This window comes from Streptomyces sp. NPDC006259 (genome assembly GCF_042870975.1).
GTDB lineage: Bacteria > Actinomycetota > Actinomycetes > Streptomycetales > Streptomycetaceae > Streptomyces.
Genome location: NZ_JBIAHY010000004.1, coordinates 774009 through 831679, shown reverse-complemented (window position 1 = coordinate 831679; position 57671 = coordinate 774009). Strand labels below are relative to the sequence as shown.

The window sequence follows — 57671 nt, the reverse complement described above, 5'->3', positions numbered from 1 at the left end:
GGCGCCGAACAGCGCCCTGGCCCGTTCGACGGCGAGACGCTCGGCCATGTCCGCGATCTCGCAGCCACCGTGGTGACGGGCGCCGGGATAGCCCTCGGCGTACTTGTTGGCCAGCGGTGAGCCGAGCGCCGCCAGTACGGCGGGGGAGGTGAAGTTCTCGGCGGCGATCAGCTGGAGCGACGACGCCTGCCGCGCGCGTTCCCCGAGCAGGATCTCGGCGATCGCGGGGTCCTGCCGTCGCAGGACGTCGGCCTCGATGGCAGCGGTGACCGGCATGGTGGGCTCCGGGGCGTCGACGGTGACGTACGTCCAATGTAGGCCGCGCCCGCCGGAGCCGCCCGGTCGGCGCCGTCCGACACCCCTCAGGCGCGCGCCGCGACCCCCGTGAGCGCCGTCACCACGGGGTCCAGCGCCTGATGTATCTCGTCGCCGATCGAGCGGAAGAACGGGAGGGGCGCGCCGTAGGGGTCGTAGACCTCGTCCGCCTCCGCGGTGGGGGCCAGGAGCCAGCCCCGCAGGGCGGCGGCGGCGCGGACCAGGGCGCGGGCGCGCATCACCACGCCCTCCTCCAAAGGGGGGAGGGTGGCCGGGTCGATCGCGTTGACCAGGCGGGTGAACTCCTTCAGCGTGAAGGTGCGCAGGCCCGCCGAATGGCCCATGGAGATGACCTGGGCCCGGTGGTCGCGGGTGGCCGTCAGCACCAGGTCGGCCATGATGACGTGCTCGTCGAGCAGCTCCCGGCCGGTGAAGCCGGAGGCGTCCGCGCCGAAGTCGGCCAGCACGGCCTCCGCGTTGGCCTCCATGGGCGCGCCCTCGTGGCCCCAGGTGCCCGCGCTCTCCACGACCAGCCCGCCGCCGAGCACCCCGAGTCGCTGCGACACGAGGTGCCGGGTCAGCCGCTCGGTGATGGGCGAGCGGCAGACGTTGCCGGTGCTGACGTGGAGGATGCGGAAGCTGTCGCGCGGAAGCCCGAACGTCGTCGTCCGTTCCGCGGCACGTTCCCCGGTGCCTATGCCACGCCCCGCGTCAGGGGCTGTCAATTCGCCACCTCGAGGTCGGGTACGACCTTGCGCAGCTCTTCCTCCGAGATGGCGCCCGCCCTCAGCAGCAGCGGGACCTCACGGCTGACGTCGACGATCGACGACGGGACGTTGCCGGGGGTGGGGCCGCCGTCCAGGTAGACGGACACCGAGTCGCCGAGCATCTCCTGGGCGTAGTCGCAGTTCTCCGGCGCCGGGTGGCCCGTGAGGTTGGCGGAGGAGACCGCCATCGGGCCGACCTCGGTCAGCAGCTCGATGGCGACCGGGTGCAGCGGCATCCGGACGGCGACGGTGCCATGGGTGTCCCCCAGGTCCCACTGGAGGGACGGCTGGTGCTTGGCGACGAGCGTGAGCGCGCCCGGCCAGAAGGCGTCGACCAGTTCCCAGGCCAGCTCGGAGAAGTCCGTGACGAGGCCGTGCAGCGTGTTCGGGGAGCCGATGAGGACGGGCGTGGGCATGTTGCGGCCCCGGCCCTTGGCCTCCAGCAGATCGCCGACGGCCTCCTTGGAGAACGCGTCGGCGCCGATGCCGTACACCGTGTCGGTCGGGAGGACCACCAGTTCGCCACGGCGGACGGCGGACGCCGCCTCGCGCAGACCCGTCACGCGGTCGGTCGCGTCATTGGTGTCGTATCGCCGTGCCATGTCTAGCGGGCCTCCTCGTGCACGTACTGCTCGGTTGAAGTCGGTGGGGCGGTCACGGCAGCGCCTTGCGCGCGGTGGCGAAGCGCGGCCGGTTGTTGAGGTCGGGGTGGTCGGCCGCGTCGGCCCAGCCACGCTCCTCGGTGAAGATCCACGGCACCTGGCCACCCTGGGTGTCGGCGTGCTCGATGACGACGACGCCGCCGGGCCGCAGCAGGCGGTGCGCGGTGCGTTCGATGCCCCGGATCAGGTCGAGGCCGTCCTCGCCCGAGAACAATGCCAGTTGGGGGTCGTAGTCGCGGGCCTCGGGGGCGACGTACTCCCACTCGGTGAGGGGGATGTACGGCGGGTTGGAGACGACCAGGTCGACCTGGCCGTCGAGGTCGGGGAAGGCGTCCAGGGCGTTGCCCTGGCGCAGGTCGACCCTGGACCCCTGCATGTTCTTGCGGGTCCACACCAGGGCGTCCTCGGACAGCTCCACGGCGTGCACGCGCGAGCGCGGGACCTCCTGGGCGAGGGCGAGCGCGATGGCCCCGGAGCCGGTGCACAGGTCGACGATCAGCGGCTCGACCACGTCCATCGCCCGTACGGCGTCTATCGCCCAGCCGACCACCGACTCGGTCTCCGGGCGCGGCACGAAGACGCCGGGCCCGACCTGTAGCTCCAGGTACCGGAAGTAGGCGCGTCCGGTGATGTGCTGGAGCGGCTCGCGCTGCTCGCGGCGGGCGATGACCTCCCAGTAGCGGGCGTCGAAGTCGGAGTCCCGCACGGAGTGCAGTTCCCCCCGCTTCACCCCGTGCACGAACGCGGCCAGCTCCTCCGCGTCGTTGCGCGGCGAGGGCACGCCGGCGTCGGCCAGCCGCTGGGTGGCCTGAGCTACCTCAGCGAGCAGCAGACTGCGGGGGTTCGGGGAACGTCCCCCAGATGATCGCTGCACGCAAGTCCTCCGTGTCGTCCTCGGTCGTGCGTACGTGCCTTACGCGGCTGCCAGCTTCGCTGCCGAGTCCGCGTCGACGCAGGCCTGGATCACCGCGTCGAGGTCGCCGTCCAGGACCTGGTCCAGGTTGTACGCCTTGAAGCCGACCCGGTGGTCCGAGATGCGGTTCTCCGGGTAGTTGTAGGTGCGGATCTTCTCGGAGCGGTCGACGGTGCGGACCTGGCTGCGGCGGGCGTCGGCGGCTTCCCGCTCCGCCTCCTCCTGCGCCGCGGCGAGCAGCCTGGAGCGCAGGATACGCATCGCCTGCTCCTTGTTCTGCAACTGGCTCTTCTCGTTCTGGCAGGAGGCGACGACTCCGGTGGGAACGTGCGTGATGCGCACCGCGGAGTCGGTGGTGTTGACGGACTGCCCGCCCGGCCCGGAGGACCGGTAGACGTCGATGCGGAGGTCGTTGGGGTTGATCTCCACGTCGACCTCCTCGGCCTCGGGCGTGACGAGGACACCGGCCGCGGAGGTGTGGATACGGCCCTGGGACTCGGTCGCCGGGACGCGCTGGACGCGGTGCACGCCGCCCTCGTACTTCAGGCGGGCCCACACGCCCTGACCGGGCTCGGTCGCGCCCTGGCCGCCCTTGGTCTTCACCGCGACCTGGACGTCCTTGTAGCCGCCCAGCTCGGACTCGGTGGCGTCGATGATCTCGGTCTTCCAGCCGACGCGCTCCGCATAGCGCAGGTACATGCGCAGCAGGTCGCCGGCGAACAGCGCGGACTCGTCGCCGCCCGCGCCCGCCTTGATCTCCAGCAGGACGTCCTTGTCGTCGCTCGGGTCACGCGGGACGAGCAGCAGCCGCAGCTTCTCCGTCAGCTCCTCGCGCTGCTTCTCCAGCGATTTGACCTCGGCGGCGAAGTCCGGGTCGTCGGCGATGAAGCCGCGCGCGGTCTCCACGTCGTCGCCGATCTGCTTCCAGGAGCGGTACGTGGCGACGATCGGGGTCAGCTCGGCGTAGCGCTTGTTCAGCTTGCGCGCGTTGGCCTGGTCGGAGTGGACCGACGGATCGGCGAGCTTCTTCTCCAGGTCGGCGTGTTCACCGAGGAGTTCCTCGACGGCCTCGAACATCTCTGGCTCCTGTACTGCGGACGAAAGGGAAGGCAGACGACCAAAAACGCCGGTCCCGGCACGCGCCCCGGGCGGGGGCGCGGCCGTGGACCGGCGAAATGGGGCTCGCTACTTCTGGGAGCCGGCGGCCTTGCCGAAGCGGGCCTCGAAGCGGGCCACACGGCCACCGGTGTCGAGGATCTTCTGCTTGCCCGTGTAGAACGGGTGGCACTCGGAGCACACGTCGGCACGGATGGCACCGGACTCGATGGTGCTGCGGGTGGTGAACGACGCGCCACAGGTGCAGCTGACCTGCGTCTCGACGTACTCGGGGTGGATGTCGCGCTTCAAGGTGTCTCCTAGGTTTCGGGAGGGCGCCGGGTCGCCGTCCGCGGGATGCGGAAGCGTGAACCGGAGCCGACGTACCAGTCTGCCAGGACTGGCCGCATCCCCCAAAACCGGGGGGTGGGGCGATCTATTCCCGGCGCGTTCCCGAGGCGGGTCCCGCGGTGGTTTCGCACGGGTTCCGGCTGCCGGTCCGGCACCACGCCTGCGGCCCTCGGCCGTCGGCTCTCGCCCTCGACTCCCGGCCGTCGGCTCTCACCCTTCGGCTCAAGGCCGGTCAGGACGAGGACACGACGCCCGCCGCCTCACCCGTGGCGGTGCCCTCGGTGGCGGACCTGGGGATCGGGCGGTCGTTCCGCAGGGCCGTCCAGACCTGTTGGGCCTTCGCCTTCTCGACGATGACCCGGTTGGGGTTCGCGGGGTCGTACCGGACCGGCAGGGTGACCATGTTCATGTCGGCCGCGCCGATGCCCTTGAGACCGCCCGCGAACGACATCAGGGAGTTCAGGGAGCCCAGGTCGGAGTCGGTGGTGACGGCCTTGGTGGCGGTGTCGGCGAGGGCGTACAGCTTCGTGCCGCTGGTGAGGAGGCCGACGTCCTTGACCTGGTCGACCAGGGCCTTGACGAAGGCCTGCTGGAGCTGGATGCGGCCGAGGTCGGAGCCGTCGCCCACGCCGTGCCGGGTGCGGACCAGGCCGAGGGCCTGTGCGCCGTCGAGGGTGTGCGTGCCGGCCTTGAGGTCCAGATGGCTGTCGGGGTCCTTGATGTCCTTGGTCGTCGTGATCTCGACCCCGCCCAGCTCGTCGATCAGCTTCTCGAAGCCGGAGAAGTCGACCTCCAGGTAGTGGTCCATGCGGACGCCGCTGATCGACTCGACGGTCTTGACCGCGCAGGCGGCACCGCCCGTGGTGTACGCCGAGTTGAACATCACGCCGGTCGCGGCGTCGTGCGTGCCGCCGCGGGTGTCGGTGCACTCGGGGCGGTCGATGAGGGTGTCGCGCGGCACGGAGACCACGCTGGCGCTCTTGTGGCCCTCGTACACGTGGACGATCATCGCGGTGTCGGAGCGGGCGCTGCCGTCGTCGGCGCCGCCGCCGAGCTTCTTGTTGGCGCCGGAGCGGGTGTCGGAGCCGAGGACCAGGATGTTCTCCGAGCCGTTGTCGGCCTTCGTGGGCCGGTCGGTGCCGAGGGCCTGGTCGATGTCGACGCTCTTGATGTTGCCGTTGAGCTTGACGTACACGTACCCGAGTCCGGTGCCGCCCAGCACGACGACTCCCGCCGCGGTCCACGCGGCGATCATGACGCCTCTGCGCCGGGCGCGGGGCCTGCGGCGCCGGCCTCCGGGCCGTCGGCGCGGTCCACCGCCGCCGGCCTCATCCGTTGTGCCGGACTCTCCCGGTATGCCGGGCTCCGGCGTGCTCTCGGCGGACATGTGCTCCTCTGTCTCGTGTCGACCTCACCATCGTCCCTCCGCCACGTCAGACGGAGAAACCCGGCACAGGGTTGCACAACGCTCCGTGCCCGACCGGGGAGCGGTCGGGCACGGAGCGTCACCGGGCGGGCGGAGGAGCGCCCCGCTCACCTGCGGGGTCAGGCGAAGATGTCGTACTGCTTGAACGTCGTCCCGAGCGAGAGCCGTGCGGAAAAGATCACATTTCCGGCGCTTCCGGTCCCTCGGTACAGGTACAGCGCGCCGGCCGGGGTGCGGGCCAGCAGATCGGCCTTGCCGTCGCCGTTGACGTCGCCGACGGTGGCGAGGGCGTTGTACGTCGTGGTGCTCCAGGTGGCGACCTTCACGCCGGCGGCGAAGGTGCCGTTGCCGCGGCCCTTGTACAGGTACACCGCGCCGCCGCTCTTCTTGCGGGCGATCAGGTCGGCCAGGCCGTCGCCGTTGAAGTCGCCGTGGCCGCGCACGGAGTCGAACGAGTTCCAGCCGACGCCCGCCTTGACGCGGGTGGCGAAGGAGCCGTTGCCCTTGCCCGGGTAGACCCACAGGGCGCCGGCGGAGTCGACCGAGACCAGGTCGGGCAGCTGGTCGCCGGTGACGTCACCGGGGGCGACGATGCTCAGCCGGGTCTTCCAGTTGTCGCCGACCAGCTTGGTGGCCCAGGTGCCGCTGGAGGGCACGTAGTGCTTCCAGAAGACGTCGCCGTCGGAGGCGCGGCGCACCAGCAGGTCCTGGTAGCCGTCCCGGTCGAGGTCGGTCTGGAGGATGACGTTGAAGCCGCTCCAGGTGCCCCAGGACTGGCGGGCGGCGAGCGAGGTGCCCTTGGAGTCGCGCTCGTAGCCGGTCTTGTCGGCGGCGGCGCGCATCCACAGGTCGGCGTAGTGGTCACCGTTGAGGTTGGTGTCGTCGACGCGCGGGTGGGCGGCGCCGACGTACGTGGAGACCTTGCTGAAGACGCTGTAGGCGCCGCTGTCCACGCAGTTCTTCACGCCCCAGGAGACGACGCCGACGATGCGGCCGTTCACCACGAGCGGGCCGCCGGAGTCGCCGTTGCAGGCGGTGGTCGTGCCCTCGTCGCTGCCGCTGGCGGGGGTGCCGGCGCACACCATGTGGCCCTTGGCGAAGTCGGCGCCGTAGAAGTCCGCGCACGTCGTGTCGGACTGGATCGGCAGCGTGGCCGTCTTCAGCGTGCCGGAGACGGCCTGGGTGGTGGAGGTGGTGCGCCCCCAGCCGTAGAGCCTGGCGTTCGTGCCGGCCTTGTACGAGGCGGTGTCGGCGGCCGTCGTCATCCGGATCGGCGTGGCCCTGACCGGGTTCGGCAGGGTGAGGACGGCGATGTCGTTGTCGATGGTCACCGAGCTGTACGACGGGTGGTTCCACTGGCGCCAGACGCCCGTGGCCGTGCCGCCGTACAGGTCGGTGTCGGTGGCCAGTTGGGTGGCGCCGGTGACGATGACGCCGTTGGCGTGCCAGTCGTAGCCCTTGACGCAGTGCGCCGCGGTGAGGATCTTCGTCGGCGCGATGACGGCGCCGCCGCAGAAGAAGCCGATGTCGTCACCCGTGGTGGCGGTCCCCCGGTCGTCGCCGTACCAGAGCTGCGCCATCCAGGGCGCGGTGGTGATGGTCGTCGTCGTACCGCCGATGATCTTCGGGTCGACGGTGGTGGCGGTGTTCGCGCTCAGCGACGCCTTCGTGGTCCGTCCGGGGAGGTCGTCACCGGCGACGGCGTACGCGAGGCGCTGCTGGAGTTCCTTGGCCGAGGTGCCGCTGTGCGCGGGCGACGGCGGCGCCTCGGCGGCCTCCGCGCTCGACAGGAACAGCGCGCCGGCCACGACGGTGGCGACACCGGCCGCGACGGCGGGCAGGGCGATGCGGATCCGGCGTCTGTGCCGGCCGCCGCCGGACGTGGGTGTACCCACTCAAGTCCCCCCTCGGGACGTGGAAATCAGGAAGATCTTGGTCGAAAACTTGACCGAAGGGCGTGATCGTACCCCGCGCCTGAACAGCAGAAAGGGCCGCCCCCGCAAGGGGACGGCCCTTTGGTGAAGACCTTCGTCAGTCGCCGTTGCCCGGCGTCGTCTTCTGGATCTGCATCAGGAACTCGGCGTTCGACTTGGTCTGCTTCATCTTGTCGAGAAGCAGCTCGACCGCCTGCTGCTGGTCGAGCGCGTGCAGCACCCGGCGCAGCTTCCAGACGACCCCGAGTTCGTCGGGGGCCAGCAGGATCTCTTCCTTACGGGTGCCGGACGCGTCGACGTCCACCGCGGGGAAGATGCGCTTGTCGGCGAGCTTCCGGTCGAGCTTGAGCTCCATGTTGCCGGTGCCCTTGAACTCCTCGAAGATCACCTCGTCCATGCGGGACCCGGTGTCGACGAGCGCGGTCGCCAGGATGGTGAGCGAGCCACCGTCCTCGATGTTGCGCGCGGCACCGAAGAAGCGCTTCGGCGGGTACAGGGCCGTCGAGTCGACACCACCGGACAGGATGCGGCCGGAGGCCGGGGCGGCGAGGTTGTACGCACGGCCCAGACGTGTGATCGAGTCGAGCAGGACGACGACGTCGTGGCCCAGCTCCACCAGCCGCTTGGCGCGCTCGATGGCCAGCTCGGCGACCGTGGTGTGGTCCTCGGCCGGGCGGTCGAAGGTCGAGGAGATGACCTCGCCCTTGACCGACCGCTGCATGTCGGTGACCTCTTCCGGACGCTCGTCGACCAGGACGACCATCAGGTGGCACTCGGGGTTGTTGTGCGTGATCGCGTTGGCGATCGCCTGCATGATCATGGTCTTGCCGGTCTTCGGCGGGGCCACGATCAGACCACGCTGGCCCTTACCGATCGGCGACACGAGGTCGATGATGCGGGTGGTGAGGACGCCCGGGTCCGTCTCCAGACGGAGGCGGTCCTGCGGGTACAGCGGGGTGAGCTTGTTGAACTCCGGGCGGCCACGGCCGTGTTCGGGCGCCATGCCGTTGACGGAGTCGAGACGCACGAGCGCGTTGAACTTCTCGCGCCGCTCGCCCTCCTTCGGCTGACGGACCGCGCCGGTGACGTGGTCGCCCTTGCGCAGGCCGTTCTTGCGGACCTGGGCGAGGGAGACGTACACGTCGTTCGGCCCCGGCAGGTAGCCCGACGTGCGGATGAAGGCGTAGTTGTCGAGGATGTCCAGGATGCCCGCGACGGGGATCAGGACGTCGTCGTCGGCGACCTGCGGCTCCGCGGTACCGATCTCGTCACGGCCACGACGGCCGCGGCGGTCCCGGTAACGCCCGCGACGGCCGCGGCGGCCGCCCTCGAAGTCGTCGTCGTCCTGGGGGCCGTTGTCCCGCTGACGGTCCTGGCGGTCCGGGCGCTCCTGGCGGTCCTGGCGGTCCTGACGGCCGCCGCTCTGCTGGCCCTGCTGCTGGCGCTGACCGCCCTGGCCCTGCTGGTCGTCGCCCTTGCCCCGGCGGTCGCGGTCACGGTCGCGGCCACGCTCACGGCGCTCGCGGCGGCGGCCCTCGGCGCCGTCGGCGTCGCCCCGGGCGTCACCCTGCGGCTGCTCGGTCTGCGTGGCGACCGCGGTCTCGCTCTTCTGGGCGCTCCTGGCCTCGGCCGTGACGGTCTCGGGGCTGCCCGCGTCGGCGGTGGCGCGGCGACGGCGACGCTCGACGGGAGCGTCGTTCCCGCCGCTCTCGGCCTCGCTCGAGCGCGCGGTGCCCCCGGCGGGCTGGCCGGGAATCTCGATCTGCTGCTGGGCCACGGCCTTCTCGGCGGGGGCCTCGGCCGGGGCGGCGTCCGCCTTCTTCTCGGTGGCGGCATCGCCCGTGCGGGCCTTGGAGGTGGCACGGCGCTTGGGCTTGGTCTCGGTGGCGTCCCCGGCGGAGGACGTCGCGGCCTTCGCGGCCGGCGCGCCGCTTCCCGCCTGCGCCTCCTTGATGACCTCGATCAGCTGGCTCTTGCGCATACGCGCGGTGCCCCTGATGCCGAGGCCGGATGCGACCTGCTGCAGCTCGGCCAGCACCATGCCCTCGAGGCCGGTACCGCGGCGCCGCCGGGAGCCGGCACCGGCGGCAGGCGCGGAGGCGTCCGTGGAGGGCGCGGCAGCGGTCTCCTCGACACGTGCGCCCATCAGATCGGTGGTGTCGCTCACGAAGGGTCCTTCCCTGGAGCGGACGTCGGCCTGTCTGGCTCGGCGACCGGTTGTGCTGTCCGACTTCGGTCCTTGCTGTGGCGAAGCCGGGGCGGTGGTCCGCCAAAGCGGCGGAAGAGATTTCTGGTGATGGCGCTTCCGCGACGATCCGTGACATCCAGTGTCACGTGGCGTGGTCGCACCGATTCCGGAGCGTGCCCGTCGGACCGCTCAGCGTCGCTGCACGGCGTACTGCCCAGGTACGACGTACGGAACGCAGTGCGGCTTGGGGAGCTCCCGGAAGAATGTCTGTCCCGGAGGGGGACATGAAGCACCTCGCCATGGTGAGGTCGGGTGCAGACTTGAGGTTAACACTACCGGATCCAACAAACATTCCCCCTCTCGAAATCCGGCAACCGTGTGCTTTCACAGGTCGCCGGAGGGCGCGAGCGGCAGCACGCTCGCCCCCTTGAGGTCCAGGCTCAGTCGGTTGGCGGCCCATTCGGAACCGGCCAGTTGCTCGACCTTTCCGGCCGATTCCGCGTCGGCCAGGGCCATCACGGTGGGTCCGGCACCGGAGATCACCGCGGGGACCCCGTCGGCGCGCAGCCGCTCCACCAGCGCGGCGCTCTCCGGCATGGCGGGAGCGCGGTATTCCTGGTGGAGACGGTCCTCGGTGGCGGGCAGCAGCAGTTCGGGGCGCCTGGTCAGAGCCTCGACGAGCAGGGCGGCACGGCCCGCGTTGGCAGCGGCGTCGACATGCGGCACGGTACGCGGCAGCAGTCCGCGCGCGGTCTCGGTCAGGACCGGATTCCCGGGTACGAAAACCACCGGAACGATGGAATCCGAGGGCTCCATCCTGATCGCGCGTGCGGCGCCGGCCTCCATCCAGGAGAGCGTGAACCCGCCGAGCAGGCAGGCCGCCACGTTGTCGGGGTGGCCCTCGATCTCGGTCGCCAGCTCCAGCAGGGCGGCGTCGTCGAGGCGGGCCTCGCCGCCTATGGTCACCGCGCGCGCGGCGACGATGCCCGCGCAGATGGCGGCGGAGGAGGAGCCGAGACCGCGGCCGTGCGGGATGCGGTTGGCGCAGACGATCTCCAGGCCGCGCGGCTGGCCGCCCAGGACGTCGAAGGCGGTGCGCAGGGAGCGGACGAGAAGGTGCTTCTCGTCGCGCGGCAGTGTCTCGCTGCCCTCACCCGCGATGTCGATGTGCAGCCCTGAGTCGGCCACCCGGACGACGACGTCGTCGTAGAGCCCCAGCGCGAGGCCCAGGGCGTCGAAGCCCGGACCGAGATTGGCGCTGGTGGCGGGGGTGCGCACCCGGACGGCGGCGGCGCGGAACGCTGGACCGGCCATCGCTCGTTGACTCTCCTTGAGCTGCGTGATGGTCGAATGACATTCGATGACGTACGAAGACCCTCGGGCCGCTGAGGACGGCGCGGTTCCCGTGCCCGCGCGAGATGCGGAGGCATATGCGGAACGCGGGTTCGGTACAGCCTATCGAAGGAAGGTTCTGTGGCGACATAGGGCGCACAGGAGGCGCACGATGCGTGTCGCAAGCCCCCTGTGCACCCCCGGTGGGCGACGTCCTCCCTGGGGGAAGTTCCCCAGGTGAGGACCCTTATGCCTACCGGTGGGTCTCCGGAGGGGCGCCTAAGTCTTCCGGTGACGCCCCCGCGTCCCCCACGGGTCGCTCACGCGAGCCCGAGGCGCTCGGCCGCGGTCACCGCGTCGACGGGTACGGTCACCGGCTGCGGAGCGCCGGCCACGGCCCAGTCGGGATCCTTGAGACCGTTGCCCGTGACGGTGCACACGATCGTCTGGCCCGGGTCGACCTTGCCCTGCTCGGCGGCCTTCAGCAGGCCGGCCACGGACGCGGCGGACGCGGGCTCCACGAAGACGCCCTCCTGCGCGGCCAACAGCCGGTAGGCGCGCAGGATCTCACGGTCCGTCACCTCGTCGATGAACCCACCGGACTCCTCCCTCGCCGCGAGGGCGTACTGCCAGGAGGCGGGGTTGCCGATGCGGATCGCGGTGGCGATCGTCGACGGGTCCTTGACGACCTCGCCGCGCACGATCGGCGCACTGCCGGAGGCCTGGAAGCCCCACATCCGGGGCGTCCTGGCGGCCACACCGTCGGCGGCGTACTCCTTGTAGCCCTTCCAGTACGCCGTGATGTTGCCGGCGTTGCCGACCGGGAGGACGTGGATGTCGGGGGCGTCGCCGAGCATGTCCACGATCTCGAAGGCGGCCGTCTTCTGCCCCTCGATGCGCACCGGGTTGACCGAATTGACCAGCGCCACGGGGTAGTTGTCGCTCAGCGAGCGCGCCAGCGTGAGGCAGTCGTCGAAGTTGCCGTCGACCTGGAGGATCTTCGCGCCGTGGACGAGGGCCTGCCCCATCTTGCCGAGCGCGATCTTGCCCTGGGGGACGAGGACGGCACAGACCATGCCCGCCCGCACGGCGTACGCGGCGGCGCTCGCCGACGTGTTGCCGGTGGAGGCGCAGATGACCGCCTTGGCGCCCTCCTCCTTGGCCCGGGTGATCGCCATCGTCATCCCGCGGTCCTTGAAGGACCCGGTGGGGTTGGCGCCCTCGACCTTGAGGTGGACCTCGCAGCCGGTGCGCTCGGAGAGCACCTGCGCGGGCACGAGGGGCGTGCCGCCCTCCCGGAGCGTCACTACCGGCGTGCTGTCGGAAACCGGCAGCCGGTCCCGGTACTCCTCGATGATTCCGCGCCACTGGTGGGTCATTGCTGGTTACTCTCCTTCAACCCGCATGATGCTGGCGACACCCCGCACGGTGTCGAGCTTGCGCAGCGCCTCGACGGTCCCGGTGAGGGAGGCGTCGGACGCGCGATGGGTGACGACGACGAGGGAGGCCTCGCCGTCCCCGTCCTGCCGCCCCTGCTGCCGAACCGTATCGATGGACACCCCGTGCTCGGCGAACACGGTGGCCACCTGCGCCAGGACGCCCGGTTTGTCGGCGACGTCGAGGCTGATGTGGTACCGGGTGACGACGTCACCCATCGGCGACACCGGCAGGGCGGCGTACGCCGACTCGCCGGGCCCCGTCGCCCCGCTGAGCCGGTTGCGGCACACGGCGACGAGGTCGCCGAGCACGGCGGAGGCGGTGGGAGCACCGCCGGCGCCGGGGCCGTAGAACATGAGCTGACCGGCCGCGTCCGACTCGACGAACACGGCGTTGTAGGCGCCGCGCACGGAGGAGAGCGGGTGGGTCAGCGGAATCATCGCGGGGTGCACGCGCGCGGTGACGGATCCCCCGTCGGCGGCCCGCTCGCAGATGGCGAGCAACTTGATGGTGCAGCCCATCGCCCTCGCGGAGGCGAAGTCGGCGGCGGTCACCTCGGCCATGCCCTCGCGGTAGACGTCGTCGAGGCGCACGCGCGTGTGGAAGGCGATCCCGGCGAGGATGGCGGCCTTGGCGGCGGCGTCGAAGCCCTCGACGTCGGCGGTCGGGTCGGCCTCGGCGTACCCGAGGGCGGTGGCCTCGTCGAGGGCCTCCTGGTAGCCGGCCCCGGTGGAGTCCATCTTGTCGAGGATGAAGTTGGTCGTCCCGTTGACGATGCCCATGACACGGTTGATCTTGTCGCCGGCGAGCGACTCGCGCAGCGGGCGGACCAGCGGGATGGCGCCGGCGACGGCGGCCTCGTAGTAGAGGTCCTCGCCGTGCGCGTCGGCGGCGGCGTGCAGGGCGGCGCCGTCCTGGGCAAGCAGCGCCTTGTTGGCGGAGACGACGGACGCGCCGTACTCGAACGCGGTGGTGATGAGGGTGCGGGCGGGCTCGATACCGCCGATGACCTCGACGACCACGTCGATGTCACCGCGTTTGACGAGCGCGGTGGCGTCGGTGGTGACGAGCGCCGGGTCGATGCCCTCGCGCACCCGGGAGGGCCGCCGCACGGCCACCCCCGCCAGCTCCACCGGAGCCCCGATCCTGGCGGCGAGGTCGTCGGCGTGCGTCGTCATGATGCGCGCCACCTCTGAGCCGACCACTCCGCAGCCCAGCAGCGCCACCTTCAGCGGACGCGTACGCATCATCCGACCTCGTTTCCTCATACCGTCTACGGTTGCACCAGTCTCACTCACCGGACCGGGGTTTCTGTCCCTGGTCCGGATCGTGAGACATGTATTTCATTGTCCCGGGGCGGCGGACAGGAGATCTTCCACCCCGCCCGGCCGCCGCCTATCCGACGTCGAGCCGCAGGAGATCCTCCTCCGTCTCGCGCCGCACGATGACACGGGCCGCACCCTCGCGCACGGCGACGACCGGCGGCCGCAGGACGTGGTTGTAGTTGCTGGCCATCGACCGGCAGTACGCCCCCGTGGCGGGGACGGCGATCAGGTCGCCCGGTGCCAGGTCGGACGGCAGGAACGCGTCCTTCACCACGATGTCCCCGCTCTCGCAGTGCTTGCCCACGACGCGCGCGAGCATCGGCTCGGCGTCGGAGGCGCGGGAGACGAGCGCCACGCTGTACTCGGCGTCGTACAGCGCGGTACGGATGTTGTCCGACATGCCGCCGTCGACGGAGACGTACGTCCGCAGCCCGTCGAGCGGCTTGACGGTGCCGACCTCGTACAGCGTGAAGGCGGTCGGCCCGACGATGGCACGGCCGGGCTCGACGGAGATACGGGGCGTGCGCAGCCTGGCGGACTCGCACTCGCGGGTGACGATCTCGGTCAGCGCCTTGGCGATCTCGTGCGGCTCGCGCGGATCGTCGTCGCTCGTGTACGCGATGCCGAGCCCGCCGCCGAGGTCGATCTCGGGCAGCTCGACGCCGTGCTCGTCGCGGATGTCCTTGAGCAGCCCGACGACCCGGTGGGCGGCGACCTCGAAGCCGGACATGTCGAAGATCTGCGACCCGATGTGCGAGTGGATCCCGATCAGCTCGAGACCGTCGAGCTGGAGGGCCCGCCGCACGGCCTCCGCCGCCGCTCCCCCGGCCAGCGGGATCCCGAACTTCTGGTCCTCGTGAGCGGTGGCGATGAACTCGTGCGTGTGCGCCTCGACGCCGACCGTGACACGGATCTGCACCCGCTGCCGCCTGCCGAGGGACTGGGCGATGTGCGCGACGCGGACGATCTCCTGGAAGGAGTCGAGGACGATCCGCCCGACGCCGGCGCCGACGGCCCTCTCGATCTCCTCCGTGGACTTGTTGTTGCCGTGGAAGGCGATGCGGTCGGCGGGCATGCCGGCGGAGAGCGCGGTGGCCAGCTCGCCGCCGGAGCAGACGTCGAGGTTGAGTCCCTCCTCGTGCAGCCAGCGCACCACCGCGCGTGACAGGAACGCCTTCCCGGCGTAGAAGACGTCGGCATCGGTCCCGAAGGCAGTGCGCCAGGCACGGGCCCGGTCCCGGAAGTCGTCCTCGTCGAGGATGTAGGCCGGGGTGCCGTACTCCTCGGCGAGCGTCTTCACGTCGATGCCGCCGACGACGACGACCCCGTCGGCGTCCCGGGTGACGGTCCGCGCCCACACCTTGGGGTCGAGGGAGTTGAGGTCGGCGGGCGGCGCCGAGTAGTGCCCCTCCGGCAGGACATCGGCGTGACGGGGCCCGGCGGGGTGTGCGGAACGGCTCATCTTGGGCGTGCTCTCTCAGAGGTGATCGGGTGCGTCGATGCCGAGCAGGGACAGGCCGCCGGCCAGCACCGTCCCGGCGGCTTCGGCGAGCGCGAGCCGGGACCGGTGGGCGGCCGAGGGTTTCTCGTCCCCGCGGGGGAGAACGGCGGGCAGGTGCGTGAGCGTCACGTCGGCGAGGGCGATGAGGTGCCGGGTGAGACGGGAGGGGGCGGCCTGGGCGTCGGGGTGAGGAAGCGCGCCGGCCGTGGCGAGGATGCGGGGGTAGTCCGCGAGGAGGGCCGAGAGGTCAGGGGCGTCCGCCGCCGCCTCCACGTGCGGTTCGGGCCCGGGGGTGCCGAATCCCAGGTCGGCGGCGTTGCGGCTGACGGCGCGGGTGCGGGCGTGCGCGTAACGGACCCGGAAGAGGGGGTTGCTCTCCCGCTGGACCAGGTGATCGGCGGTGATCCGGGGCCGGTCGTGCGGAGCCGGATGGAGCAGGGCCCAGCGGGCGGCGTCCGGACCGAGCGGAGCGGGGTCCTCCGGCGCCGGCACGGGCCGCAGATTCACCTCGCCACCGTGCGCGATCTCGACACGCCCACCCTGCGAGGCGACGACCCGCGCGAGCACGTCGGCCACCACCTCGGCACGGACCTCGTACGGCACGCACAACGCGAAGACCCGGCCGGCGAGGGCGTCGCTACGGCCGTAGCGCGGCCCCTCGCGCAGGATCCGCCGGACCAGGGCGGTGGACGTGAGAGCCCGGTCGAGGCTGATGTTGAGGAACCCCGGCCCGGTGATCTCGACGTCGGTGACACCGGCCGCGCGCACCAGGTACGGCCGGAGCAGCGCGGCGACCCGCAACGGGGGCTGCCCGGCGGGGCGGGCCAACTGCAGGGCGACGTTCGTGGCGTAGTCCCCACACCCTCCCGGCCCGGGCGGCCCGACGACCACCCGCGAGGGAACGACCACACTCAGCTCCCCGTCGTCCACGGCACACCGCACTGCGTGCAGCACGGTGCGGGACAACTCGACGGGGGTCACGGGACAAGCGTAGGGGAGGAGGGGGGTGGGGAGGCGAGCCGGTTTCGGGGTGTCCGGGATGTGGACGGGGCGGGGGGTGCGGCGGGTCCGCCGGGGGGCGGGGGCCTGCCGACGGGCGGACGTCTGTCGGGGGGCTGGGGCGGGGGCGGGGCTGGAGGGAAGGACGGGGGCTAGGGGCAGGGGCGGGGCTATTCGGCGATGGGCTCGACGATGGGGCTGTCGCCGGTCCCTTGCGTGGGGGTGGGTTCGGTTGGGTGACCTTGTCCGTGGCCCGGTTCCTGTTCGTGCTGGTGTCCGTGTCCCTGTTCGTGTTGGTGTCCGTGCCGCTCCCCTGGCGTCGCGTTTCGGCTTTCGTGCCCGTTCCGGCTTTCGTGCTCGCTCCGGCTTTCGTGCTCACATCGGGGTTCGTGCTCACATCGGGGTTCGTTGCGCATGCCGCCCCCGTGCCGCACGTCGCCTCGGTCGCGTCCGTCACCTCCGCGCCCGTCACTGAGGGCGAGGTCGTGACGGACGGTGGGGGCGGGGTTGGGGTCGGGGTTGGGGCCTGCACTGCGGACGGGGTCGGGGTTGAGGCCGGGACTGCGGGCGGGATCGGAGTCGGGGCCGGGACTGTGGGAGGACCCGAGTCCGATATCCCCGTCGGCACTCGCAAGGCCGCCGAGAAGGAGACCACCGCTTGCCTCCGCCCGCTTCTCCTCGATGAGCCTGCGTACGAGGCTGACGAGTTCGGCGGGATCGAAGGGCTTGGGAAGGAAAGCGTCGATACCCGCTTCCAGGCCGGCTTCGACCTCGTACCGCGTGCAGGCGCTGATGATGGCGAGGGGAAGGTCGCGGGTCCGAGGATCGGCGCGCAGTCGGGCGGCGGTCCGCAGGCCGTCCAGACGAGGCATGACGACATCGAGGGTCACAAGATCGGGCCGCACCTGGTGCACGACATCCAGACACTCGGCACCATCGGACGCGGTCACGACCTCGAGGCCCTCCAGCTCGAGATTGACCCTGATCAGCTGCCGAATGACCTTGTTGTCGTCCACAACAAGCACCCGGCCCGAAGCGCCTGACACAACTCGAGAGTAGGTCGGGACCGGACACCGCGTCCGGGTTTTCCCCACTTCCGCCCCCTGCGGGGCACCCGCCCCTCCTCGACCCCCGGAAACCCGTTCCTGATCACCCCGAGGGAGCTGGTAGTGTTCTGTCCGTCGCCGCGAGCAACGCGACCGACACGCCCCCGTAGCTCAGGGGATAGAGCAACGGCCTCCGGAGCCGTGTGCGCAGGTTCGAATCCTGCCGGGGGCACCTTGAAATAGGTGCCCAAAGACCCCGTCACCAGCGGAAACGCTGGAGCCGGGGTCTTCGCGTATGTGCAGCCATGTGCCGCTCGGAGCGGCCGTATGTCGGGTGCTGTGGACTATGCGTGGACTGGCTGCCGACCAGGAACCAGCAGGTCAGCCCCGGAAAACGACAAGGCCCCCGGACCGTAGTCCACAGGGGCCATCATGCCGCAGGTCGGGTATCGGAATCAGGTCCCGTCGCCGGCCTCGTCTCCCCTCTCGGGTGCGTAAGGGGTCAGGGGCAGTCGATCACAGTCTGGAATGATCGAGCGGTGAGTGATGCAAGGCTGCTGGCCGCGGAGGCCGTTGAGTCGCACATCCGGGCGTTCTTCGTAGGGCATGCCGTGGAGGCCGTCGACTACGACCTAGGCCCAGAACGGCGAGCGGCACTGCCCGCTCTGCGAGTTCTCGTTGTGGGACCCGGCCCCCGCAGCGACAGTTGGGCCTATGTGACCGCCGGGTGCTGGGCCTCGATGGAGCAGCACGGTAGCGGCCTTGAGTTCGTCATGACCGCACACGTCCGAGACCAGCGGTTCATCGAACTCATGGCGATGGTTGCCTACTACCACTGCGGAGGGCATCAACTCGACCTGGACCACAGCATGCCGATCGGTGAACCGTGGGTGCCGGGGTCGACCTGCGACCACCTGCTGATCAGCCTGCCCTATCTCCACGGCCCGGACCTCGAACACTGCCCGCTGCCTGGAGGACACGCCCGCATCCTGTGGACCCTGCCGGTGACCACCGCCGAAATCGACTTCCGTCGGCAACACGGACACGAGGCGTTGGAACAGCTCCTGGACGAGGCAGAGATCATCCCCACTGATCCCTTCAGAGCATCGGTCGCCTGAGCCCCGCATTTCCGGCGGTGACCGCTCGCGACGTCAACCTGTTCCCTAAGGGTGACTGCCTCAGCAGCTCACTCAGCACACCACAGATCATTACGGGACAGCCCTGAGCAGGGGGACCCTTTGCCACCTACTGAGAGCTGCCACAGACATTGCTCTGCACGCCTTCACTCCGGACGCAATGAAGCCCAACCTACTCACGTGAGTAGGTTGGGCTCAGGCGCTACGCTGCTTCATTCTTCGCCGGCATCGTCCAGCAACTCGGCAATCCGACGGTTGGCGACGTCCTGCCGACCGTCGAGACACTTCGCGTAGCGGCTGAGGAGCACTTCGACGCTGTTGCCCGCGCGCTCCGCAACCTCGGTGGGATCCACTCCGGCGTTGAGCCATGAGGAGAGCGCGGCGTGCCGCAGATCGTACGGCCGGGCGGCGAGCGGAGAGGCCACCTGTTCCGGCGTGAACGCCAGGTGCCGTGCCTCGTCCCAGACACGCCAGTACGTTGTCGAGGCGACCACTCCCCCGCGCTCGTTGGCGAACAGCCGGCCGTCCTTGGCCGTACCGAACTCTTCGATGTGAGCCCGGAGCATGCGGACCAGGCGGGGCGGAGCCGGAACGATGCGGGTCTCGTTCGCGGGTCGATTCTTGAGGCCGCGGTTGTCGTGCACCTCCCCCGTTCCAGTCCAGCGCTTACCGACGGTCGGGCGGCCGCCAGTTAGGCTCGGCGAGCGATCACAACGCACAATACCGGCGACCGTTGCACTCCCGGAGAGGCGGTACCAACCCCATGAGCAGCGCAGGCGGGGCGCCTCAGGCGTCAGACCCCCGGCTTGTACGACTGGCCGCGCAGTCCCGCAACTTCGGCTTCCTGCTGCCCCATCTTCCGCTGCTCGTCGCCTACGGAACCGCCGCCGAAAGCCATGTCTTCAGCGACCCGAACACCTCCCTGATCAAATCCCGCCAGTTCGCGGAGGCCATGGCGGCCGACCTGGTCAGTCGGGCCCGGGTCCGCGTGGAGGGCACCACCCAGTTCGACCGGCTGCGGGCCCTGGACCGGGAGGGCTATCTCCACGGCGACGTGGGCACCGCCTTCCACGAGGTGCGCACCCTAGGCAATGAAGCGAGCCATGCGGGACTCGACAGCGCCGATGACGCCTTCCGCGCCCTGCGCACCTGCTTCCGCCTCGGGGCCTGGTACCACCGGCTGCTCACCGGCTCGCGCGAGCAGTTGCCGTTCGTGCCGCCTAGCCCCGACCACACCCCGGCCGCCGAGAACGAACGCCTGCTCCAGGACGTCGCACGAGCCCGCAGGGAGCTGGAAGAGGCCCGCCTCAGCTACCACGACCAGGCATCCCAGGCCCAGGCCGAGCAGGCCGCCCGCAGCACCGTCGAGCGCGAGCTCGCCCAGGCCCAGGCCGAGCGCGAGGAACTGGCCCGCTCGGTCGCGGCCGTGCAGCACCAGCTCAAGGAGTTCCAGGCCGCCGCCGAGGCCACACAGTTCGGCCGCCGCCACACTGCCACCACTGACCGCGCCGCCGCGTCGGTCGCCGTCGCTGAGCGCGCCCGCCTCCTCGACAACGCCGAACAGGCGTCCCGCGAACCCCTCACCGAAGTGCAGGTCCGCAAGCGACTCGACGCCATGCTCACGGCGGCGGGCTGGGACGTCCAGGACGGCGGCGCCGACCTCAACCTCCACGTCCAGGGCGACCGGCGCGGCAACGGCGTCGCCGTCCGCGAAGTCACCACCGCCCGGGGCCGCGCCGACTACGCCCTCTATGTCGACCGTAAGCTCGTCGGCGTCATCGAGGCCAAGCGCGAAGGCGCCGACCTGTCCGCCGCTGAGGCCCAAGCCGACCGCTACGCCGACCACCTCACCGATGCCCAGCAGCGCCTCACCGCCTGGGGCACCCCGCTCCCGTTCCGCTACGTCAGTGACGGCGGCGAGACCCGCTTCCGGTCCGTCCTCGACCCGGACTCCCGCACCCGCCGCATCTTCTCCTTCCACCAGCCGCGCACACTGGCCCGCTGGGTCCGCCAGGCCGAGGAGGACGAGCAGGCCCCCAGCTACCGGGCCCGGCTGCGCCGGCGCATGCCCGAACTCGACGAACGCCCCCTGCGCCCGGCGCAGATCGAAGCGGTACGCGGCGTGGAAAACTCGCTGGCCCTCGGCAAGGGCCAGCAGGGAATGGGACAGTCCCGCGCCCTCGTCCAGATGGCCACCGGCGCAGGCAAGACGTTCACGGCTGTCACGTTCTCGTACCGGATCCTCAAGCACGCCCGCGCCGAGCGCATCCTCTTCCTCGTAGATCGCAACAACCTCGGCGCGCAGGCCTTCGCCGAGTTCGAGAACTTCAGGACCCCCGACACCGACCGCAAGTTCGCCGACCTCTACAACGTCCAGCGCCTCGGCGCGGAGGGCATGTTCATCTCCTCCAAGGTCGTCATCTCCACCGTGCAGCGCCTTTACGTGGAGCTGACCGGCGCGAGCCTTCCGGGGGCCGAACAGGGAGACGGGGACATCGGCTACGACGTCGAGGTGCCGGGCGGCATCGAGGTCGGCTACAACGCGGACATCCCCCCGGAGTCCTTCGACCTGATCGTCGTCGACGAGTGCCACCGCTCCATCTACGGCAAGTGGCGCTCCGTCCTCGAATACTTCGACGCCCCCATCGTCGGCCTCACGGCCACCCCGGTCGCCCAGACCTTCGGCTACTTCAACGCCAACCTGGTCAGCGAGTACTCGTACCAGGAGGCCGTGGCCGACCGTGTCAACGTCGACTTCTCCGTCTACGAGATCGAGACACGGATAACCGCCGAGGGCGGAGTCATCGCGCAGGGCACCATCCCGGTCCGTGACCGCCGCACCCGCCGCCAACGCTACGAAGACATTGACGAGGACATCGAGTACGGCGCCAACCAGGTCGGTGTCGGAGTCATCAGCAAGGATCAGCTGCGTACGGTCGTCCAGACCTTCCGCGACCGGCTGTTCACGGAGATCTTCCCCGAGCGGGCCAAACGCCACCCGGACACCGGTGACCTGTTGTGGGACGAGATGTATGTGCCCAAGACGCTGGTCTTCGCCAAGAATGACAACCACGCGGAGGAGATCGTCGAGGTCATCCGCGATGTCTTCGGTAAGGGCAACGACTTCTGCGCGAAGATCACCAGCGCGGCCCGCAATGCCGCCGAGCGCCTCGCGGCCTTCCGTAACCTTCCCGACCTGCGCGTCGCGGTCACGGTCGACATGATTGCCACCGGCACGGACGTCAAACCGCTCGAATGCCTGCTATTCCTCAGAGACGTCAAGAGTTGGGCCTACTTCGAGCAGATGAAGGGCCGCGGCGCCCGCACGCTCTCCCTCACGGACTTCGAGAAGGTCACCCCCGGCGTCGGTCCTAAGACCCGCTTCGTGATCGTCGATGCGGTCGGCGTGACAAAGAAACCCAAGGTCGACGCGGCGCCGCTGGAACGCCACACCGACAAACAGATCAGCCTGGAAAAGCTGCTCCGTAAAACTGCCGCAAACACCATCGAGGAGGAAGAGGTCTCCACCCTCGCGGCCCGCCTCGCCAAACTCGACATCCAGATGACGGACGAGGAGCGCACCGAGATCCAGCGCCTGAGCGGCGGACTGGAACTGACGAAGATCGTTCACGAGATGGTCGACGCCGTCTCGGCGGACCGGCAACTGGAAGTCCGCGAGGACGCCGAGCGCGCTGGCCGCAATCCCGAGCGCGCGGTGCGCGACCTCATCGAGCGGGCCGTTCAGCCGCTCGCCGCCCAGCCGCCGCTGCGCGCCCGCCTGCTGGAGATGCGGCGCGCCAAGGACATCCTCTACGACGAGAACGGCGCGGACGAACTACTCCGCGCGGGCGCCGTCGTCGACGACAAGGACACGGCGGCACAGACGGTCCGCGACTGGCGCCAGTACATCGCCGACAACCGCGACGAGATCGCGGCCATGTCCATCGCGTTCAGCGCCGGCTCCGACGTGCCGCCGAGTGTCGCCATGAACAGACTCAACGACGTGGCCCGCAGCATCGCCCGCCCACCGCGCGCCTGGACCCCGGACAAGCTCTGGCAAGCGTACGAGAAGCTGGGCGAGGCGGCGACCGACGGGACCCGCCGCAAGCACACGGCCTCCGACCTGCTGGCTCTGCTTCGCTACGAACTCGCGGGCGGCGCGGAGCGGGGCGCACCGGCTCCGCGCCCGTACGAGGAGCTTGTCCGCGAGCGCTATCAGGCCTGGATCGCCCGTCAGGAACAGATGGGCACCCGCTTCACGGAACGTCAACGCTGGTGGCTCGACCACATCGCCGCAGCGACGGCCCAGCGTGTACGCTTCGACACCGCTGACCTCGATTACGCCCCTTTCACCTCGCACAACGGCACGGACGGGTTCATCGCCGAATTCGGGGGGACACGGGCGGAACACATCATCACTGAACTGGACAGGGAGCTAAGCGCGTGACGACCGACTCGGGTGCGGGGCCGGAGCCGGGGGGTTCGGGTCCGGAGGAAGACGTCACGGAGGGGCTTCCTGCGGGGTGGGTGCGGGGGACGATCGGTGAGCTGTGCGATGTGAATCCCCGGGGCTTCGACGAGGAGCCCGGTGACGATGAACTGATTTCCCAGGTGCCCATGGCCGCTGTTGAGGCGGCGACGGGGCGTATGGACGCATCGACGCAGGTGCGGTACGGCGACGTCAAGAATAAGTCGCTGACCATGTTCCAGGAGAACGACGTACTGTTCGCGAAAATTACGCCCTGCATGGAGAACGGGAAGATCGCGAAGGCGCAAGGGCTGGTCGGCGGACGTGCACTGGGAAGCACCGAGTTCCATGTGCTGCGGAGCCGTGGAGCTGTTCTACCCGAATATTTGATGCACTTTCTGTTGCAACGGCACGTCCGCCGGGCAGCGGAGCGACACATGACTGGTGCCGTGGGCCAGCGACGTGTACCGCGTCCTTACCTGGCTGAGCTGGAGATCCCCGTACCACCTCTCGCTGAACAGCACCGCATCGTCGCCAAGTTGGAAGATCAGCTGGCACATGTTGAGGCCGGGGAGGCGGCTTTGGGCCTGGCTGCCAAGAAGTTTGAAGATCTTACCCAAGCTGTGCGTTCTCGGGGCGTCTGGCAGGCAGATGGGGATTCGCTACCCGAAGGGTGGAGATGGGGTGTTGTAGGGGACGTCCTCGAAGGAATTGAGACTGGGAAATCTTTCACCTGCCTTCCGAGGCCAGCTCGCGATGATGAGTGGGGTGTCATCAAGGTCAGCGCCATGACTTGGGGTGAGTTCAGGGCGGACGAGAACAAGGCGTTGCCGCTCGAACGTGAACCAAATCCTGACTATGAGATCCATAGCGGCGATATTCTCGTGAGTCGTGCAAATACCGTTGACTACGTTGGCGCTCCAGTCCTGGTTGGCGCTACTCGTGCCAAGCTGATGCTCAGCGATAAGAGTCTGCGATTGGTGCCAGAAGCAGGGGTTGACAGGAATTGGCTCATCGAGGTCCTCTCGTCGCGACCAGTGCGATCTCAGTATTCTGCGGCAGCGACAGGAACCAGCGACTCGATGCGAAACATCTCGCAGGCAACTGTTCGCTCTGCTCGAATTCCTATTCCTCTTAAAGGCGCCGAGCAGAAAGCCGTGGCGACGGCCATTGCCGATACCATGAGACTGGTGAGCCCTTTGAAAGGGCAGTTGGACGAACAGGCTCGCGAAGCTGTACGGCTTCGTAACGCCCTCCTCCACTCCGCCTTCACCGGCGCCCTGGTCCTCCAGGACCCCGACGACGAGCCCGCCTCCGTCCTCCTCGACCGGATCCGCGCTCAGCGGGCCAGCGGTGCCAAGCCGGCCAGGCGCAAGCGCGCCCCCAGTACGACCACGCCGGCCGCTCCCCAGACCTCCGGCCGACCGGTTCCCTCCGGCACCCAGGAAGCACTTCCCCTGTGAGCACGATTATGAGCAGCAGCACCGAGAAGCCAGCCCCCGCGAGCCCTGCCGATGCGGTGGCCTCATCGGCACCCGGTGTGGTCACAGCCCACCAGACGACTGAAGCCAAGATCAAGGTCACTCCCGCCGCCCCGGCCTCGACCTCCAGCCTCGTCAACCGCCTCTGGTCGTACTGCGAACTGCTGCGCCACTCAGGCGTCTCCACTCTTGACTATGTCGAGCAGCTCACGTACCTCCTCTTCCTGAAGATGGCCGACGAGCGCGCCAACCGTCCGGCCATCTTCCGGCGCAACAGCCCCGAACAACCCCTCGTACCCGAGGGCCGGGACTGGAAGAGCCTTATGACCCGGTCCGCCGAAGCGCTGCTCGACCACTACGAGTTCATCCTCAAGGACCTCGGTCAGCGTGGCGGCACCATGCTCGGTGAGGTCTTCACCAAGGCGCAGAACAAGATTCAGGAACCTGCCGTCCTCGAACGTCTGATCAAGGATCTGATCAATCCCTACACCTGGACCACCGAGAACCAGGACCTCAAGGGCGACGCCTACGAAGGCCTCCTCCAGCGTGGCGCCGAGGACCGCAAGACCGGCGCGGGCCAGTACTTCACGCCCCGCCCACTCATCGACGCCATAGTCGACTGCGTGCAGCCGCAGCCCGGCGAGACCATCACCGACCCGGCCTGCGGTACTGGCGGCTTCCTCATCGCGGCGCACGCCCACCTCGTCCAGAACTACGAGAACGAGCTCTACGGCGACAAGGGCCGGGCCCTCCAGACGGGTGCGATCACTGGTTATGAACTTGTCCGGGAGACCGGCCGCCTCGCCCTGATGAACATGCTGCTGCACGGCATCGGAAGCTCCGAGGCCAAGCCGCTCATCACCATCCAGGACTCCCTGGCCCGCTCCCCAAAGCGGCACTACGACATCGTGCTCGCCAATCCGCCCTTCGGCGTCGGCTCGGTGACCGGCGAGTCCTACACCTCCCGCACCGACTTCTGGGCGCAGACGACCAACAAGCAGCTTAACTTCGTCCAGCACATCTACAACCTGCTGAAGACCAACGGCCGAGCCGGCCTCGTCCTCCCCGACAACGTCCTCTTCGAGGGGGGCGCCGGAGAGAGCATCCGCAGAAACCTGCTCAACCTCTGCGACGTCCACACCCTCCTGCGCCTGCCCACTGGGATCTTCTACGCCAACGGCGTCAAGGCCAACGTCCTATTCTTTGATAAGACGGGCCAGCGCACCGGAGGCCGCCCCGGCACCCGCAAGCTCTGGGTCTACGACTTCCGTACGGACCAGCGATTCACGCTCAAGCAGCGCCAGCTGGGCCGCCAGCACCTCGACGACTTCGTCGCCGCCTACCACTCCGGCGGCAGGGACTTCACCAACCGCACCCCGAGCGACCGCTTCCGCCCGTACGACTACGACGAGCTGATCGCCCGGGAGAAGGTGAACCTCGACCTCGCGGTGCTCCAGTCCGACGCTACCGCGATCACGCAGTACGCGTCGCCGGACGTGATCGCGCAGGAGATCGTCGACGAACTCGAAGTGGCGCTGGCCGAGTTCACGGCCGTGGTCCGAGCTCTGAAGAAGGACGCGCCGCCGTCGGCTGACGGCAAGTAGACACGACGTGCCGGTGGCTCTCCGAGAACCGCTGGCCCGTCGCCCCTCTGAGACCGGTGCCTAACAGGAATCACCGTCACCGAAAACCTATCTCGTCGTACCGAGCGTGAACTTGTGCCTACGATGGGAGGGAGTTGATCGCCTGCGACCCGATCGGCCGGTCCGATGTGCTCTCGGAGCCTTCGTCGCCGCGGTCGGCGCCTGCCCGGGCAGGCGGGCGACCCGTCGGCGTATCCGCTCGGACCGGGACGTACTAGAACGGGTGGGGCATGGCAGCGGAGCGCGACGGTGTTGGGGCGAGAGGGCCGGAGAGGCGTTGGACGGCGAGGGGGATCTTCGAGCGTTGGCAGCGCTTCTTCGAGCAGAAAACCAGCGCCAAGGCACTAACCCGGCTGGAGTTCACCGAACACATCGCATACCTGCTCTTTCTCAAGCTTGACCACGAACGCGCCCAGCGCTCAGGGATGTTCGCGAGTCAGCCGATCGCCCCGGCGGACAGCTGGCCGCACCTCGTACTCGCCAGCGGTGAAGATCTGCACGGTGCCCTCACGCGGCTGATGGCGGACCTCGGCAGGCCGAACCCACAGGATCCCCGCCGGGCCATCGCCAGTGTCCTCTTCCAGGACTCCCGCCCCTGGCCCGTGGACAGGATGGCGGAACTCGGACGGCTGATCATCGAGGAGTTTGACCCGTACCGCTGGTCGGACGTGAACCGGGATGAACTCGGCGCAGCCTTCTCCCTGATGATCGCCGACTGCCGCGACGACATCCGGGCCAAGCGGGAGACGGGCCAGTTCCTGACGCCGCCGTACCTGCTGAAGGTCATCGCCAAGGCGCTCGCCCTCACCCCGCACGACAGGGTGATCGATGCCGCCGTCGGGGTCGGCACCAGCCTCATCGCCGCGCACCGTGAGATGGTCGCGCACGGGGACCGTGTCGACGCCTCAGCCATCGCCGGTGCCGACATCGACGTACAGATGTGCCGCCTGGCGACAATGAACGTGCTCCTCAACACCGGGCGCCAGTTCCACGACGTCCCGCCGATCCTGCGCGCCGACTCGCTCAAGGTGAAGGAGCGCTTGGTGCGCCGGCACGAGCGGGACGTGGCCGCCACCGTCGCCATCTGCAACCCGCCGTTCAAGAGCGTCGAGACGAACACCGAGCAGCGGGACGACTTCTGGGCGCAGAACGCCACGCTCCCGGCCAACTTCCTCCAGCACTTGGCCATCACCCTGCCCCAGGGCGCCAAAGCGGCCGTCTTCGTCCCCGACGGTGTTCTGTTCCATCGCGGTGCGGCGGCCACCATCCGCAGGGAGCTGCTGAAGAACTGCACCGTACACACCCTGCTGCGCCTGCCGACCGGCATGTTCTACGACACCGGCTCCAAGTCGAACGTGCTCTTCTTCACCAAGGCGGTGCGGCGCCCGACCGGCGAGCCGAACACTGATGAGCTGTGGGTGTACGACGCCCGTGACCTCCACCACACGGACACCGAGAACCCGCTCACCGAGGACGACTTCGCGGGGTTTCTGGAGGCGTACCGGCCCGGGGAGGAAGAATTCTCCGGCCGTACCGAATCGTCCCGCTTCAAGCGCTACGACCGTGACGCCGTGCGGAAGATACTGGACAGCCCCGGTGTCAGCCTTGACCTGAGGGCCGATCTCGCGGACGCACCGGACAACTTCGGTGATCCACGCGACATCGCGCGCTCGATCATCGACTACCTCGGCGACGCGCAGCGGAGCTTCGAAGTGGTCCTGGACTCCCTCGGCTGACACCGCCGTACCGCCCCCTCACCGCTCGCAGCCGGCCGGACAGGAAGACCGTGAACATCACTCCCCATCAGCCCGACATCCCCACCCAAGTTCGCCAGACCGAGCGTGCCCTCGACGAGACGTACTCCAGCCTCATCGACATGAGCGACTTCGGCAACCGGCCGCCGGAGCAGAGCAAACCTGCCTTCCGCTCCCGCGCCCTGGCGGCGCACGCCGTGCGGATCATGACGGGGTGGACCCCCGAGCAGGCGGCCGATTGCGTCATCGACGGAGGCCAGGACCAGGGGATCGACGCCATCGCCATCGACGACGCGACGGCACACATCTACCTCGTACAGGCCAAGTGGAGCCCGAACGGGAAGGCCAAGGCCGACGAGACCGCGGTGCAGAAGCTCTTCGCGGGACTGACCCTCATCGACTCCGGAGAGGCCGCCCAGTTCAACCCGCGCGGCCAAATACTCGCCAAGCGAGCGCACGAACTCATCGGCGAGAAGGCGACCCGGGTCACGCAGGTGATCGTTCTCATGGGAACCGAGCTGCCCGCGCCCGGCGTACGACAGGCCATCAAGAACGGTGAGAAGGAGTTCAACTCCCACGGCGACTACGTCGACCACCGGTTCCTGCACGCTCCGGAGATACACACGCTGGTCCGCGAAGATCAGCAAAGCGAACCCGTCACCCTGGAAGTGACGCTGCGCCCCTGGTTCAGCGTGCCCTCGCCCTACCTCTCCTACGAGGGGATCGTGCAGGCGGAGGAGATAGCGGGCTGGGCCGAGCACGGCAACGAGCTGTTCGCCCGCAACATCCGCAACCCGCTGGGGCTGACCCCCATCAACAAGGAGTTGGTGGACACCCTCACTGACGAACCGTCCCACTTCTGGTACTTCAACAACGGCGTCACGGTCCTGTGCGACTCCGTGGACGCGGTGCCCGCGTCGCAGAAGTTCCCGGAGCGTCACCCCGTCCGCCTCACTGCCCACGGCGCCAGCGTGGTGAACGGCGCACAGACCGTACGCTCCGTCATCGACGCCGCCCAGCAGGCCGAGGACGCCGAACTCGCCCAGGTTACCGTCCGTTTCATCGTCACCGGCGGCGACGCCGAGTTCGCCAACCGCACCACCCAGGCCACCAACCGGCAGAACCACATCACCGAACGCGACCGCATCGCCCTCGACCCCGTCCAGGCGGAGCTGATCGCCGAGTTCCGCGCCGAACTCGGCCTCGTCTACAGCGTGCGCCGCAGTGAACTTGAACCGCAGGACGACGAGGGCTGCTCCGTCGTGGAAGCCGCGTGCGCGCTCGCCTGCGCCCACACCAGCAGCCGGTTCGCGGCCCGGCTCGTCGCGTCCGGCTCCACCGACGTGCTGTGGGAGCGAGGCGGCAGCGGCATCTACGACCCCCTGTTCCGCTCCGTGCCCAGCGTGTACGAGACCTGGAACGCCGTGAACGTCCTGCGGGCGGTGCGGACGGCACTGCGTACGGAACGCGAACAGTACGAGGGACGCGCGGCGGCCGTCATCGACGACGGCACGTTCCTCACCACTCACCTGGTGTTCCGGCAACTGCTGGCCCAGGACGCCGGCATTGGTGAGCCGGACCAGTCACTCGCGTGGGCCGCCACGGCCAAAGATCAGGTGTCCGAGCTGGTCAAGCGCATCGTCCCGGTACTTGTGCAGGTCCTGGACGACGAGATGGGGACCCGAACGAGTCTCCAGCGCGTGTGTGCCGACCCTCAGCAGACCACCGACCTCGTGACCGCGGTCCTGACAGCCCTCGAAGGCGGTGACACCGAGGACGCCGCCGCGAAGTACCGGCGCCAAGAGAACAAGCCGCGCAAGCGCCGCAGGCCCAACGCTGTACATGTCATCATCGACCGCGGTGCCCTGGAGGAAGGGACGCCCCTGCACCTGGCCCTGTACCTGCAGCCCGAGAAGGACGCGCTGGCCGCATGGCTCGCCGCGAATCCGCGCCGAGGACTTGCGAAGTGGACCAACACCAGCCGCACACGTCCCATCGTCTGGGCCGCCGACGGCGTCGCGTATTCACCCAGCGGTCTCATCGCACGGATGTGGGAGCTGGCCGAATGGGAAGGTCGCCCCGTCGCGAACCAGGGCACCGCCCGCTGGGCCACCCAGGACGGAGAAACGCTCGCCATCCTCGCCCGGAGACTCCTCGACGGTATGGAGGAAGAGAAGGACGCCGAGTAGCCGCCGAGCAGGTCGGGGATTCTCCGGCGGTAAGGCGGACTCCTCGTTTGTGGTTACGGCGAGCACTATGTAGGCACAATCGAAGGGCAGCCATAAACGTCATCTGCGTCCGAAAATTTCTTGCACAACCCTAGTAGTGCTTCGTTAGGTTGTGGGCTGTCTGCGGCTGCTCCGAGGGCGGGGTAGGGGGCGTCCGCAGGTGGTGCAGGTACCGGTCCAGCACCTCAGCAGCTCCTGAAGAACGTCAAGGACCTGGTAAAGAGTCAGGCCGGTGTGCGGACTTTTGGGGCGAGCCGCCGGAGGGTGAGGAATGCCTGAGCGGCGGTGACGAGAGTGACGTGGTGGTGCCAGCCGCGCCAGGTGCGGCCCTCGAAGTGGTCCAGCCCGAGGCCATGCTTGAGCTCGCGGTAGTCATGCTCGATCCGCCAGCGCATCTTCGCCCACCGCACCAGGTCAGCGACCGGAGTGGTGGCGGGCAGGTTCGATATCCAGTAGTCCGTCGCAGTGTCCTGGCCGTCCGGCCATTCGACGAGGAGTGTCTGGACGGGCAGGACGCCGTCCCAGTGGTTGCGGCCGCCGCCCGCCTCCTGAGCTGCGGCCAGGGACTGCTTGCCGGCGGCCCGCACGGTCAGCACTGCGAACCGTGAGGTCATCGTGCCTTTGCTCCCCTGCCTCCAGGTCACCTTGGTGAACCGCTCCGCACCCGCCTCGGCTGCGAGGACGCAGACGGCTCGCGGTGGGGTGCGGTAGCGGGGAAGAGTGGGCGGTCCGAGCCCGCCATAAGCAGGTTGGTGCGGCTCGGCATCGTCCGTGTGGGCGACTTCCTTCCCGGTCAGGGCCAGGACATAGGACAGCCCTCGCTCCTCGAGACCGAGCCGGAACGGGGTGCTGACGCCGTAGCCGGCGTCAGCGACCACGACCGGCGCCTTCAACTGCCACTCGGCGAGTGTGTCAAGGAGGCCGAGTGCGAGACGCCATTTCTCCTGGTGCACCACGTCGTCGGGGACTCCTGCCCTGCGGCATCGGTCCGGCTCGTCCGTCCACTCACGCGGCAGATACAACTGCCACTCCAACGGGCACGAGGCGGTGTCGGTGGCGGCATGGACACTGACCGCGACCTGGCAGTTCGCCCGTTTCCCAACCGCCCCGCAGTATTGGCGGGCCACCCCAGCCGACGCCTTGCCGCACTTGGGGAACGACACATCGTCGATCACCCACACCTCAGGAGTGATCACCTCGGACAGCCGCTCGGCGATCCGCCGCCGCACCGGCAGCGGATCCCACGGCGACTGGTTGACGAACTGCTGCAGGGCCTGCATGTTCCCGTCCGGCAGCCGATCCGCCATCGGCTGGATCGACTTGCGCCGGCCGTCCAGCATCAGACCCCGCAGGTAACACTCGCCCCACCGCCGCTGATCCCGCCGCGGCAACGACCCGAACACCTCGGCAACGAACCCCGATAACTCACCCCGGAGCCGTTCCACCTCCCCCAGCCTCATACCAGGGAAGATGCCCATCACCAGGCGAGATCACCCGACGTAACGAAGCACTACTAGTGCCGTCTTCACCCGAGTCTAAACGGTCGAGGTCAGGGGGAGGACGTTGACGACGGCTACGGAGTTGGTGATACGGGAGCGCAGCTGTCGTCGCGCCTCAACCCTCGGGCCCCGCTGACAGACAGGCCGTCGAGCCGTGCCGCATGCTCCCTCCGACAGCACTGTGTTTGACGCCAACGTTGTGGAACCGTGGACCACCCGTGGACAGATCACGTCCGCCCGATCCCGAACGTGCCTCGGACCTGCTGCTTTGTCCGAAGGTAAATCGCCCTCCGGAGCCGTGTGCGCAGGTTCGAATCCTGCCGGGGGCACCTTGCAGAAGGTGCCCAGAGACCCCGTCACCAGCGGAAACGCTGAGGCCGGGGTCTTCGCGTATGTACAGGCGGATGCCACTGAGAGCGGGTGGCGTTTCTCGAGGATCAGCGAGGCCCATCCGCTGTCCGGCAGCGTGTAGTCCTGACGGCGCAGCGCCACCGCTTTAGCTGGACGGGGACCACCGAAAAACATGCGCGCGAATAGCGCCACGAGCGGACGCCTGCGAGCCCGGCGGTAACCGCCGACGTACGAGATCGCGGCCAGGAGTTCTCCGGCCTGCCGGGGGTTCACGACGACGCGGCGGTCCACTTCCTTGTTCACCGTGGGCAGTTTCCACTTCACGAGCGTGAACGGGTTCTCGGGGAGTTCGCCCAGCTCGACCGCGTAGGCGAGCGGGTTGAAGAGGACGGCTCGCTTGCGTCGTACCGTTTCGGCCGCAGCCGTAGCCCCGGACAGCGTGAGCTTGAGGGAGTCGAGGACACGCCGGATGTCCGCCGGATTCTTGAGCGTCACCAGTGGCAGCGACGCCTTGGCCACCCAGTGCAGGGCATTCGCGATGCCGATGGGCGGCGGCTTCTGGTCCGCGCGCTGGACAACGAAGGCCCAGCCACGCAGTGCACGTCGGAGCACATCACAGCCGGCCGACCCGGCCTGTCGTCGAGCAGCTGTGTCGTGACGAGCGTCATCGTCTCGTTGGCGCTGTCTGGGGCGGCGTGGGGCCACTTCGTGCTCACCCGTCGGGATCGGAGGGCTGCGGGCCCAGGGGACGGCGGCCGGACGCACTGCCGCGTTCCGGCCGTCCGGGATGCTGTGGCAGGGCGGGGCCGATTGGCCTTTACTGGAAGGTGAGGATCACCGAACAGGCGACCGAATCGTTTCGTCCGACGGTGGATGCTTCGCCAAGGCAGGAGGTCGTGCCATGGACCCGCCTCTGCGAGAGCGTGACCTACCGCACCTCGTGGTCGACCGCCCGGACCGGCTGCGCGGCCGGGTCTTCGTCCTCGAAGACCAGCCGATGCTGGTCGGGCGGGACTCCGACTGCCAGATCCAGGTGGGCGATCCGGGCGTCAGCCGACGGCACGCGGTGGTGTGGCGGGCCTCGGGCCGGACCACCGTCGAGGATCTCGCCTCCACCAACGGCACCATGCTGAACGGTCACCCGGTACTCGGGCAGCAGGTGCTGCACTCGGGCGACGTGCTGGATTTCGGGCCCTTGGAGGTGCATTACGAAGAGCTGCGCCCCGCCGACCGAACCGTTCAGGCCCCGAGGCCCGGAGTCGGCGGCACCCCGGGTGGCACCTCGGACACCATGCCGGGCTGGGGCCCCGCCCCTGAGCCCGGGCCCACGCCTTACGGCGCCCCCGCCGCAGGGCCACCACCCTCCGGCCCGCCGCCCCGCTCGGCACCGCGCGGGGCCGGCCGTACGCCGCCCGGCGGCGAGCGGCGGTTCGACATCGGGGCGCAGCAGGCCGACCGGCTGAGCAATGTCGCCGGGGACCAGTACAACTACGTTCAGCAGGCTCAGCGCGAGAGCTTTTTCAGGGAGATCGCCGCGACCCGTACCAAGGCGCGACACCTGATCATGCTCGGCTTCGTGCTCTTCCTGGTCGGGGGCGGGATCTACGGCTGGGTGATCATTCGATTCATTGTCAGCACCAACGACAGTATTACGTCGCAGAGTTCGAACTTCGCGTCCTCTTCGGAGCTGCTGGGACCGAAAGTGGCCGGGGTGCCGGTAGGGGCGGTCGGGTTCGCGATGGCGGCCATCGGGACGGCGCTGATGGTCATCGGGATCGTGCTGCACATCGTGACGACGTCCCGGCGTCGCCGCTTCGAGGACGCCGAGCGGCGGGCGTCCTGGCGGCCGCGGTGAGGAGATGGGGAGCCATGGCTTTCAACATCGGCAACCAGCAGGGCGGCGTGGTCAACAACGTCGCCGGGAACCAGAGCGTTCACGGTGGCCAGTCGGCCGTCTTCACGGCGGGCGGGCAGGAGGTCCGCGGCCTGGTCCGGGAACTGAGGGCGTCGATCGAGCGGACGGCGTTGCCGCCTGCGATCGAGCCCGAGGTGCGGGCCGAGCTGGACTCGTTGGACGAGGAGGTCGCCCGGCCGGAGCCGGACCGGGAGGCAGTGGCGGGCCGGGTCGGCCGGATCACCCGGCTGCTGTCCTCGGCGGGTGCGCTGGCCACGGCCACTACCGGGCTGATCGGGCCGCTCGGAGCGCTCGCGGGCTGGCTCGGTGCGCTCGGCCAACCGATCTTGCGGGCGATCGCAGGCTGAGGGAGGAGGCTGACGGAGAGGGCCTTGACCTCGAATGTTGGACACGGGCCATGCGGGTCGGACAAGACCCGGTCTCTTCGGTCCGCTTCGGGTCCAGATGAGGATGCCCGCGAACGAATGACTCGCGCCAGACACGTGCCAGATCGTGCGGGAAACACGCAGAGGCCTGGTGGGCGGTCGGCTGAATCCCCGCTGTTCCCCGTGGGAGCTTCCCAAGCTCATGGCCAACCGCTGCCGGTAGCCTGGGCCGGTGTCGATCGATGAGGGGGCAGAGGGCGCCCTTCAACTGACGTGGGAACTGGTGGGCCGCGGTTGGGCACGATGCCGCCTAGCTGATGGCTCTCAGACGGCATCGGTGATCGCCAGTTACTGCACTGACGCGTTGGCAGACCTCGTAGCAGGCACAAGCGAGCTGTATGGGCAGAAGCGTTCCGCCCGGTTCTTCTTCGACGCCGAGCCCCAAGAGCTTCGCTGGGCGCTCCGCTCAGCAGATGGCGCGATCAACGTGACCATATACAAGTTCCCCGACATCGCCGTCAGCCCTGACCTTCCGGACTCCGACGGCACGGTGATGTGGCAGTCGACCCATCCGCGTCCCACATTCGCTCACACCGTTTTGGTCGCGGCCCACACTGTCCTCAAGGAGCACGGCGAGACCGGCTACCTCACCAAGTGGGCAATGCATCCCTACCCCGTCGCACTGGTCCAGGATCTCCGCAGGCTGCACATGCGCGACGACGTCTGCACCCTGCCCCACGACCTGTCGTGGCCGTAGGGCACGCTGCGCCCTCTCAGTGTCCGTCTCATCAGCCCCGTTCACGATCGTTCAACGAGACAGGAGGCGGAAGTCGCTCGCAGGACCGGCCGCCCATGAACGCAGGTGAACGCCTTTGCACACAGCCCGCCACGCCTCCCATAGTTGGAAAGCGTGCGCGTTCCGACTGTGGGAGGACCGCCCTGGGACAGGTTGTGACGCCCGCGGACCTTCAACGCAGGTGAAAGCCGTACCAGCCCAGGGCAGTGCCCCTGCCCAAGCTGCTTCGGGACGAAGAGGTCCGCGCCCCTCCGGCGCGACGACAGTCAGGTTTGTCTCTGCCCCTTCCGCTCAGAAGCAATTGCAGGATCCGGCGTAGGCGATGAATACGGCAGCCACGGCGAACGTGGCGGCCGCCGCGCCGGCCAGTCGCCCGCGCCGCCCTCGCCCTCGCCCTGGCTTTGAAGGACGAAGCTGCTCCCAGCCGCCATAGCTGAGGAAGGCCAGCAGGGCACCACCTGCACCGCCGGTGATGAGCGGGCTGCGCTCCCATCCCCAGACGAACGCCAGAGCCAGTCCGGCCACGGCGAGGCAGGCGATGACCGTCAGCACCATCTCCCCGACGAGCTCCCCCAGAAGTTCCGCCAAGAACGAACCCACGCCGCGGATCACGCGCAGAACACGACTTCGAGCCACAGGAACAGCCACACGCCCCCCCGGAGCCAATCCCGAATGAGGGGACCCTACGAATTCGCGACGCAACGGGGAAGAGGGATCAAGGCCATCCTGTTCGGCAACGCAGCAACGCAGCAACGCCATGACCGCGTACACCACGAAGGCCGGAGACGTCGATGACCAGGTGCCGGGTCCACACTGCGCAACCAGCCCCTCGCCGACCTCCTCGCCTGACTGACCCCGACCCGACGAAGCACCCCCTGGAGACGACTCGGCCCTGGACGTGGTGCCATGGGCCGCATACGCGGCTCAGTTATCGCGCTTGGATCTCTCGGATCAGGGTGTTGTCCTCCTTGTGGAGTCCCAGGGAGTACCTCATGCCGATGCGGTTGAGTACGCCTGCCAGTTCGTCGACGCGCTGGGGATCGACGACCCCGTTCAGGAGGACGTCGGAGTTCTCCATCGGATCGATCTCCAGTTGGCACCAGTGGGTTTCGACCTCGTAGCCATGCCAGGAGGACGAGCGTGATCCCCAACCCGCGCGGACGAAGTGGCGGGCCACGGTGGAGGCGTTCCGGCATCCGTGCAGCACGACACATACGTTGTTGGCGACGTCCACCCACTGCGGATCGAGGTTTTGACCGTCGTCGGAGATGTCCACTGCGGAAGTATGGAGGGTCCCGGCGCGCGCAGGCATGCGTATAGGTGAAGGCCGGGACAGCGCCCCCTGAGGTCCCTCGGCACAGCAATGCGCAGGTGATACGCGGGTGATCCGGGCGCCGGCCATCCTCAGCACTCTGGACGGCGGACGGCGGATGGTCGTACGGGCGCATCCGCCCGTCCGAAGGGCGGTGGGCTTCCTAGCACCAGGGGTCGAGGGCGTGTTTGCCGCGGGTCTGGCCCGCTTCGAGTTGTCGGAGCACTGTCGGTCCCTCGGCCAAGGGGTGAACCCGGGGGGTGCCGGGTGGGTAGGTTCCTTGGTCGATGAGGGTGTCGATCTCGCGGAGCAACGACTGGTAGAGGGAGGGTGCCGCGGTCGCCAGGGCGCCGATGTGCAGGCCCTTGACTTGGACCTGGTGGGTGAAGATCAGGTCGTGCGTGGTCAGGGTGGCGTCGCCGGACGCGGCGCCGAAGACGATGACGCGTCCGGTGAAGGGTTTGGTGACCGACAGGCTCGCCTCGAACGTGGCCCGTCCCACCGATTCCAGGACCAGGTCGACCCCGCCGGTCAGGCGTTTGATCTCGTCGGCCAGATGAGGGTGCGCGCTGTCCAGGACCGCGTCGGCGCCGAGTGCCCTGACGGTGTCGTGCTTGGCCGGCGACGCCGTGGCGATCACGCGGGCACCGTAATGGTGAGCGAGGCGGACGGCGGCCTGTCCCACGCCTCCGGCCGCCGCATGGACAAGGACCACCTCACCCGTCCTGATCTCGCCCAGCGGCTTCAGGGCTGCCAGGGCGGTCGCCCAGTTCAGCACCAGGCCGAGGGCTTCGGCGTCGCTCCAACCGGAGGGCACGGGGATCACACCTGCGGCCGGCATCGTCATGTACTGCGCGAAAGCGCCCGGTCCGGCACCGACGACGTGGGTGCCGAGCGGGAGCGGGCTCTCGACCTCCGGGCCGACGCCCACGATCTCGCCGGCGGCCTCGAAGCCCGCCACGTAAGGTGCCCGCGGGCCTCCTCCGTAGGTTCCTCGGGTCTGCATGACGTCCGCGAAGTTGACCCCGGCGGCGCCCACGCGGATCAGGTACTCACCCGGCCCCGGATTCGGGCGGCTTCGATCGGTCGTCAGTGTCAGGTCCTTGGGCCCCTCGTGTGTCAGCTGGACGAGTGCTCGTACCGTCTGTTCGGCGGTGTCGCGGTGCTCGTCGGTCTCCATGGGGGGACCGTAGGAGTCTCACACTTGCGTCAAGGTCAACCGGGGGTCGTGGAGCAGTGCGTCGGGCCTCCCGCAGGTAGGCGTCGAGGGCCGACCGCTGATCGCTGAGAACCTCGATACGCGCGGCCAGTCGATCGCGGTGGCTCTGCACCTCGGACAGGAACTCCGCGCACACCACCTCCGTGCCGACATCGGATGCATCGGCGAGGTGTGGCAGGACTTCCCTGATCAGCCGTACGGGCAGCCCTGACGCGAGCAGCGAGCGGATGACCAGCACCCGGTCGATGGTGGACTGGCAGTAGTCCCGGAACCCGTTGCCGCGGCGACCGGGGACGATCAGGCCCTCGTCCTCGTAGTGACGCAACGATCGCGCACTCACGCCGCTGGCTCTGGAAGCTTCACCGATGCGCATGTCCGCAAGCAACGTCCGGGCGCACCACGATCTTCCCCACCTCGTCGCTGCGCCTGACAGGGAATCAGACGTCGACGACCTCCGCGTTCGAGAGCGGGGCGTGGGCCGGTGGCGCGGCGGCCGTCCTCAGTCGCTCGGCTCATCCTGCTGCTGCCAGGCCCGGGGCCAGTTGCCTGACGGAGGGGGCGGTCCGGCGATGTCCAGATCACGTCGTGCCAGGGCGTAGAAGCCGTCACGCGCTCGGCTCACCTGCTGCACGGCTCTGATCCATCCGGCTTGATCATTCTTCACTCCGCGCGCGTACAGCTCGACGTTCCACACCGCTTCGTGCCACTTCCGAGCGGCGCCGATGGTTTCCGCGTCTCCGATCAGCAACACGGATTCCCACTCGGACGCGCGCCGTGCTTCGTTCTCCGCGAGCTGCGTCATGCCCAGGTCGGGATCCAGCGGGTCCGCCGCGTGCGGGAACCCCCTTGCCGCACCCATGCGTTGCGCCACGCTGAGCTGTTGCTTCAAGGTGTTGGCGTAGGAGGCGTACGCCTCCAGCCTCTTCACGTCCCAGCGCTCCGCTCGGCCTCGTCGCCATCGGTTCCGCTCCGCGATGTTCGTCGCCACGTAGGAACTCGCTGCTCCGACCACGACGCCCAGCAAAGCCGGCAACTGCTCCCACAACGCCATGCCCCCCCCCCCCGTGTCGGCGCCACCAGTGAGGACACAGTGTCGTACTCGGCGCCTTCGGGGTAGGTGCTGACCGTGCTCGTCCTCTTCGGGGCCGGCGGAAGGCCGAAGGCGGGCGGGCGCGACAGGTCAGGTGAGGTCGGGTCGGGGTGGTCGGGTCGGGGAGGTCGGGTCGCGTCAGGTCAGGTGAGGCCGGGTCGGCTTCGGTGTTGTCGTGCGGGTGGCGACGTGCTGTCGCGAATCCGTAGGTGCACGGGGACGACCGTCAGGGGTGGCGGGGCCGTCGCGGGGGCGTCGATGCGGTCCAGGAGGACGTGCAGGGCGCGGGTGCCGATGTCCGTGAAGTCCGTGCGGACCGTGGTCAGCGGGGGGAGGAAGTGGGCCGACTCCGGGATGTCGTCGTAACCGACCACGCTGACGTCGTCCGGGACGCGGCGGCCCGCCTCGTGCAGGGCGCGCAGGACGCCCAGGGCCATCTGGTCGTTGGACACGAAGACCGCCGTGATCTCGGGGTCGCGCGCCAGCTCGCGGCCGAGGTCGTAGCCGGAGTCGGCGCTCCAGTCGCCGAGGAGGGGCGCGGGGACCGGGGCGCCGGCCGTCTCCAGGGTGGACCGCCAGCTTTCCGTCCTGCGGTCCGCCGATGCCCACCCCTTCGGGCCCGCCACATGCCAGACGGTGGCGTGGCCGAGGGACAGGAGGTGTTCGGTGGCCTTACGGGCGCCGGTGCGGGCGTCCGAGGTGACCACGGGGGTGCCGTCGCCCAGGTCGTTGTCCAGGACGACCAGCGGGGTGTCCAGACGGGCCTCCGCCAGCGCCTTCGCCACCCGCAGCTGCGGGGCGATCGCGATCACGCCGTCCGCGCCCTCCGCCGACAGGCGGTCCGCCGCCCTGACGACGGTGTCGCGGTCGGCGGTGTCCAGGGCGATCGAGCTGACCAGGTAACCGGCCCCCTGCGCCGCGGCGTTGATCGCGGTGAGGGTGGAGGCCGGGCCGTAGCGCGCCGCGTCGAACGAGATCACCCCGAGCATCCGGGTCCGGCCGCTGGCGAGCGAGCGGGCGCTGCGGCTGGGGCGGTAGCCGAGCGTGCGCATCGCCGCGAGGACCGCCTCGCGGGTGTCGGGGCGGACGGCCGGGTGGTCGTTCAGGACCCTCGAGACCGTCTGCTTGGAGACGCCGGCCAGTTGCGCCACGTCGGCCATCACGGGGCGCGCGCCCGCGAAGTTGCGGCGGCTGCGGCCTCCCTTGGTCGCCGGGCCTTCGGCGGCGTCTGGGGTCATCTTGGGTGCCCTCCTCCGGCCTTCGGCGTGTCTTCCGGCCTGTCTTTCGGCCTGTCTTCCGGCCGGGTCCTTCGGCCGGGTGGTGGTCCCGGTCCGGGGGCCCGGCCGTGGGTGGGGGTTACGCCGTGGTGCATCCGGTTCCGCTCCCGCCGGGTCCACAGGATAGGCCGGTCGGCGGTGACGGGCGGTCGTACAGGGCTGCCGTACAGCGCTGCCGTACTGCGCTGTCCTACAGGGCTGCCGTACTGCGCTGTCGTACAGGGCTGTGGTGGGCGCCTTCGACGGATGCCAGTGGTACGGGTGGGATGGGTGCGGGCTCGGTGCTTCAGTGGCCCGCGGGGCCGAGGTCCGGTGTGTCGGTGAGGTGGGCTCGGGTGTGGGTGGTGGCCTGGAGTTCCAGGAGGACCAGGTCGTTGGTGCCGGGGCGCAGGACGGGGGCCGGGACGTACAAAGTGCGTTGGGGGCCCCGGTTCCAGTAGCGGCCGAGGTTGAAGCCGTTGATCCAGGCCTGGCCCTTGGTCCAGCCGGGCAGCGACAGGAACGTGTCCGCCGGGGTCCGCACCTCGAACGTGCCGTGGTGGAAGGCCGGTTCCGCGCAGGCGTGGGCGGCGGCCGGCGCGAAGGGCAGCGAGGGTGGAACGTCCAGGGGCAGGGGGTGGCAGTCCCAGCCGTGCAGGGGCGTGCCGTCGAAGGTGACCGGTCCCAGGAGGCCCTTGGGGGTGCCGATGCGGGGGCCGTAGTTGACCCGACCCATGTTCTCGACGAGGACACCCAGTTCCGCTCCGGCTCGCGGCACGTGGACCGGCAGCGTCTCCTCCTGTCGCTCGCGTTCGAGTACGCCGACGGGGGCGCCGTCCACGAACACCTGGGCGCGGTCGCCCACTCCGCCGGGGAAGTGGAGGAGGCCGGTTCCCTTGGTGGGGAGCGGGGTGCGGTACAGGACGTATCCGGAGCGCTGGCCGAGGGCGCCGGCGGAGAGCGGGTCCGTGGGAGCGGGGACGGCCTTCGCGGTGGTCGCCGGGAAGAAGGGCCTGCGGTGCGTCAACTCGACCGTCGTCGGAGGGAGTTTGCGTGACGGTGACGGGATCGGCTCGTCCGGGACCGGGGCGTGGCGGGCGATGACCTCACGGAAGGCGTGGTACTTGGGGCCGGGGTCACCGTGCTCGGTGAGGGGGGCGTCGTAGTCGTAGGACGTGACGGTGGGGGCGTAGGTGTGGTGGTGGTTGGCCCCGTTGGTGAAGCCGAAGTTGGTGCCGCCGTGGAACATGTAGATGTTGACGGAGGCGCCCGCGGAGAGCAGGCGGTCCAGGTCCGCGGCCGCGTCGGCGGCGTCCCGGCCGTGGTGCGGGCCGCCCCAGTGGTCGAACCATCCGATCCAGAACTCCGCGCACATCAGGGGGCCTTGGGGCTGGTGCTCCCGCAGCCGTTCCAGCGAGCGGTCGATGCGTCCGCCGAAGGTGCCGGTCGCCAGGACGCCGGGGAGGCTGCCCTTGGCGAGGTGCTCCGGGTCGGCCTGGTCGCAGGTGAAGAGGAGTTCCTCGACGCCGCGGGTGCGCAGGGCGTCCTCCAGGTGCTTGAGGTACGCCGTGTCGTCGCCGTAGGCGCCGTACTCGTTCTCCACCTGTACGGCGATGACCGGGCCGTCGGACGCGGCCATGTGCGGCAGGAGTGGGGGGAGGAGGAGGTCGAGGTAGCGGTCCACGGCGTCCGTGAAGCGGGGGTCGCTGCTGCGCAGGCGGATGTCGGGGTCCGCGGTGAGCCAGTGGGGCAGGCCGCCGCCGTCCCACTCCGCGCAGATGTAGGGGCCGGGGCGTAGCAGGACGTGCAGGCCCTCGGCGGCGGCCAGGCGCAGGAAGCGGGGGAGGTCGAGGAGGCCGTCGAGGACGAGGGTGCCCGGTTCGGGCTGGTGGAGGTTCCAGGGGAGGTACGTCTCCACCGTGTTCAGCCCCATCAGGCGGGCCTTGCGCAGGCGGTCGGGCCAGTGGTCCGGGTGGACTCGGAAGTAGTGGAGGGCGCCGGAGATGATCCTCAGGGGGGCGCCGTCGAGAAGGAAGCCGTCGGGGGTGGTGGTCAGGGCGGACATGGGGGTCCCTTCGGGGGGATGGGGGTGGGGGTGCGGTTCGTTCGGTGGGTCTGGCGGGTCTGGCGGGTCTGGAGTGCGTGCGGTGCAAGGCGGGTGATCGTGGGGGCGGGTTGAAGCGCGGGTGATCGTGAAGGCGGGGCGGGGTAGGGCTGAGGCGGGTTCAGGTGCGGTGGGTTGTGGTGGCCTGTCGGGCGCCTGCGAGGCGGGGGCGGCGGGGCAGGGGCGGGTTCAGGTGCGATGAGTTGTGGCGGCCCGTCGGGCGCCTGCGAGCCGTGCGGGGCGGGGCGGGGGAGGTGCGGTGCGGCCGGCCCGTCGCAGGCGGGGGCGATCGAGGGGCGTCATGGGCGGACGCTCTCGCTGCGGGTCGCGCGGGTGAGCCAGAGGGTGGCCGCCAGGCAGGCCGCGGAGACGGCGGCCAGGAGGAGGGGTACGGCTCTGATGCCGGACCACTCGATGACCTTGCCGAGAGAGGGGCCGGCCGCGACTCCGCCGACCATCGAGGCGGCGATGACGAGGGCGCCCGCGCGGCCGGCGCCGGGGGCGGCCCGGTGCAGCCAGGGCAGGCCGGTGGGGAAGATCGGCGCGATGAACAGGCCCACGCCGGCGTAGGCGTACGGCGCCAGGGGCGGTACGGCGGCCAGGAGCAGGCATGCGGTCATACCGGCGCAGGACACGGTGATGATGGCCGGGGCCGAGAAGCGCAGGGCGAGCGGGGCGACCAGGAAGCGGCCGATCGTCATCATCAGCCAGTAGACGGAAGTGGCGGTCGCGGCGACGCCCGCGCCGTAGCCGACGGTCTCCAGGTGGGTGGGTTCCCAGCCGCCTACGCCGGCCTCGATGCCGACGTGCAGAACGTAGAGAGCGACGAAGACGGTCAGGACGGAGACCAGGCTGCGGGCGAGGGGGGTCGGGCCGGTCGTGGCGCCGGTGGTCGCGTCGGTGAGCTGCGGTGCCTTGTCGCGGACGCCCCTCAGGCAGAGGACGAGGGGGAGGTTGACGAGGGCGAAGGCCAGGAAGATCGAGGGGTAGTCGTCGGCGCCGGCCGCGCCGATCAAGGCCGGGCCGAGGATCGCGCCGATGCCGAAGTGGGCGTTGAGGATGTTGAGCATCGCAGCGGACCGGTGGCCGAAGCCCACGGCGAAGAGTTGGTTCAGGCCGTAGTCGACGCCACCGAATCCGAGGCCCGCCAGAAGGGCGGCGGCGAGGGCCGTCGGCCAGTTCGGCGCCAGCGCGAAGCCTGCGGCGCCGGCGGCCATGAGGAGGTACGAGGCGGCGAGGATCCGTCTGTTGCCGATCCGGCCGTAGAGCCGGTCGAAGAGGAGGACTCCCGCCACTCCGCCTACGAAGTGGGCGCTGAGTGCCAGTCCGGCGGTGGAGGGCGACAGCCCGAAGTCCTCGCGGAGGGCCGGGATCGCGGGGCCGTAGAGGGCCTGCAGAGCGCCGATCAGGACGAAGCCGACGCAGGAGGCGACTGTGGCCGCGGGCGTGAAGACGGGCTCGGGCACCTGAGAGGCCCGTGGTAAGTGCCGCACCGTGGACTGATCGGTCACGCGGACTCCTGAAGGCGGTTGCTGACTGGTGTGGCTCCGACGGATGGCGATGTTACCGGTAACAAGTCTAGGTCGGTCAAGGTCCTCGAGCGCCGGTCGAGGTGTTCCGGGGGCCGGCGAAGGGTGCGGAATCGGCCGACATGGCCCTCTCGCGTCACGCCGACCGCACGCCGTGAACGTTCCTGCCGGTCATCGTCCGCACGCCGTGATCACTCATGGCGGTGGACCCGGCGATATCGGCGAACCCCGGTGCGCGACCGCCTGTTGGTCAGGTGCTACCAGCAACTCGAGGAGTCCACCTTGCTCGTCAGCTGTGCGACGCGCCTTACGGCCGCTCTCGCGACCGTCGCCCCCGTCCCGTTAACCACTTCCCCGCAGGCACGCGCCGGAGTGGCCGGCTCCGCGCCGGTCCAGACCTTGAAGTACGGCGTGGTCGGCAGGAACCACCTCACACGCGGCAGGACGCACAGCGAGTGCAAGATCGATCCGATGCGCAACAACTCTCCGCAGAAACTGCCCCGATACGGCAAAGCGTGTGCCCGGCTCTTCGTCACCGGGATTCAGCGCGCCAGCCAGTGTCACCACATCACGAAGTGAGTCCCGGCATGGTCGAGCAGCAGCATGAGCAAGGGGCGGGGCCTGGTGCCTCCCGTGCGGCGCGGCGGAGGCGGAGCGGGATCATCGCGTTCCTCTGCGGGGTCGTGGCGGCACTCGCCTTCTTCGCCTTCTTCCCCGGGCTGCCGCATGTCATCGACGCGGGCGCCGTCGTCGTCTCCCTGGTCGTCGGGGTGCTGGCACGGTGGGGCTGCCTGGCCTGGACGGAACGGCGAACGGGGAGGGGCGGCGGGTGAGGGACGGCGGGTGAGGGGTGACGGCTGGGACGGGCAGGCTCGCGACACTCGGGCCTTGCCGCCCGGCCGGCCTGGTCAGGTGCGGTTCTGTCCGGTCCTGACCGGTCCAGCGCCGGCCTCGGTCGTCACCTCGGGTACGGATTGGTCCCGCCCCTGTCCCGTCCCGCCCCCCGCCCCGTCCCGCCTCCGCTCTCCTCCCCTCCCCTCCCCTCACGCCGACCGTTTCCGGGCCGTCGTCTTCTTCGCGGCCGTCTTCTTCGCCGTGCTCTTCGACGACGACGATGACGATGACGATGACGACGACGCCGTCTTCTTCGTCGCGCTCTTGTTCGCCGATGCCGCCTTCTTCGTCGGCTGGGTGGCCTTCGTCGCCTTCTTCGCGGACGCCGCCGTCTTCTTCGCCGTCGACGTGGACTTCTTGCCGCCGGTCTGCTTGGGGGCCGTGCGGGCCGTTTGGCGTTCGGTGAGGTGTCTGACCTCGGCCTTCTCCTGCCGGGGCGGCTCGCCTCGGGACTCCTTCGCGGCGCGGACGCTGTTCTCCAGGGCCGCCATCAGGTCCAGGACCTTGCCGCTGGGGGCGGCGCTGGGAGCCTCGCGGGGTGTCTCACCGGCCGCCTTGGCGGCGACGACCTCCTCGACGGCTTCGCGGTACTCGTCGTGGAGATCCTCCAGGTCGACCTCGCCGAGCGTGTCCATCAGGGCGTCCGCGAGGTCGAGTTCCTTGTCGCGGACCGTGACGTCGGCGTCGGGGGCCAAGCCCTCGGGTGCTCGGACCTCGTCGGGCCAGAGCAGGCCGTGCATGGCGATCGCCTCGCCGACCACGCGGAGCATGCCGAGGCGTTCACGGCCGCGCAGCGCGTACTTGGTGATGGCGACCTTGTTGCTGCGCTTCAGCGCCTCCCGGAGCAGCGTGTACGGCTTGGCCGCGGGGGCGCCGCCCGCCTGGAGGTAGTACGCGGCGTCCATCTGGAGGGGGTCGATCCGGTCGGCCGGCACGAAGGCCACGATCTCGATCGTCTTCGCCGTGGGGAGCGGCAGGTGGGACAGGTCCTCCTCGGTGATCGGGATGATCGTGCCGTCGGCGTCCTCGTACCCCTTGCCGATCTCCGACGGGCTCACCTCCCGGTCCTCCAGCTCGCAGACCTTGCGGTAGCGGATGCGGCCGCCGTCCTCGGTGTGGATCTGGCGGAACGAGATCGAGTGGTTCTCGGTGGCGTTCACGAGCTTGATCGGGATGCTGACGAGGCCGAACGAGATGGCGCCGTTCCAGATGGATCGCACGTGCAGCACCCTCCTGACTCTGCCGACGAGACTCACATTGCGGACATATACGTACTAACCATGTGATTCTCATCGTATGACGCCCATCACAGAGGTGGAGGGGCGACGGCTCGCGCTCAGCAATCTGGAGAAGGTGCTGTATCCGGCCACCGGCTTCACGAAAGGCGAGGTGCTGCACTACTACGCCACCGTCGCCGGGGCCCTGCTGCCGCACCTGCGTGACCGGCCGCTGTCCTTCCTGCGCTACCCGGACGGACCCGGCGGACAGCTCTTCTTCGCCAAGAACGTGCCGCCGGGCACCCCCGACTGGGTCGCCACCGCCGAGGTGCCGCGTGCGGAGGGGCCGGCCCGGATGGTGCTGGTGCAGGACCTGCCCAGCCTGATGTGGGCAGCGAACCTCGTCACCGAGTTCCATACGCCCCAGTGGGTGATCCAGGACCCCGACCAGGCCGACCGGATCGTGTTCGACCTCGACCCCGGCGCGCCCGCGACCGTCGTCGAGTGCTGCGAGGTCGCGCTCTGGCTGCGGGAGCGGCTGATGGCGGACGGGATCGAGGCGTACGCCAAGACCTCCGGGTCGAAGGGGCTGCATCTGCTGGCGTCGGTGCGCGGATCGTCCTCCGAACGGGTCAGCGAGTACGCCAAGCGGCTGGCCATGGAGGCGGAGCGGACCATGCCGCGACTGGCCCTGCACCGGATGACCCGCAGCCTGCGGCCGGGCAAGGTGTTCGTCGACTGGAGCCAGAACGCCGCCCGCAAGACCACCGCCACCCCCTACACCCTGCGGGCCCGTACCGAACCCACCGTGTCCGCACCCGTCACCTGGGAGGAGGTGGAGGCGTGCGGCGCCCCGCGGGAGCTGGTGTTCGGGGCGGAGGCCGTCGCGGGGCGGGTGCGGGAGCGGGGCGATCTGCTCGCCGGGCTGTACGAGCCCGGCAACGCCGGGCGGCTTCCCGACTGAAGCGGCACGTCAGGCACGTCCGACACGTGTCGCGTCACGCGTACGGCACCCGTGACACCTACGGCAGGTGTGGCACCTACGCCACGTGTGCCCATACGGCCCGTCCGGCCGAAGGGCGGCTCAACCGCCGGAGGCCCACGTCCCCCGGTCACGGGCCAGGGCGTGCAGCGCCTCCACGTCCGCCGGTTTCAGTACGCCGCCCAGCCGGGCCAGCCCCGCCAGTTCCGTGTCCCGCAGGACCCGTACCTCGCGCGGGGCGGCCACCAGGCGCACGTCGGCCGGGCCGACCAGGGCGAGGACCGGGCGGACCTCGGCGGTCAGCGCGTGGGTGGCGCGGTCGGCGTCGGCACGGACGCGGCGCAGCAGCGGGCAGGGGTCGCGGCGGCCCAGGGTGACCGTCGGGTCGGCGACGAGGACCCGCTGCCTACGGGCGTACACGGCGTGCACGGCGAACAGCCCGGCCGGGCCGATCGCCAGGTGGTGGACGCGGTCGCCGCCGGGCAGCGGGACGGAGTGCAGGGTGTGCCAGCCGCTGCCGTCCAACCGGTCCAGGGCGTCGCCGACGGTCCGCTCGGCCTCCAGGGCGCGGCGGCGCGGGTCGGGGCGCAGCCGGTGGGCGGGGCCGGGGTCGCGGTCCAGGGCGACCAGCAGGGCCTCGCCGGGGCGGTTGGGGGCGAGGTCGTCGTCGGGGTGGAGGGCGAGACGGGCCAGTTCGGCGGGGGTCGGCACGGGGGGCGGTCCCACGGTGACGGAGCCGGTCAGGAAGGGTCCGAGTGCCTCCAGGACGTCCGCTCGGCGATCGTCGCTGAGGAGGTTGACCCGGCCGGCCTCCCTGTCGTACCAGGCGATGTTCCTGCCGTCCCGCAGGCAGACGTACAGCCGTTCCTGGCCGTGGCGCCGGGTCGGTACGACGCGCAGTCCGTTCATGCCCATCACCCCACGACCATGGGAACAGGCGGGCTGGGCGAGGGCAAGAAGGCGATTACCTTCCGAGCGAGTTGGGCATGCCCCAGGGACGCGGTTGGGGAGGCGCCGTTGCGGACCAGCAGGAAGCAATCCGACGTACCGGTTCCGGACAGTCCGTGGAACGAGATCGTGCCCGGCCTGTGGATGGGCGGGCACGAGTTCCGCGGACGGAGCGGACAGCGGGAGTTCGCGGTCGTGAGGGGCGAGTTCGATCTCGTCCAGACCTTGTTGAGGCTGCCCGGACACGGGCCCGACCGGGGCGTTCGGCACCATGTGTGGCCGATACCCGACGGGCCGCTGGACGGCACCCAGCTCGCCGGGGTGATACGGCTGGCCCAGGCGGCCGGTGAGGCCCTCGACGAGGGCCGTTCGGTGCTGGTCCGCTGCTGGCACGGATACAACCGCTCGGGCCTGGTCGTCGCCCACGCGCTGGTGCGCCGGGGCCACTCGCCCGACGAGGCGATCGGGCTGATACGGTCGCGGCGCTCGCCCTGGGCCCTGCACAACGAGCTGTTCGTCGAGTACCTGCGGGCGGGCCTGCCGACGGCCCGGCTGCTGGAGGAACTGGCCGAGTAATCGTTTCTCCCACCGCCTCACCGCCCCACCTCACCGCCCCACCTCCCCGCCTCCTCACCGCCTTCGTCGTCTCACCGCCCTCGTCGCCCTCGTACTGCCCCTGCCCCGCCGCTCCCGCCACCCTCGGGCGGCCCGCCCCGGCCGTCCACCGGCCTCGACCGGCCCGCGACCGGCTCAGGACCGGCCATCGACCGCCCCCTCGACCGACGCCGGACCAGTACGCAAAAAGGACTTCCCTACGAATAAGGTGTACGGGGCCGACCGTCACCGTGATCACTGGAGCCCCGTGCCGCACCCCCGCCCCGCCCGTACCGCCGCCCTGCTGGCGTCCGTCGCCCTGCTGGCGTCGGCGACCGCGGCCTGCGGCGACGCCGGCGGACTGAAGGGCGCGGGTGCGACGCCCACCGCGGTCAGCCCGGAGAAACTGTGGCCGGACCTGCCGGCGGCGTCGAGTCCGGCGTTCGACATCGACGAGGTCAACATCGAGGTCGTCAAGGGCGTCGACGTTCCCGGCGACGACATCCACCGGGTGGACCCGGTCGAGGTCGTACGCCGTGAGATCGCCGCGCACCCCGGCGACTACGACGGCTCCAAGGCGCCGTACCGCGAGACGTCCCGCCGGATGGCCGACTGCGACGAGAGCGGCGCCGAGCGGCGGCCCTGCCCGGTCCTGCGGCCGTACTACCGGGACCTGACCGGCGACGGGCGGGACGAGCTGGCGCTGGGTTTCCGGCAGCTGCCCGGCGAACTGACGGCCGTCCGCGTCTACACGGTGGCGAAGCACCGGCTGGTGCAGGTCATGGGGTGGGAGGACGCCGTCAGCGCGGTCGAACTCGCCGGCCGGTCGGTGATCATCCGCTCGCCCTCCGAGGTCGCCGGGTACGAGTACCGCCTCCAGTGGACCTGGGACCAGGACCAGAAGGCGATGCTCCTCACGCACGACGAGATGGTGCGGACCGAGGGGCGGGCCCACCCGCCCCGGCCCGCCTCCACCGCCTCGCGCACCTCGAACGCCTCCCCCGACCCCTCCACCGCCTCGCGCACCTCAAAGGCCTCCCCCGACCCCTCCGCGAGCGGCCGATGAGGCTCGCGCTCCCCCGGTGGTCCGGCACGCTGGCCGCGAAGGCCGCCGCGTTCATCACGGTGATGTGCTGCGCGCTCGCCGCGCTGCTCGGCGTCCTCGTGCACGTCTCGGTGACGCACCAGACCGTCGGCGAGGCCCGTGATCTGGCGCTGTCCCGGCTGGAGGACGCGACGACGGCGTTCGAGGCGGGGGACACGCTCGGCTTCGACGCGCGCGTGGACCCGCCGGGGCTGCCCGCGGCGCTGCGGGAGCTGGCGGTGGCCGGGGAGCGCGGCACGATGGTCGCCGAGCGCCGCGGGCGGCCGACGATGTGGGCGGCCGGGCCCGCCGACGGCGAGCGGGCCCTCGCCGTCGCCGTCGACTACGCGCAGAGCGCCCGCACGATCGAGGCCCTGGACAACGCGATCCTGGGATCGTCGGTGCTGGCTATCGGGGCGACCCTGCTGGTGGGGGCCTTCGCGGTGGCCCGGGTGACCCGGCGACTGCACGCCACCGCCCGGGTGGCCCGGCGGATCAGCGCGGGTGACCTGGACGCGCGCGTGGACGATCCGCGGACGAAGGATCCGACGCGCCCGCAGGACGAGGTGGCCGCGGTCGCCGTCGCGCTGGACTCGATGGCGTCCTCGCTCCAGGGCAAGCTGCTGAGCGAGCAGCGCTTCACCGCCGACGTGGCGCACGAGCTGCGCACCCCGCTGACCGGGCTGCACGCGGCGGCCGAGCTGCTGCCGCCGGGCCGGCCGACGGAGCTGGTGCGCGACCGGGTGGCGGCCCTGCGCACGCTCACCGAGGACCTGCTGGAGATCTCCCGCCTGGACACCGGCCGCGAGCGGCTGGAGCCGGACACCGAGGAACTGGGGACGGTGGCCCGCCGGGTGGTGCGGGCGGCGGCCGCCTCCTGGGGCGCCTCCCCCGGCGCGGCCGCCGAAACGGAGGTCGAGATCAGGGTCGTACGGGACGCGCGTGTCGAGACGGACCGGCGCCGGCTGGAGCGGGTCCTCGGCAATCTCGTCGCCAACGCCCGTCTGCACGGGCGGGCGCCGGTGGTGCTGACGGTGGACGGGCCGGTGGTGACCGTGCGGGACCACGGGGACGGTTTTCCCGAGTACCTGATGGCCCACGGGCCGCAGCGGTTCCGTACCGAGGGGGGCGCGAAGGGGCACGGCCTCGGGCTGACGATCGCGGCCGGTCAGGCGGAGGTGCTGGGCGCCCGGCTGACGTTCGCCAACGCGCCGGACGGCGGCGCCGTGGCGACACTGACGCTCCCTCGCACACCGCCCGCGGGGGTGGTTCCCCGCGACGGCGCCACGTCCCCCGGCGGCGACGGTCTCCCCGATGGCGCAGCGTGACGGGCGGCCGACCGCGACCCCTCCTAATGTGGCGGTAGGTCAGTTCCGCCCCCGTCTCGGAGGTACTCCATGCCCCTGGGCCCCGCCCGCACCCGGTTCGCCATAGCCGGTGCCGCCGGCACCCCCGATGCAGCGGCCGTCGGCGCCGGCGAAGGTGGTCGGGGCAGCACCGGCCGTCGGGCACCGCGCCCGTAGCGGGCGACGCCACCGCGAGCCGGGTGCCGCCGCGCAGTGCGCCGAACCGCGGCGGCCAGGCGGTCCGCACGGACGGTGCCCGGGCCCACGCGCGGCGCGCCACGTCCGCGGCCTCGGACCGTCGCCGCGCCCGCGGCCTCGGACCGTCGTCGCGCCGCTGCCGATACCGAAGATCCACCAAGGCTCACAAGGAGCCCCATTTGGGTAAGTTCCGGACATGATGCAAGCCGGAGCCGAAGTCATCGCCCCGACGACGGACGCGCCGGCCCCGGTGGCGCGCCTGCCCAGGCGCCGCGGCGTCGAACTCTCCCTCATCGTCCTCGCCGTCCTGCTGTCCGTGTTCGGCTACTGCGCCGTCGGGCTCGCCAGGAACGGCACCGTCCCGCCCGGCGCCGCCGGCTACGGCGCCGGGCTCGGCGTGCTCGCGCTGCTGGCACATCTGACGGTCCGGCTGCGCGCGCCGTACGCCGATCCGCTGCTGCTGCCGATCGGAGTGCTGCTCAACGGGATCGGGCTCGTGCTGATCTACCGGCTGGACCTGGAGACGCCCGGTGACCGGGCGGCGCCCACGCAACTGGTCTGGTCGACGCTCGGCGTGGCCCTGTTCGTCTTCGTGGTGGCCGCGCTGCGCGACCACCGGGTGCTCCAGCGGTACGCGTACGTGTGCGTGGTCGCCGCACTGGCCCTGCTGACGTTGCCGATCTTCTTCCCGGCGGTCAACGGCGCCCGGATCTGGATCAGGATCGCCGGATTCTCCATCCAGCCCGGCGAGTTCGCGAAGGTGCTGCTCGCGGTGTTCTTCGCGGCGTACCTGGCGGCCAACCGCACGGCGCTCGCCCACGCGGGCCGCCGGATCTGGTTCATGCAGCTGCCGACCGGCCGGGTCCTCGGACCGGTCGTCGCGATCTGGCTGCTGAGCGTCGGCGTCCTGGTCCTCGAACGCGACCTGGGCACCTCGCTGCTCTTCTTCGGCCTCTTCGTGGTGATGCTGTACGTGGCGACCGGCCGTGTCGGCTGGACCGCGGTCGGGCTGCTGCTGGCCTCGCTGGGCGCGGTCGCCGTCGGCCGGCTGGAGCCGCACGTCCACAGCCGCGTGCAGGACTGGCTGCACCCGTTCGCGTCGATCGACGCCGGTGAGGGTCCCAACCAGCTCGCGCAGTCCCTCTTCTCCTTCGCGGCCGGCGGCACCTTCGGCAGCGGTCTCGGGCGCGGTCACTCCGTCCTGATCGGCTTCGCGGTCAAGTCGGACTTCATCCTGGCGACGGCCGGCGAGGAACTGGGCCTGGCGGGGCTGGGCGCGCTGTTCCTGCTCTATGGGCTGCTGGTGGAGCGCGGTTACCGTGCCGGGCTGGCCCTGCGCGACCCCTTCGGCCGCCTGCTGGCGGTCGGCCTCGCCTCGATCTGGGCGCTCCAGGTGTTCGTGATCGCGGGCGGGGTGACCGGCCTGATCCCCCTGACCGGCATGGCGATGCCGTTCCTCGCGCAGGGCGGCTCATCGGTCGTCACCAACTGGGCGATCGTGGCGCTGCTCATCCGGATCAGCGATTCCGCCCGCCGCCAGTACGACGGGAAGGCCGCGCCGTGAAGGGAACCGAGGAGACGGCCGTGAGGCAGGAGGAGCACCGGCCCGGCGAAGCCTCTCACAACGACGAGGAGTCGCCGTGCGGCGAAGCGCCCTGGCCTGAACGGCGGTACCGGCAACCCGAGCCGCAACCCAAGCCGCGACCGCACCCCTGGCCCCAGCCCGGTCCAGCGTCCGGGTCCGGGTCCGGCGATGTGTTGCGGCGTGGACGGCCGCCCCGAAGCGGCGCAACGGCCCCGACCTCGCCTCCGTCTCCTTCCCTGCGCCCGCTCCTTCCCCCGCCCCCGCCCCCGCCGCCGCCGCACGAGCCAACCCGACCCCGCCGGACGTCACCGCGCGGCCGGCAGCCCTCGCCCGGCCGCCGAACGCCCGTGTGCGGCGAAGTGCCCGGCCCCCGGTGCACGGGCGCGCGGAGAAGCCGCGGCGCGAGATATGAGGTGACCCCATGATGTCCCGGCACATCCGGCACGCGGCCGTCTTCTGCGCTCTGCTCCTGGTGGCGCTGCTGGTCAACGCCGCCCGGGTCCAGGTCGTCCGGTCCGGCGCCTACGCCGACAATCCGGCCAACCGGCGTGCCGCCATCACCCGCTACGGCCAGCCCCGCGGGGACATCCTCGTCGAGGACGTGCCGGTCACCGGCTCCCGGGACACCAGGGAGCAGCTGCGCTACGAACGGACGTACCTCAACGGCCCGTTGTACGCGCCGGTGACGGGCTTCGCCTCGCAGGTGTACGGGACGACGCTCCTGGAGCACGCGCACGACGGTGTCCTCTCCGGCACGGATGCGCGGCTGTCGCCGTTGCCGCTGTGGAACGACGTCACCCGGTCCCTGCCCGCCGGCGGGAACGTGGTGACGACCCTGAATCCGCGGGCCCAGCGTGCGGCGTTCGAGGGGCTGGCGGGCCGCAAGGGCGCGGTGGCGGCGGTGGAGCCGTCGACGGGACGGATCCTGGCGCTGGTGTCGGCACCGTCGTACGACCCGGCCGCGCTGTCGGGGAACGGGCCGGGGGTCGAGCGGGAGTGGGCGCGGCTGAACTCCGATCCGGACCGGCCGATGCTGAACCGGGCGGTGCGGCAGACGTATCCGCCGGGGTCGACGTTCAAGGTGGTCACGGCGGCGGCGGCGCTGGACGCGGGCGTGATCCGGGATCTCGACGCGCCGACCCGCTCGCCGGCGCCGTACCGGCTGCCCGGCACGACGACGCTGCTGTCCAACGGGGGTGAGGGCTGCGAGGACGCTTCACTGCGGGACGCGTTCGTGTGGTCGTGCAACACGGTGTTCGCGAAGCTCGGCGTGGATGTGGGGCTCACCGACATGGTGCGCACGGCGGAGGGGTTCGGCTTCAACGCGGCGGACGTACGGATCCCGTTCAGCGTCGCGCAGAGCACCTTCGACACCTCGCTCGACCGGGCGCAGCTGGCCCTGTCCTCGATCGGGCAGTACAACACGCGTGCCACGCCGCTCCAGATGGCGATGGTGTCGGCGGCCGTCGCCAACGGCGGGCAGTCGCGGACGCCGTACCTGGTGGAGCGGACCACGCGGAGCGGCGGGGCGACCGTCGCCTCGGCCGGTTCGCGTGCGGCGCGGCAGGTGCTGCGGCCGTCGACCGCGCGGCGGCTGCGGGAGCTGATGACGGATGTGGTGCGCGAGGGGACCGGCAAGAACGCCGCGATCCGGGGCGCGACCGTCGGCGGCAAGACCGGCACCGCCCAGCACGGCATCGGCAACGCCGGGACGCCGTACGCCTGGTTCGTCTCCTGGGCGCAGGGCGACCGGGACATGGAGCCGAAGGTGGCGGTCGCGGTGGTGGTGGAGGATTCGGCGGCGAGGCGGCGGGACATCACCGGCGGCGGGCTGGCGGCGCCGATCGCGCGGTCGGTGATGGAGGCGGTGCTCAGCCCGTGAGACGGGGGGTTCCCGGACCGGTCAGGTGCGTCCTACCGTGCGCTCATGACTGACGCAGCCGCCGCATCGCCCGCCTTCGAACTCGCCCAGGTCAACCTCGCCCGCCTCAAGTTCCCTTTGGACTCACCGGAGTTGAAGGACTTCGTGGACGCCCTCGATCCGGTCAACGCGGACGCGGAGGCCGCGGACGGTTATGTGTGGCGCCTCCAGTCGGACGAGGGCAACGCCACCGACGTCCCGGTGTTCGGGGACGACTGGCTGATCGTCAACCTGACGGTGTGGCGGGACCCGAACGCCCTGACCGCGTACATGTACCAGGGCCGCCACCGCGAGATGCTCGCACGCCGGCGTGAATGGTTCGAGCGGGTCCAGGAGGCGATGACGGCCCTGTGGTGGGTGCCGGCGGGCCACCGCCCGACGGTCGCGGAGGCGGAGGCCCGGCTGCTGCACCTGCGCGCCCACGGCCCGACGCCGTACGCCTTCACCCTTCGGACCTCCTTCCCGGCGCAGGGAGCCGAGCCGGTCGCCTTCGAGCTGCCGGACGACCTGGGGTGCTCGGTCTAGAGCGCCACGGCGGCCCCGCCCCGAAGGAGCCCGGTGGCGCGGGGCGCGGGCGCCCAGCCCGGTGGCGCGGGGCGCGGGTGCCCGCGTTCGCTCTCGTCGCCCTCCGCGTCGCCGACGGGGGCGGGCAGGGGTACGGCGCCCGCGGGGATCGCGGCCGGCCCGTGCTCGACTCGACCTCTACGGTTTCGTCGGGCCGGCCCGTGCTCGACCGCGAGGGTCACGTCGGGCCGGCCGAGCGTCCGGATCCACGGAGGTCCCGCGGAGACGGCCGGTGGTCGCCGTCGCCGTACGGCTGGACGGAGGGCCGGCGGGGACACTCACCGTCTTCGTCCGGCCCGCCTTCGCGTGCGGCGCTCGTGGTCCCTCCCCCGTCGGAAGCCCGGCGGACGCGGTCGTCCGACCCGGCTGGGCCGACGATCGGCCACCGCGTCGCGTGGACGCGGGACAAACCGGTGGCGCACAGGGATTGACGAGCTTGCTGACAAGCAGTCTCATAAGAGTCACCGGACGAGTGAACCGCCGGTAACCCCGCACGACCCGTACACGCCCCCGTACGACGAGGTGGATCAGCCATGACGACCCTGACGGAAGCCGACGCGCTGGACGGCCTGCGCGACGCGCTCGGGCTGCTCAAGGACCGGGAGCAGGTGGCCGAGCGGCTGCTCGCCTCTTCCGCCAAGCACTCCTTCGACCCGGACCGGGAACTCGACTGGGACGCGCCCTTCGAGGAGGGCAAGTGGTTCTGGCCGCCGGAACTGGTGTCGCTGTACGACACGCCGCTGTGGAAGAAGATGGGCGAGGAGCAGCGGATCCTGCTGTCCCAGCACGAGGCCGCCGCGCTCGCCTCGCTCGGGATCTGGTTCGAGATCATCCTGATGCAGCTGCTGTGCCGGCACATCTACGACAAGGCGGCGACGAGCGCGCACGTGCGGTACGCGCTCACCGAGATCGAGGACGAGTGCCGGCACTCGAAGATGTTCGCCCGGCTGATCGCGCAGGGCGGCACCCCCTGGTATCCGGTGAGCCGCGCCCACCAGCACCTGGGCCGGCTGTTCAAGACGATCTCCACCACGCCCGGTTCCTTCACGGCCACGCTGCTCGGCGAGGAGGTCCTCGACTGGATGCAGCGGCTGACCTTCCCCGACGAGCGGGTCCAGACCCTGGTCCGGGGCGTCACCCGCATCCACGTGGTGGAGGAGGCCCGGCACGTGCGGTACGCCCGTGAGGAGCTGCGCCGGCAGATGGTGACCGCGCCGAGGTGGTCGCAGGAGTTCACGCGGGTGACCTCCGGCGAGTTCGCCCGGGTGTTCTCGGTGGCCTTCGTCAACCCCGACGTCTACACGAACGTCGGCCTGGACAGGCGGGAGGCGCTCGCCCAGGTGAAGGCCAGCGGCCACCGCCGCGAGGTCATGCAGACCGGCTCCAAGCGCCTGACGGACTTCCTCGACGACATCGGCGTGCTGCGCGGGGTGGGACGGCGCCTGTGGAAGTCCTCCGGCCTGCTGGCCTAGGCGCGCCGCGGGGGCGGGCGATTACGCTGCACGTCATGAGCCCCGCCGCCCCCGCCTACCGTCGCCTCGGCGTCGAGGAGCGCCGCCGCCAGCTGCTGGAGGCCGCCCTGTCGCTGTACGCGCGCCGCGTCCCCGAGGACGTCTCGCTGGACGACGTGGCCGAGGCCGCCGGGGTCTCCCGGCCCCTGGTGTACCGGTACTTCCCCGGCGGGAAGCAGCAGCTGTACGAGGCCGCGCTGCGCAGCGCCGCCGACGAACTCCGGCACTGCTTCGACGAGCCCCACGAGGGCCCCCTGCTCGCCCGGCTCGCCCGCGCCCTGGACCGCTACCTCACCTTCGTCGGCCGGCACGACGCCGGCTTCAGCGCCCTCCTTCAGGGCGGCAGCGTCGTCGAGACCTCCCGCACGACCGCCATAGTGGACGGCGTACGGCGGGCCGCGGCCGAGCACCTCTACAGCCACCTGGACGTGGCCGAACCCGGGCCGCGGCTGCGGATGACCGTGCGGATGTGGATCACGGCGGTCGAGGCGGCGTCGTTGATCTGGCTCGACGAGGAGAAGCAACCGCCCGCCGACGAGCTGCGGGACTGGCTGGTGGACCAGTTCGTCGCCGTCCTCGCGGTGACCGCGGCGCGGGACGCCCAGACCGCCGAGCTGGTCCGTGGTGCGCTCGCGGCGGAGACCTGATCGACACTGGTGGCGTGAAGAGCGAAGACACTCCTTTCGAGGGCGGCCCGATGGACGGCCGTGTCCTCCCCGTACTGCTGGGACCGACTGGGCACCCGCCGAAGACGTACCGCATCCCGGTCCCCGACGCGGCCGGCGGACCGCCGACCGTCCTGGTCTACCGGCGCGTCCCGCGCGGGCACGGCGGAAAGCTCGGTCTGCCACGCGGCTGGAAGTACGAGTACGACCCCGAGGGCAGGAAGGACAACCGGCTGAAGTGGCCGTGGTCGAAGCCGGACGCCACCCCGGACGGGTCGTAGCCGGACGAGGCGTGACCGCACAGGTCGGGACCGCACGGTCCGGGCCGCACGGTCTGGGCCGCACGGTCGGGACCGCACGGTCCGGGCCGCACGGGGCATGGCCGGACGGGCATGGCCGCACGCCCACCGGACGCGTCGAAGCCTCCCGGGGCCGTTGCCGGGGCTGGTCGTAGCCGGACGAGGCGTGACCGCACAGGTCGGGACCGCACGGTCCGGGCCGCACGGGGCATGGCCGGACGGGCATGGCCGCACGCCCACCGGACGCGTCGAAGCCTCCCGGGGCCGTTGCCGGGGCTGGTCGTAGCCGGACAAGGCGTGACCGCACAGGTCGGGACCGCACGGTCCGGGCCGCACGGGGCATGGCCGGACGAGGCGTGACCGCACAGGTCGGGACCGCACGGTCCGGGCCGCACGGGGCATGGCCGGACGCCACACCGCACGGGT

Annotated in this window: 46 protein-coding genes, 1 tRNA gene and 2 pseudogenes (1 of these 49 only partly in view); 21 read left to right on the top strand and 28 right to left on the bottom strand. The window is 70.3% G+C overall.

Annotated elements, in window-relative coordinates:
• From glyA to ACFYO5_RS20265, 15 genes and pseudogenes are all read right to left on the bottom strand, one after another.
• Nucleotides 1–276 carry the 5' portion of a serine hydroxymethyltransferase gene (glyA, locus tag ACFYO5_RS20335; RefSeq protein WP_388710286.1) on the bottom strand. Its footprint begins 987 nt before the window's first position, so 276 of the gene's 1263 nt are visible here — the first part of the coding sequence; the start codon lies at nt 274–276; the stop codon falls past the left edge of the window.
• Between the two features lie 86 nt (nt 277–362).
• Nucleotides 363–1040: a protein-tyrosine-phosphatase gene (locus ACFYO5_RS20330; RefSeq protein ID WP_388710284.1), complete on the bottom strand. Its 678-nt coding sequence runs from the start codon at nt 1038–1040 to the stop codon at nt 363–365.
• A complete protein-coding gene (locus ACFYO5_RS20325; protein ID WP_356567602.1) occupies nt 1037–1684 on the bottom strand; it encodes an L-threonylcarbamoyladenylate synthase in 648 nt (215 codons plus the stop codon). The genes ACFYO5_RS20330 and ACFYO5_RS20325 overlap by 4 nt, the downstream gene beginning before the upstream one ends.
• 52 nt (nt 1685–1736) lie before the next feature.
• Complete coding sequence (prmC, locus tag ACFYO5_RS20320) at nt 1737–2576, bottom strand: peptide chain release factor N(5)-glutamine methyltransferase (protein ID WP_356567732.1); 840 nt, start codon at nt 2574–2576, stop codon at nt 1737–1739.
• A gap of 81 nt (nt 2577–2657) precedes the next feature.
• Nucleotides 2658–3734: a peptide chain release factor 1 gene (gene prfA / locus ACFYO5_RS20315; RefSeq protein ID WP_356567603.1), complete on the bottom strand. Its 1077-nt coding sequence runs from the start codon at nt 3732–3734 to the stop codon at nt 2658–2660.
• A gap of 108 nt (nt 3735–3842) precedes the next feature.
• On the bottom strand, nt 3843–4064 hold the full coding sequence (gene rpmE / locus ACFYO5_RS20310; RefSeq protein ID WP_356567605.1) for a 50S ribosomal protein L31: 222 nt from the start codon (nt 4062–4064) through the stop codon (nt 3843–3845).
• Between the two features lie 271 nt (nt 4065–4335).
• Nucleotides 4336–5490: an LCP family protein gene (locus ACFYO5_RS20305; RefSeq protein ID WP_388710281.1), complete on the bottom strand. Its 1155-nt coding sequence runs from the start codon at nt 5488–5490 to the stop codon at nt 4336–4338.
• A 158-nt stretch (nt 5491–5648) separates the two neighbouring features.
• Complete coding sequence (locus tag ACFYO5_RS20300) at nt 5649–7424, bottom strand: trypsin-like serine protease (protein ID WP_388710279.1); 1776 nt, start codon at nt 7422–7424, stop codon at nt 5649–5651.
• Nucleotides 7425–7560: 136 nt separating this feature from the next.
• A complete protein-coding gene (gene rho, locus ACFYO5_RS20295) occupies nt 7561–9630 on the bottom strand; it encodes a transcription termination factor Rho (protein WP_388710277.1) in 2070 nt (689 codons plus the stop codon).
• A 405-nt stretch (nt 9631–10035) separates the two neighbouring features.
• Nucleotides 10036–10965, bottom strand: coding sequence for a homoserine kinase (gene thrB / locus ACFYO5_RS20290; RefSeq protein WP_388710275.1), 930 nt, complete (start codon nt 10963–10965; stop codon nt 10036–10038).
• A 338-nt stretch (nt 10966–11303) separates the two neighbouring features.
• Complete coding sequence (gene thrC / locus ACFYO5_RS20285) at nt 11304–12362, bottom strand: threonine synthase (RefSeq protein WP_356567615.1); 1059 nt, start codon at nt 12360–12362, stop codon at nt 11304–11306.
• 6 nt (nt 12363–12368) lie between these two features.
• Nucleotides 12369–13667, bottom strand: coding sequence for a homoserine dehydrogenase (locus tag ACFYO5_RS20280; RefSeq protein WP_356567734.1), 1299 nt, complete (start codon nt 13665–13667; stop codon nt 12369–12371).
• Between the two features lie 148 nt (nt 13668–13815).
• On the bottom strand, nt 13816–15207 hold the full coding sequence (gene lysA, locus ACFYO5_RS20275) for a diaminopimelate decarboxylase (protein ID WP_388710272.1): 1392 nt from the start codon (nt 15205–15207) through the stop codon (nt 13816–13818).
• Nucleotides 15208–15222: 15 nt separating this feature from the next.
• On the bottom strand, nt 15223–16227 hold the full coding sequence (gene nrtL, locus ACFYO5_RS20270; protein WP_388710270.1) for an ArgS-related anticodon-binding protein NrtL: 1005 nt from the start codon (nt 16225–16227) through the stop codon (nt 15223–15225).
• Nucleotides 16228–16853: 626 nt separating this feature from the next.
• Nucleotides 16854–17339, bottom strand: a pseudogene (locus tag ACFYO5_RS20265) (response regulator); the annotation flags it as partial.
• Between the two features lie 112 nt (nt 17340–17451).
• Here ACFYO5_RS20265 and ACFYO5_RS20260 point away from each other — a divergent pair.
• Together ACFYO5_RS20260 and ACFYO5_RS20255 are read left to right on the top strand one after the other, a co-directional pair.
• A tRNA-Arg gene (locus ACFYO5_RS20260) sits at nt 17452–17523 on the top strand.
• 307 nt (nt 17524–17830) lie between these two features.
• The gene (locus ACFYO5_RS20255) at nt 17831–18409 is read left to right on the top strand and encodes a suppressor of fused domain protein (RefSeq protein WP_388710268.1); all 579 of its coding nucleotides are present in this window, start codon (nt 17831–17833) and stop codon (nt 18407–18409) included.
• Between the two features lie 230 nt (nt 18410–18639).
• Here the strand turns inward: ACFYO5_RS20255 and ACFYO5_RS20250 are convergent.
• A pseudogene (locus ACFYO5_RS20250) lies at nt 18640–19110 on the bottom strand (site-specific integrase); the annotation flags it as partial.
• A gap of 80 nt (nt 19111–19190) precedes the next feature.
• On the opposite strand from ACFYO5_RS20250, the gene ACFYO5_RS20245 reads away from it, so the two are divergent.
• From ACFYO5_RS20245 to ACFYO5_RS20225, 5 genes are all read left to right on the top strand, one after another.
• Nucleotides 19191–22874 (top strand): DEAD/DEAH box helicase family protein, encoded by a 3684-nt coding sequence (locus ACFYO5_RS20245; protein ID WP_388710266.1) that lies wholly within the window; start codon nt 19191–19193, stop codon nt 22872–22874.
• Nucleotides 22871–24358, top strand: coding sequence for a restriction endonuclease subunit S (locus ACFYO5_RS20240; protein ID WP_388710264.1), 1488 nt, complete (start codon nt 22871–22873; stop codon nt 24356–24358). The genes ACFYO5_RS20245 and ACFYO5_RS20240 overlap by 4 nt, the downstream gene beginning before the upstream one ends.
• An 8-nt stretch (nt 24359–24366) precedes the next feature.
• A complete protein-coding gene (locus ACFYO5_RS20235; RefSeq protein ID WP_388710262.1) occupies nt 24367–25980 on the top strand; it encodes an N-6 DNA methylase in 1614 nt (537 codons plus the stop codon).
• A 269-nt stretch (nt 25981–26249) separates the two neighbouring features.
• Nucleotides 26250–27755 (top strand): class I SAM-dependent DNA methyltransferase, encoded by a 1506-nt coding sequence (locus ACFYO5_RS20230; protein WP_388710260.1) that lies wholly within the window; start codon nt 26250–26252, stop codon nt 27753–27755.
• Nucleotides 27756–27805: 50 nt separating this feature from the next.
• Complete coding sequence (locus tag ACFYO5_RS20225) at nt 27806–29962, top strand: AIPR family protein (protein WP_388710258.1); 2157 nt, start codon at nt 27806–27808, stop codon at nt 29960–29962.
• 263 nt (nt 29963–30225) lie between these two features.
• Here ACFYO5_RS20225 and ACFYO5_RS20220 read toward each other — a convergent pair whose 3' ends face one another.
• Both ACFYO5_RS20220 and ACFYO5_RS20215 read right to left on the bottom strand, forming a co-directional pair.
• Complete coding sequence (locus ACFYO5_RS20220) at nt 30226–31461, bottom strand: IS701 family transposase (RefSeq protein ID WP_388710256.1); 1236 nt, start codon at nt 31459–31461, stop codon at nt 30226–30228.
• 75 nt (nt 31462–31536) lie between these two features.
• Nucleotides 31537–32370 carry a hypothetical protein gene (locus ACFYO5_RS20215; RefSeq protein ID WP_388710254.1) on the bottom strand — a complete coding sequence of 278 codons (834 nt, stop codon included), beginning with the start codon at nt 32368–32370 and terminating at the stop codon, nt 31537–31539.
• A 382-nt stretch (nt 32371–32752) separates the two neighbouring features.
• On the opposite strand from ACFYO5_RS20215, the gene ACFYO5_RS20210 reads away from it, so the two are divergent.
• From ACFYO5_RS20210 to ACFYO5_RS20200, 3 genes are all read left to right on the top strand, one after another.
• Entirely contained in the window at nt 32753–33706 is a 954-nt protein-coding gene (locus ACFYO5_RS20210; protein WP_388710252.1) for an FHA domain-containing protein, read from the top strand.
• Between the two features lie 14 nt (nt 33707–33720).
• Nucleotides 33721–34113, top strand: coding sequence for a hypothetical protein (locus ACFYO5_RS20205; protein WP_388710250.1), 393 nt, complete (start codon nt 33721–33723; stop codon nt 34111–34113).
• Between the two features lie 250 nt (nt 34114–34363).
• On the top strand, nt 34364–34888 hold the full coding sequence (locus ACFYO5_RS20200) for a hypothetical protein (RefSeq protein ID WP_388710248.1): 525 nt from the start codon (nt 34364–34366) through the stop codon (nt 34886–34888).
• 330 nt (nt 34889–35218) lie between these two features.
• On the opposite strand, the gene ACFYO5_RS20195 is transcribed toward ACFYO5_RS20200, so the two are convergent.
• From ACFYO5_RS20195 to ACFYO5_RS20160, 8 genes are all read right to left on the bottom strand, one after another.
• On the bottom strand, nt 35219–35527 hold the full coding sequence (locus ACFYO5_RS20195) for a hypothetical protein (protein WP_388710246.1): 309 nt from the start codon (nt 35525–35527) through the stop codon (nt 35219–35221).
• A 328-nt stretch (nt 35528–35855) separates the two neighbouring features.
• Complete coding sequence (locus ACFYO5_RS20190) at nt 35856–36203, bottom strand: hypothetical protein (protein WP_388710244.1); 348 nt, start codon at nt 36201–36203, stop codon at nt 35856–35858.
• Between the two features lie 199 nt (nt 36204–36402).
• Complete coding sequence (locus tag ACFYO5_RS20185) at nt 36403–37362, bottom strand: NADPH:quinone oxidoreductase family protein (protein WP_388710449.1); 960 nt, start codon at nt 37360–37362, stop codon at nt 36403–36405.
• On the bottom strand, nt 37292–37831 hold the full coding sequence (locus ACFYO5_RS20180) for a MerR family transcriptional regulator (RefSeq protein ID WP_388710242.1): 540 nt from the start codon (nt 37829–37831) through the stop codon (nt 37292–37294). Before ACFYO5_RS20180 ends, ACFYO5_RS20185 begins: the two co-directional genes overlap by 71 nt.
• Nucleotides 37832–37957: 126 nt before the next feature.
• Nucleotides 37958–38509, bottom strand: a complete 552-nt coding sequence (locus ACFYO5_RS20175; RefSeq protein ID WP_388710240.1) for a hypothetical protein — start codon at nt 38507–38509, stop codon at nt 37958–37960.
• Nucleotides 38510–38691: 182 nt separating this feature from the next.
• On the bottom strand, nt 38692–39786 hold the full coding sequence (locus ACFYO5_RS20170) for a LacI family DNA-binding transcriptional regulator (RefSeq protein WP_388710238.1): 1095 nt from the start codon (nt 39784–39786) through the stop codon (nt 38692–38694).
• Nucleotides 39787–40111: 325 nt separating this feature from the next.
• A complete protein-coding gene (locus ACFYO5_RS20165; protein ID WP_388710236.1) occupies nt 40112–41869 on the bottom strand; it encodes a beta-galactosidase in 1758 nt (585 codons plus the stop codon).
• A 338-nt stretch (nt 41870–42207) separates the two neighbouring features.
• Nucleotides 42208–43374: an MFS transporter gene (locus ACFYO5_RS20160; RefSeq protein WP_388710234.1), complete on the bottom strand. Its 1167-nt coding sequence runs from the start codon at nt 43372–43374 to the stop codon at nt 42208–42210.
• Between the two features lie 650 nt (nt 43375–44024).
• On the opposite strand from ACFYO5_RS20160, the gene ACFYO5_RS20155 reads away from it, so the two are divergent.
• Nucleotides 44025–44270, top strand: coding sequence for a hypothetical protein (locus ACFYO5_RS20155; RefSeq protein ID WP_388710232.1), 246 nt, complete (start codon nt 44025–44027; stop codon nt 44268–44270).
• A 210-nt stretch (nt 44271–44480) separates the two neighbouring features.
• On the opposite strand, the gene ACFYO5_RS20150 is transcribed toward ACFYO5_RS20155, so the two are convergent.
• A complete protein-coding gene (locus ACFYO5_RS20150; protein WP_388710230.1) occupies nt 44481–45560 on the bottom strand; it encodes a Ku protein in 1080 nt (359 codons plus the stop codon).
• 67 nt (nt 45561–45627) lie between these two features.
• Between ACFYO5_RS20150 and ligD the strand changes: the two genes are divergently transcribed.
• Nucleotides 45628–46512, top strand: coding sequence for a non-homologous end-joining DNA ligase (gene ligD / locus ACFYO5_RS20145; RefSeq protein ID WP_388710228.1), 885 nt, complete (start codon nt 45628–45630; stop codon nt 46510–46512).
• Nucleotides 46513–46632: 120 nt separating this feature from the next.
• On the opposite strand, the gene ACFYO5_RS20140 is transcribed toward ligD, so the two are convergent.
• Complete coding sequence (locus ACFYO5_RS20140; protein ID WP_388710226.1) at nt 46633–47439, bottom strand: nuclease-related domain-containing protein; 807 nt, start codon at nt 47437–47439, stop codon at nt 46633–46635.
• Nucleotides 47440–47547: 108 nt separating this feature from the next.
• Here ACFYO5_RS20140 and ACFYO5_RS20135 point away from each other — a divergent pair, with 108 nt between their 5' ends.
• From ACFYO5_RS20135 to ACFYO5_RS20095, 9 genes are all read left to right on the top strand, one after another.
• Nucleotides 47548–48054: a protein phosphatase gene (locus tag ACFYO5_RS20135; protein ID WP_388710224.1), complete on the top strand. Its 507-nt coding sequence runs from the start codon at nt 47548–47550 to the stop codon at nt 48052–48054.
• A 286-nt stretch (nt 48055–48340) separates the two neighbouring features.
• Nucleotides 48341–49138 carry a hypothetical protein gene (locus ACFYO5_RS20130; protein WP_388710222.1) on the top strand — a complete coding sequence of 266 codons (798 nt, stop codon included), beginning with the start codon at nt 48341–48343 and terminating at the stop codon, nt 49136–49138.
• A complete protein-coding gene (locus tag ACFYO5_RS20125) occupies nt 49135–50484 on the top strand; it encodes an ATP-binding protein (protein ID WP_388710220.1) in 1350 nt (449 codons plus the stop codon). The genes ACFYO5_RS20130 and ACFYO5_RS20125 overlap by 4 nt, the downstream gene beginning before the upstream one ends.
• 412 nt (nt 50485–50896) lie before the next feature.
• Nucleotides 50897–52264: an FtsW/RodA/SpoVE family cell cycle protein gene (locus tag ACFYO5_RS20120; RefSeq protein WP_356567684.1), complete on the top strand. Its 1368-nt coding sequence runs from the start codon at nt 50897–50899 to the stop codon at nt 52262–52264.
• 445 nt (nt 52265–52709) lie between these two features.
• Nucleotides 52710–54167, top strand: coding sequence for a peptidoglycan D,D-transpeptidase FtsI family protein (locus tag ACFYO5_RS20115; RefSeq protein WP_388710447.1), 1458 nt, complete (start codon nt 52710–52712; stop codon nt 54165–54167).
• Between the two features lie 45 nt (nt 54168–54212).
• The gene (locus ACFYO5_RS20110; protein ID WP_388710218.1) at nt 54213–54731 is read left to right on the top strand and encodes a DUF3291 domain-containing protein; all 519 of its coding nucleotides are present in this window, start codon (nt 54213–54215) and stop codon (nt 54729–54731) included.
• A 572-nt stretch (nt 54732–55303) separates the two neighbouring features.
• Nucleotides 55304–56242 carry a diiron oxygenase gene (locus ACFYO5_RS20105; protein WP_356567687.1) on the top strand — a complete coding sequence of 313 codons (939 nt, stop codon included), beginning with the start codon at nt 55304–55306 and terminating at the stop codon, nt 56240–56242.
• Between the two features lie 35 nt (nt 56243–56277).
• Nucleotides 56278–56928: a TetR/AcrR family transcriptional regulator gene (locus ACFYO5_RS20100; protein ID WP_388710216.1), complete on the top strand. Its 651-nt coding sequence runs from the start codon at nt 56278–56280 to the stop codon at nt 56926–56928.
• Nucleotides 56929–56942: 14 nt separating this feature from the next.
• On the top strand, nt 56943–57227 hold the full coding sequence (locus tag ACFYO5_RS20095) for a hypothetical protein (RefSeq protein WP_388710214.1): 285 nt from the start codon (nt 56943–56945) through the stop codon (nt 57225–57227).
• Nucleotides 57228–57671 lie beyond the last annotated feature (444 nt).

Bases quoted from the DNA above. Each gene is read 5' to 3' on its own strand.
- ACFYO5_RS20325 (WP_356567602.1), bottom strand. From the start codon at position 1,684: ATGGCACGGCGATACGACACCAATGACGCGACCGACCGCGTGACGGGT.
- prfA (WP_356567603.1), bottom strand. From the start codon at position 3,734: ATGTTCGAGGCCGTCGAGGAACTCCTCGGTGAACACGCCGACCTGGAG.
- ACFYO5_RS20305 (WP_388710281.1), bottom strand. From the start codon at position 5,490: ATGTCCGCCGAGAGCACGCCGGAGCCCGGCATACCGGGAGAGTCCGGC.
- thrB (WP_388710275.1), bottom strand. From the start codon at position 10,965: ATGGCCGGTCCAGCGTTCCGCGCCGCCGCCGTCCGGGTGCGCACCCCC.
- thrC (WP_356567615.1), bottom strand. From the start codon at position 12,362: ATGACCCACCAGTGGCGCGGAATCATCGAGGAGTACCGGGACCGGCTG.
- ACFYO5_RS20280 (WP_356567734.1), bottom strand. From the start codon at position 13,667: ATGCGTACGCGTCCGCTGAAGGTGGCGCTGCTGGGCTGCGGAGTGGTC.
- lysA (WP_388710272.1), bottom strand. From the start codon at position 15,207: ATGAGCCGTTCCGCACACCCCGCCGGGCCCCGTCACGCCGATGTCCTG.
- ACFYO5_RS20245 (WP_388710266.1), top strand. From the start codon at position 19,191: ATGAGCAGCGCAGGCGGGGCGCCTCAGGCGTCAGACCCCCGGCTTGTA.
- ACFYO5_RS20235 (WP_388710262.1), top strand. From the start codon at position 24,367: ATGAGCAGCAGCACCGAGAAGCCAGCCCCCGCGAGCCCTGCCGATGCG.
- ACFYO5_RS20230 (WP_388710260.1), top strand. From the start codon at position 26,250: ATGGCAGCGGAGCGCGACGGTGTTGGGGCGAGAGGGCCGGAGAGGCGT.
- ACFYO5_RS20220 (WP_388710256.1), bottom strand. From the start codon at position 31,461: ATGAGGCTGGGGGAGGTGGAACGGCTCCGGGGTGAGTTATCGGGGTTC.
- ACFYO5_RS20210 (WP_388710252.1), top strand. From the start codon at position 32,753: ATGGACCCGCCTCTGCGAGAGCGTGACCTACCGCACCTCGTGGTCGAC.
- ACFYO5_RS20205 (WP_388710250.1), top strand. From the start codon at position 33,721: ATGGCTTTCAACATCGGCAACCAGCAGGGCGGCGTGGTCAACAACGTC.
- ACFYO5_RS20180 (WP_388710242.1), bottom strand. From the start codon at position 37,831: ATGCGCATCGGTGAAGCTTCCAGAGCCAGCGGCGTGAGTGCGCGATCG.
- ACFYO5_RS20175 (WP_388710240.1), bottom strand. From the start codon at position 38,509: ATGGCGTTGTGGGAGCAGTTGCCGGCTTTGCTGGGCGTCGTGGTCGGA.
- ACFYO5_RS20170 (WP_388710238.1), bottom strand. From the start codon at position 39,786: ATGACCCCAGACGCCGCCGAAGGCCCGGCGACCAAGGGAGGCCGCAGC.
- ACFYO5_RS20165 (WP_388710236.1), bottom strand. From the start codon at position 41,869: ATGTCCGCCCTGACCACCACCCCCGACGGCTTCCTTCTCGACGGCGCC.
- ACFYO5_RS20155 (WP_388710232.1), top strand. From the start codon at position 44,025: ATGGTCGAGCAGCAGCATGAGCAAGGGGCGGGGCCTGGTGCCTCCCGT.
- ligD (WP_388710228.1), top strand. From the start codon at position 45,628: ATGACGCCCATCACAGAGGTGGAGGGGCGACGGCTCGCGCTCAGCAAT.
- ACFYO5_RS20140 (WP_388710226.1), bottom strand. From the start codon at position 47,439: ATGAACGGACTGCGCGTCGTACCGACCCGGCGCCACGGCCAGGAACGG.
- ACFYO5_RS20125 (WP_388710220.1), top strand. From the start codon at position 49,135: ATGAGGCTCGCGCTCCCCCGGTGGTCCGGCACGCTGGCCGCGAAGGCC.
- ACFYO5_RS20120 (WP_356567684.1), top strand. From the start codon at position 50,897: ATGATGCAAGCCGGAGCCGAAGTCATCGCCCCGACGACGGACGCGCCG.
- ACFYO5_RS20115 (WP_388710447.1), top strand. From the start codon at position 52,710: ATGTCCCGGCACATCCGGCACGCGGCCGTCTTCTGCGCTCTGCTCCTG.
- ACFYO5_RS20110 (WP_388710218.1), top strand. From the start codon at position 54,213: ATGACTGACGCAGCCGCCGCATCGCCCGCCTTCGAACTCGCCCAGGTC.
- ACFYO5_RS20105 (WP_356567687.1), top strand. From the start codon at position 55,304: ATGACGACCCTGACGGAAGCCGACGCGCTGGACGGCCTGCGCGACGCG.
- ACFYO5_RS20100 (WP_388710216.1), top strand. From the start codon at position 56,278: ATGAGCCCCGCCGCCCCCGCCTACCGTCGCCTCGGCGTCGAGGAGCGC.